The sequence below is a fragment of the Aeromonas sp. s4 genome, from assembly GCF_040907855.1.
GTDB classification, from domain to species: domain Bacteria; phylum Pseudomonadota; class Gammaproteobacteria; order Enterobacterales; family Aeromonadaceae; genus Aeromonas; species Aeromonas caviae.
Map to the genome: position 1 here is coordinate 1 of NZ_JBFOCP010000034.1, position 57,671 is coordinate 57,671.

At 63.8% G+C, this 57,671-nt stretch carries 45 protein-coding genes, 3 tRNA genes, 1 other RNA gene and 1 riboswitch (1 of these 50 running past the window's edge); of the genes, 27 read left to right on the top strand and 22 right to left on the bottom strand.

Translation table 11 applies throughout. From position 1 onward, the window contains the following. The 4 genes from hcp1 to dauA all read right to left on the bottom strand — a co-directional run. The coding region (hcp1, locus tag AB5Y89_RS10855; RefSeq protein WP_368178169.1) for a type VI secretion system effector Hcp1 at positions 1–476 on the bottom strand (476 nt) is incomplete at its 3' end. A gap of 709 nt (positions 477–1,185) precedes the next feature. Then, positions 1,186–1,299: non-coding RNA, RtT sRNA (locus AB5Y89_RS10860), on the bottom strand. Positions 1,300–1,353: 54 nt separating this feature from the next. Further along, positions 1,354–1,441 (bottom strand) — tRNA-Ser (locus tag AB5Y89_RS10865). A 270-nt stretch (positions 1,442–1,711) separates the two neighbouring features. After that, a complete protein-coding gene (gene dauA, locus AB5Y89_RS10870) occupies positions 1,712–3,448 on the bottom strand; it encodes a C4-dicarboxylic acid transporter DauA (protein ID WP_368223747.1) in 1,737 nt (578 codons plus the stop codon). 467 nt (positions 3,449–3,915) lie between these two features. On the opposite strand from dauA, the gene AB5Y89_RS10875 reads away from it, so the two are divergent. The 16 genes from AB5Y89_RS10875 to AB5Y89_RS10950 all read left to right on the top strand — a co-directional run bounded on the left by AB5Y89_RS10875 (position 3,916) and on the right by AB5Y89_RS10950 (position 21,963). Beyond that, positions 3,916–3,991 (top strand) — tRNA-Asn (locus tag AB5Y89_RS10875). A gap of 2 nt (positions 3,992–3,993) precedes the next feature. Continuing rightward, positions 3,994–4,069: transfer RNA gene (locus AB5Y89_RS10880), tRNA-Asn, on the top strand. 236 nt (positions 4,070–4,305) lie between these two features. After that, positions 4,306–6,018: a hypothetical protein gene (locus AB5Y89_RS10885; RefSeq protein ID WP_368223748.1), complete on the top strand. Its 1,713-nt coding sequence runs from the start codon at positions 4,306–4,308 to the stop codon at positions 6,016–6,018. 358 nt (positions 6,019–6,376) lie between these two features. Further along, complete coding sequence (locus AB5Y89_RS10890; RefSeq protein ID WP_368223749.1) at positions 6,377–7,813, top strand: circularly permuted type 2 ATP-grasp protein; 1,437 nt, start codon at positions 6,377–6,379, stop codon at positions 7,811–7,813. After that, entirely contained in the window at positions 7,807–8,733 is a 927-nt protein-coding gene (locus tag AB5Y89_RS10895) for an alpha-E domain-containing protein (protein ID WP_039038937.1), read from the top strand. The genes AB5Y89_RS10890 and AB5Y89_RS10895 overlap by 7 nt, the downstream gene beginning before the upstream one ends. Continuing rightward, on the top strand, positions 8,730–9,530 hold the full coding sequence (locus AB5Y89_RS10900; protein ID WP_103259930.1) for a transglutaminase family protein: 801 nt from the start codon (positions 8,730–8,732) through the stop codon (positions 9,528–9,530). The genes AB5Y89_RS10895 and AB5Y89_RS10900 overlap by 4 nt, the downstream gene beginning before the upstream one ends. Before the next feature lie 31 nt (positions 9,531–9,561). Then, positions 9,562–10,263, top strand: a complete 702-nt coding sequence (locus AB5Y89_RS10905; protein WP_368223750.1) for a peptidase — start codon at positions 9,562–9,564, stop codon at positions 10,261–10,263. A gap of 82 nt (positions 10,264–10,345) precedes the next feature. Further along, positions 10,346–10,831: a YqhA family protein gene (locus AB5Y89_RS10910; protein ID WP_010674393.1), complete on the top strand. Its 486-nt coding sequence runs from the start codon at positions 10,346–10,348 to the stop codon at positions 10,829–10,831. A gap of 118 nt (positions 10,832–10,949) precedes the next feature. Next, positions 10,950–11,399, top strand: a complete 450-nt coding sequence (locus tag AB5Y89_RS10915) for a hypothetical protein (protein WP_368223751.1) — start codon at positions 10,950–10,952, stop codon at positions 11,397–11,399. Positions 11,400–11,403: 4 nt separating this feature from the next. Further along, positions 11,404–14,364, top strand: coding sequence for a YncE family protein (locus AB5Y89_RS10920; protein ID WP_368223752.1), 2,961 nt, complete (start codon positions 11,404–11,406; stop codon positions 14,362–14,364). Beyond that, entirely contained in the window at positions 14,364–15,203 is an 840-nt protein-coding gene (locus AB5Y89_RS10925) for an FTR1 family protein (protein WP_288212850.1), read from the top strand. Before AB5Y89_RS10920 ends, AB5Y89_RS10925 begins: the two co-directional genes overlap by 1 nt. A gap of 74 nt (positions 15,204–15,277) precedes the next feature. Next, positions 15,278–16,702 (top strand): NAD(P)/FAD-dependent oxidoreductase, encoded by a 1,425-nt coding sequence (locus tag AB5Y89_RS10930; RefSeq protein ID WP_368223754.1) that lies wholly within the window; start codon positions 15,278–15,280, stop codon positions 16,700–16,702. A gap of 230 nt (positions 16,703–16,932) precedes the next feature. Then, a complete protein-coding gene (locus AB5Y89_RS10935; RefSeq protein WP_146061297.1) occupies positions 16,933–17,493 on the top strand; it encodes a hypothetical protein in 561 nt (186 codons plus the stop codon). A gap of 200 nt (positions 17,494–17,693) precedes the next feature. Continuing rightward, entirely contained in the window at positions 17,694–18,956 is a 1,263-nt protein-coding gene (locus AB5Y89_RS10940; protein WP_368223781.1) for a hypothetical protein, read from the top strand. 69 nt (positions 18,957–19,025) lie between these two features. After that, positions 19,026–20,714 carry a hypothetical protein gene (locus AB5Y89_RS10945; protein WP_368223755.1) on the top strand — a complete coding sequence of 563 codons (1,689 nt, stop codon included), beginning with the start codon at positions 19,026–19,028 and terminating at the stop codon, positions 20,712–20,714. 52 nt (positions 20,715–20,766) lie between these two features. Further along, complete coding sequence (locus tag AB5Y89_RS10950) at positions 20,767–21,963, top strand: Bcr/CflA family multidrug efflux MFS transporter (RefSeq protein ID WP_010674385.1); 1,197 nt, start codon at positions 20,767–20,769, stop codon at positions 21,961–21,963. Positions 21,964–22,022: 59 nt separating this feature from the next. Here the strand turns inward: AB5Y89_RS10950 and AB5Y89_RS10955 are convergent, their stop codons facing one another. The 3 genes from AB5Y89_RS10955 to AB5Y89_RS10965 all read right to left on the bottom strand — a co-directional run bounded on the left by AB5Y89_RS10955 (position 22,023) and on the right by AB5Y89_RS10965 (position 24,572). Further along, complete coding sequence (locus AB5Y89_RS10955; protein WP_368223756.1) at positions 22,023–22,505, bottom strand: pyridoxamine 5'-phosphate oxidase family protein; 483 nt, start codon at positions 22,503–22,505, stop codon at positions 22,023–22,025. A gap of 33 nt (positions 22,506–22,538) precedes the next feature. Next, positions 22,539–23,963 carry a sodium:proton antiporter NhaD gene (gene nhaD, locus AB5Y89_RS10960; RefSeq protein WP_368223757.1) on the bottom strand — a complete coding sequence of 475 codons (1,425 nt, stop codon included), beginning with the start codon at positions 23,961–23,963 and terminating at the stop codon, positions 22,539–22,541. A gap of 135 nt (positions 23,964–24,098) precedes the next feature. Then, positions 24,099–24,572 carry a DUF4357 domain-containing protein gene (locus AB5Y89_RS10965; RefSeq protein WP_010674381.1) on the bottom strand — a complete coding sequence of 158 codons (474 nt, stop codon included), beginning with the start codon at positions 24,570–24,572 and terminating at the stop codon, positions 24,099–24,101. A gap of 152 nt (positions 24,573–24,724) precedes the next feature. On the opposite strand from AB5Y89_RS10965, the gene AB5Y89_RS10970 reads away from it, so the two are divergent. The 4 genes from AB5Y89_RS10970 (at position 24,725) to AB5Y89_RS10985 (ending at position 30,352) form a co-directional block, all read left to right on the top strand. Continuing rightward, complete coding sequence (locus AB5Y89_RS10970; protein WP_368223758.1) at positions 24,725–25,405, top strand: ABC transporter ATP-binding protein; 681 nt, start codon at positions 24,725–24,727, stop codon at positions 25,403–25,405. Between the two features lie 21 nt (positions 25,406–25,426). Further along, positions 25,427–27,862 (top strand): FtsX-like permease family protein, encoded by a 2,436-nt coding sequence (locus AB5Y89_RS10975; protein WP_368223760.1) that lies wholly within the window; start codon positions 25,427–25,429, stop codon positions 27,860–27,862. Between the two features lie 185 nt (positions 27,863–28,047). After that, entirely contained in the window at positions 28,048–29,088 is a 1,041-nt protein-coding gene (locus AB5Y89_RS10980; protein ID WP_368223762.1) for a lipocalin-like domain-containing protein, read from the top strand. 562 nt (positions 29,089–29,650) lie between these two features. Beyond that, entirely contained in the window at positions 29,651–30,352 is a 702-nt protein-coding gene (locus AB5Y89_RS10985) for a cold shock domain-containing protein (RefSeq protein WP_201887653.1), read from the top strand. A gap of 257 nt (positions 30,353–30,609) precedes the next feature. Here the strand turns inward: AB5Y89_RS10985 and AB5Y89_RS10990 are convergent, their stop codons facing one another. The 6 genes from AB5Y89_RS10990 to AB5Y89_RS11015 form a co-directional block, all read right to left on the bottom strand. Beyond that, positions 30,610–31,167 carry a hypothetical protein gene (locus AB5Y89_RS10990; RefSeq protein WP_368223764.1) on the bottom strand — a complete coding sequence of 186 codons (558 nt, stop codon included), beginning with the start codon at positions 31,165–31,167 and terminating at the stop codon, positions 30,610–30,612. A 134-nt stretch (positions 31,168–31,301) separates the two neighbouring features. Continuing rightward, positions 31,302–34,109, bottom strand: a complete 2,808-nt coding sequence (locus AB5Y89_RS10995; protein WP_368223765.1) for an FAD-binding and (Fe-S)-binding domain-containing protein — start codon at positions 34,107–34,109, stop codon at positions 31,302–31,304. Continuing rightward, positions 34,109–34,753, bottom strand: a complete 645-nt coding sequence (locus AB5Y89_RS11000; RefSeq protein WP_368223766.1) for a lactate utilization protein C — start codon at positions 34,751–34,753, stop codon at positions 34,109–34,111. The genes AB5Y89_RS10995 and AB5Y89_RS11000 overlap by 1 nt, the downstream gene beginning before the upstream one ends. A gap of 1 nt (position 34,754) precedes the next feature. Then, entirely contained in the window at positions 34,755–36,191 is a 1,437-nt protein-coding gene (locus tag AB5Y89_RS11005) for a LutB/LldF family L-lactate oxidation iron-sulfur protein (RefSeq protein ID WP_368223767.1), read from the bottom strand. Then, positions 36,184–37,005, bottom strand: coding sequence for a (Fe-S)-binding protein (locus AB5Y89_RS11010; protein WP_080989992.1), 822 nt, complete (start codon positions 37,003–37,005; stop codon positions 36,184–36,186). Before AB5Y89_RS11010 ends, AB5Y89_RS11005 begins: the two co-directional genes overlap by 8 nt. Positions 37,006–37,017: 12 nt before the next feature. Continuing rightward, complete coding sequence (locus AB5Y89_RS11015; RefSeq protein ID WP_041215398.1) at positions 37,018–38,715, bottom strand: L-lactate permease; 1,698 nt, start codon at positions 38,713–38,715, stop codon at positions 37,018–37,020. Positions 38,716–38,776: 61 nt separating this feature from the next. On the opposite strand from AB5Y89_RS11015, the gene AB5Y89_RS11020 reads away from it, so the two are divergent. Further along, complete coding sequence (locus AB5Y89_RS11020) at positions 38,777–39,754, top strand: LysR family transcriptional regulator (RefSeq protein ID WP_080988704.1); 978 nt, start codon at positions 38,777–38,779, stop codon at positions 39,752–39,754. A gap of 15 nt (positions 39,755–39,769) precedes the next feature. Here AB5Y89_RS11020 and AB5Y89_RS11025 read toward each other — a convergent pair whose 3' ends face one another. Next, positions 39,770–40,564: an alpha/beta fold hydrolase gene (locus tag AB5Y89_RS11025; protein WP_010674369.1), complete on the bottom strand. Its 795-nt coding sequence runs from the start codon at positions 40,562–40,564 to the stop codon at positions 39,770–39,772. A gap of 106 nt (positions 40,565–40,670) precedes the next feature. On the opposite strand from AB5Y89_RS11025, the gene AB5Y89_RS11030 reads away from it, so the two are divergent. Genes AB5Y89_RS11030 through AB5Y89_RS11040 form a run of 3 tightly spaced genes read left to right on the top strand, consistent with a single transcriptional unit; the run spans position 40,671 to position 41,921 of the window. Next, positions 40,671–41,042, top strand: coding sequence for an MmcQ/YjbR family DNA-binding protein (locus AB5Y89_RS11030; protein ID WP_039038958.1), 372 nt, complete (start codon positions 40,671–40,673; stop codon positions 41,040–41,042). Between the two features lie 3 nt (positions 41,043–41,045). After that, positions 41,046–41,525, top strand: a complete 480-nt coding sequence (locus AB5Y89_RS11035; RefSeq protein WP_041215401.1) for a GNAT family N-acetyltransferase — start codon at positions 41,046–41,048, stop codon at positions 41,523–41,525. A 60-nt stretch (positions 41,526–41,585) separates the two neighbouring features. After that, positions 41,586–41,921, top strand: a complete 336-nt coding sequence (locus AB5Y89_RS11040; RefSeq protein WP_010674366.1) for a DUF3802 family protein — start codon at positions 41,586–41,588, stop codon at positions 41,919–41,921. 303 nt (positions 41,922–42,224) lie between these two features. Here AB5Y89_RS11040 and msrA read toward each other — a convergent pair whose 3' ends face one another. After that, the gene (gene msrA / locus AB5Y89_RS11045) at positions 42,225–42,857 is read right to left on the bottom strand and encodes a peptide-methionine (S)-S-oxide reductase MsrA (RefSeq protein WP_010674365.1); all 633 of its coding nucleotides are present in this window, start codon (positions 42,855–42,857) and stop codon (positions 42,225–42,227) included. Between the two features lie 243 nt (positions 42,858–43,100). Here msrA and argA point away from each other — a divergent pair, with 243 nt between their 5' ends. Both argA and lysC read left to right on the top strand, forming a co-directional pair. Then, positions 43,101–44,429 (top strand): amino-acid N-acetyltransferase, encoded by a 1,329-nt coding sequence (gene argA, locus AB5Y89_RS11050; RefSeq protein WP_041215931.1) that lies wholly within the window; start codon positions 43,101–43,103, stop codon positions 44,427–44,429. Between the two features lie 109 nt (positions 44,430–44,538). Continuing rightward, a riboswitch (Lysine riboswitch) is annotated at positions 44,539–44,763 on the top strand. Between the two features lie 87 nt (positions 44,764–44,850). After that, positions 44,851–46,203: a lysine-sensitive aspartokinase 3 gene (gene lysC / locus AB5Y89_RS11055; RefSeq protein ID WP_010674363.1), complete on the top strand. Its 1,353-nt coding sequence runs from the start codon at positions 44,851–44,853 to the stop codon at positions 46,201–46,203. A 116-nt stretch (positions 46,204–46,319) separates the two neighbouring features. Here lysC and AB5Y89_RS11060 read toward each other — a convergent pair whose 3' ends face one another. After that, positions 46,320–47,414: a hypothetical protein gene (locus AB5Y89_RS11060; RefSeq protein WP_010674362.1), complete on the bottom strand. Its 1,095-nt coding sequence runs from the start codon at positions 47,412–47,414 to the stop codon at positions 46,320–46,322. A 251-nt stretch (positions 47,415–47,665) separates the two neighbouring features. Between AB5Y89_RS11060 and AB5Y89_RS11065 the strand changes: the two genes are divergently transcribed. Beyond that, entirely contained in the window at positions 47,666–49,936 is a 2,271-nt protein-coding gene (locus AB5Y89_RS11065) for an LTA synthase family protein (protein ID WP_336566327.1), read from the top strand. Between the two features lie 478 nt (positions 49,937–50,414). Here AB5Y89_RS11065 and AB5Y89_RS11070 read toward each other — a convergent pair whose 3' ends face one another. From AB5Y89_RS11070 to AB5Y89_RS11095, 6 genes are all read right to left on the bottom strand, one after another. After that, entirely contained in the window at positions 50,415–50,732 is a 318-nt protein-coding gene (locus AB5Y89_RS11070) for a heavy metal-binding domain-containing protein (protein ID WP_010674360.1), read from the bottom strand. A 377-nt stretch (positions 50,733–51,109) separates the two neighbouring features. Further along, positions 51,110–52,402, bottom strand: coding sequence for an NAD(P)/FAD-dependent oxidoreductase (locus tag AB5Y89_RS11075; protein ID WP_041212859.1), 1,293 nt, complete (start codon positions 52,400–52,402; stop codon positions 51,110–51,112). 74 nt (positions 52,403–52,476) lie between these two features. After that, positions 52,477–53,016, bottom strand: a complete 540-nt coding sequence (gene ycfP / locus AB5Y89_RS11080) for an alpha/beta hydrolase YcfP (protein ID WP_005331594.1) — start codon at positions 53,014–53,016, stop codon at positions 52,477–52,479. A gap of 184 nt (positions 53,017–53,200) precedes the next feature. Continuing rightward, entirely contained in the window at positions 53,201–55,009 is a 1,809-nt protein-coding gene (locus tag AB5Y89_RS11085; protein ID WP_368223768.1) for a M3 family oligoendopeptidase, read from the bottom strand. 78 nt (positions 55,010–55,087) lie between these two features. Beyond that, positions 55,088–56,878: a M3 family oligoendopeptidase gene (locus AB5Y89_RS11090; RefSeq protein WP_368223769.1), complete on the bottom strand. Its 1,791-nt coding sequence runs from the start codon at positions 56,876–56,878 to the stop codon at positions 55,088–55,090. Between the two features lie 169 nt (positions 56,879–57,047). After that, on the bottom strand, positions 57,048–57,671 hold the 3' portion of the coding sequence (locus AB5Y89_RS11095; protein WP_368223770.1) for a DUF808 domain-containing protein. The gene runs 288 nt beyond the window's last position; 624 of the gene's 912 nt are visible here — the last part of the coding sequence; its start codon lies off the right edge, out of view; it ends in the stop codon at positions 57,048–57,050.

Sequence of the window (57,671 nt, forward strand, 5' to 3'; positions counted from 1 at the left end):
CCGGCAACGGTGTGCTCCCAGTCGATCTTGCGGTAGGCCATGGAGACCTGGATCAGCTGGGTGAAGTCGGACTTCGCCGGGTCCTGGCAGTGGGGCATCTGGCAGTCAATGTCAACGATGGTGGCATCGGTCAGCACAGTGCTGAAGAAGTGCTCCTGCTTGCCCTCGACGGAGGTGCGATACCACTTCAGGGTCACTTTCGGCAGCATCTCGCCGGAGGCCAGGGAGTTGTACATCAGCGGCACGGCCTTGTTCAGGGCAACGGTGAACTTGAACGGCTTGTGGACACGCTGACCCGCCGGCTGACCGGATTGCGGATCGGTCGGTACGGTGACGACGTGCTGGAACTCTTGTACCAGCATCTCGTCTTCATGACCCTGCACGAAGATGTTGCCGACGGAATCGGAGGTGAAAGCACCGGCAGTGATGTTGCCCTGGGTTTGACCTTCGATGCTGATATAACATGGAGTTGGCATGGAATTGCTCCTGATGGTTGAACGGTTATGACACTCGTCCGAATCCGTTAGCAGTGACCATGCCAAGACATTTTTTTGTTTTAAAACAATTAGTTGAATATAAAACCGATTCGCGCACCGGCGCCATGACGCAACAAGTTGCGCAATCAATGCATTTGCCCATTAAACCTTGCACATGCAGCATAAATGACTGGCATGAATGCAACATATTGCGCGTGGCGGAGTTTATCTCTACCTTCACGCTGCTTCCCCAAACCAGGCCAGCGGAATCTCCGCTTCGCCTGCGAGCCCCCCCCCATCACAGGCATGATCAGATTGTCGGCAACTAAAACAAAAGGGCCTGTCTCGCGACGGCCCTTCTGTTTTAGTTGGCTGTATGGGCGGGATGATTCACCGCTGCGTGGCTCACCCCTTCGGGACGGCCTGCGGCCGTTCATCCCGGCAAGCTGCTCTGCTTGAACCCGACGGGGACACTCCCCCTTCCTCTTCCACATGAGCGGAAAATGCTTCCCCAAAGCAAAAAACCGACCATCTGGCCGGTTCTGACATCTGAGGGTGGGTCAGGAGCGACTCGCGCTCGCCCTGCGGGCGGCCTCTGGTCATCCATGCGGGCTATCCTGCCCGCCTCTCGAACCTGGGCCCGAACCGAGCCGCCCGTCGTCGGATAAAACAAAAGGCCCCGTCTTTCGACGGAGCCTTTTGTTTTATTTGGCGGTGAGGGAGGGATGATTCACCCCTTCGGGGCGGCCTGCGGCCGTTCATCGCAGCAAGCTGCTCTGCTCGAACCCGGCGAGGATTCTCACCCCCCCTCTTCGAGATGAGCTGATGACGCTTCCCCAAAGCAAAAAACCGACCATGAGGTCGGTTTTTTGCAATTTGGCGGTGAGGGAGGGATTCGAACCCTCGATACGTTGCCGTATACACACTTTCCAGGCGTGCTCCTTCAGCCACTCGGACACCTCACCAAATTTTCACTGCTTGAAGTGGCTTTCGGAGCACGCTGCGCGTGCATCTTTCCGACTTCGTCGGTGGGCATCCACTCGGACACCGCACCCAATTTTGGTCTGTGCTTTAACGTGTTCAGCCAACACGAATTCGCTGCGCCGTTGCGCTGGAACGGGGCGTAATGTAAGGGATAGGCGCGAGGCGGTCAATGCAATTTTTTATCTTTTGCCACTGTTTGCTCAATAAGCGAACCAAGTGACTAAAAATATGCCGTTTCCTATCCCTTTCCATCAATTTTCAACCGCTTCGTGCAAATGTTCTCCTCGAATAGCCTCTTCCAGCGAGCCGTAGAACTCCAGCTCTCCCGCCACCGGACGTACCTTGGCCCGCGCCAGGGTCTTGAGGGGCTGGAATTGCAATTCAGCCACCTTGAGACGGACCCCCGCCTTGGCCATTCGTTTTGCGAACTGCTGGAAGGCGGTGAGACCGCCAGCATCCAGGATGGAGACCGCCTCCATTTGCAGGATCAACTCCTTGTGGTCCTTCACCTGGGCAAGCAATTCGTCAAAAACCCGCTCGGCGGCGGCAAAGAACAACGGTCCGTTGATCTTGTAGACAAGGGTCGAGGGGGACACCTCGCTGGCATAGCGTTTGTGATCCGCCAGGTTGTGCAGCTTGGTCATCTTGGCTATCTCGCGCATGAACAGCAAAGAGGCCAGGATCACCCCGAAGGTGATGGCGATGACCATGTCGAAGATGACGGTCAGCGACAGGCAGACCAGCAGCACCAGTACATCGGATTTGGGCGCCCGGCGCACCAGATCCACCACCTTGTGGGCCTCGCTCATGTTCCAGGCCACCAGCAGCAACAGGGCGGCCATGGCAGAGAGCGGCAACCAGGAGAGCCAGGGAGCCAGCACCAGGATGGCGGCCAGCACCACCAACGCATGGACAATACCGGAAATGGGCGAGGTGGCACCGGCCCGCACGTTGGCGGCGGAGCGCGCGATAGCGGCCGTCGCCGTGATGCCACCGAAGAAGGGGGCCAGGATGTTGCCAAGGCCCTGCCCCACCAGCTCGCCGTTGGAGCTGTGCTTGCGACCCGTCATACCATCGAGCACCACGGCGCAGAGCAGGGATTCGATGGCTCCCAGCATGGCCATGGAGAAGGCGGCGGGCAGCAGCCGCTCGATGGCGGCGAGGTTCCACTCCACCGGTGCCCCGTCCGGCCCCGGCAGCGCCCAGGGCATCACCAGGGTCGGGGCGATGGGGGGAATGCCCATGCCCTGACTGCCGTCGGCCAAGGTATAGCTGAACTTGCTGCCAATGGTGGCGACGTCCACCCCGAACTGGTGCAGACCAAACCCGAGCCCCACCCCCACCAGCACGGCGGGCAGATGGCCGGGTACCGGCAGGCGCAATCTCGGCCAGAGCAGCAGCACCGCCAGGGTTGCCACACCCACCAGGGTGTCTCCCCACTGCCAGCTTGGCAGGGCATGGGCCAGCGCCTGTACCTTGCCCAGATAGGTTTCCGGCATCTCCAGGACCTGCAGGCCGAAGAAATCCTTGAGCTGCAGGGTGGCGATGACGATGGCGATACCACCGGTGAACCCCAGGGTCACCGAGGGGGGAATGTACTCGATGAGGCGCCCGAGACGTGCCATGCCCATGGCCACCAGGAAACAGCCCGAGATGAGGGTGGCCATCAAGAGGCCGCCCACGCCGAATTGCTGGGCCACCGGGTAGAGGATCACCACGAAGGCGGCAGTGGGGCCCGAAATGGAGAAGCGGGATCCCCCGGTCACGGCGATGACGATGCCAGCGATGATGGCGGTATAGAGCCCGTGCTGGGGCGGCACCCCACTGGCAATGGCCAGCGCCATGGCAAGGGGAATGGCGATGATGCCGACCGTGATGCCGGCGATGAGGTCGCGACCAAAGCGCGCCACGCTGTAGGGTTCGTCAATGCAGGATTGGCGCAATGCGATGGCCAGCTTCACGCCTTGTAAGGAAGCTTGATTGTGCATGTCTAGGGTAATACCAGAAGAGGGAGACAAAGGCCGGGGTGAACCGGCACCCGATCATCATCAAGGGCCGGCAGAGCTGTCGACGCGGCGATGGTATCGAAGGCAACCATACCCGACCCGGCCAGATAATTCGATGGGCAGGATCAAGAAATGGCCATGAGCGCGCAATATTGTCGGTGACACCCCGAATATCAACGCCGTTTCCCGCCACGGCAGGTTTCCCCGGGCACGGTACTCTGCGGATGAACGACACCACGCCTCCTCCTGGCAGTATGCGGGAATCAGGGTACAAGGCAGGCACAACCCGACCGAAGGCGCGATCTCAAGCTCCTGATTGTGCTGAAAATAGTCCGCGTTGCCCAAGTTTTGGGCAAACGGGCCAAAAAGCCGTTTTTTACGCCGACAGGCGGGTTGACACCCAGGAGATGGGCCATTAATATCCGCCCCGTCTCGACGAGACAGGCCATTCCTCCTTAGTTCAGTCGGTAGAACGGCGGACTGTTAATCCGTATGTCACTGGTTCAAGTCCAGTAGGAGGAGCCAATTCCCTCGTAGTTCAGTCGGTAGAACGGCGGACTGTTAATCCGTATGTCACAGGTTCAAGTCCTGTCGAGGGAGCCAAATTCTAAAGCCCAGCCTTTTGGCTGGGCTTTTTCATATCTGCTCTTCCAGGCCTGTCCACGGCCCCCTGCCCGATGGCACGCCAAACCGCCACCTGCTTGCTTTCCTGATTCCCCATGGCCTTCGATGACGGCCCTTACTCATCATCAGGCTCGTCACCAGGGTGTCACAGAGATCCCAAAGACTATGATTGATTCAAAAAGGACCATTTGGATCCATCCAGTCAAGGAGCCATCATGTCACACCCTGCTTCACTGGCCAGTCGCCTGCATGCCCTGGCACTCAACGACACCCTGTTCCCCGATCTCCATCATCTCGAGAAGGCACAACGGACCCGGGCCATCTACCGGATTTTCCACACTGTCGCCAGCACGGCTGCACTCGGGCAAGAGGATATCGTTGACGACCTGGCCCCCCTCCTCACCCTGATGGAGTCTCCCTGCCTGACCCGGCAAGGGGGGCTCTGCCCCTTGCTGGCCAGTCATTACAATCTCTATCTCGGCACGCTGCTGGAGCTGGGGGATCGGCACCATCCGGAGATCATCGGCCAGATTGAGGAGGCTTTGGCCCTGCGCACTCACGGGCTCTATCTGGTCACCGAGCTCGGTTGTGGCAACAATGCCATGAGCATGGCAACCGAAGTCCGCTACGACTGTGCCACTGACGGTTTTATCCTCCATACGCCCCATCGGCATGCCGCCAAGTTCATGCCCTACATCGCCCTGGAAGGGCAACCCAAGAGCAGCGTGGTGATGGCCAGATTGTGGGTCGGCGAGCAAGACTGCGGCATTCATCCCTTTCTGGTGCCCTGCCGGGACGCCCGTGGCGCACTGTGTCAGGGGGTCAGCGTCTCCAGCACGGACGTGCTCGACCTCCCCTACTTCGACGTGGTGGATCACGCCATCATCACCTTCGAGCAGGTGGCGCTCCCCCGCTGGGCATGGCTCAGGGGTCATGAGCACGACATCAGTGCTGGGGGCATCTTTCACTCTCGTCTTGCCAGCCAACGCGACATTTTCTTCAGCTCCCTGCGCCGTGTTGAGTGGGGAAAACTGGTGCTGACCGCCTCCCTGATCCCCGGCTTGAAACTGAGCCTCGCACTGGCCATTCACTACGCGCAGCAACGACCGCTGCACGCCCACAACGGGCGGGTCATACCGCTGGCGCACCATGCCCTGCACCGCCGGATACTGACTCGTGCCTATGTGACGGGGCTGGCCGCCATGGCGCTGTACGAAGGGATAAAGCAACGACATTTGCCGGATGGACGGCACTCCTCCCGCTTTCAGACCGACGCAGGCCTGGTCAAAGCCGTCGCCGTCGAACTGATGCGAACCTCCCTGCAACATTGCATGCAGCGGTGTGGTGCCCAGGGAAAATTCCTGCGAAATCGCATCGCTCCTACCCTGCAACTGTGCGATCTGGTCGGCACCGCCGAGGGAGACAGCATGCCCGTCCTGATGAAGGTGGCGAAGGATATTCTGGCCTGGCCTGATGAATTCCTGGATGACGGCACTCCCCTGGGCCAACTGCTGCTGCGGATGCGCCGACAGATGAATCAGCAACTGGCCGACACGACGGACAAACTGGCCGCATGGCACGACCTCGGCTGTGAAGCAGCCCGCCTCGGCTGGCTTGCTGGCAACCTGGAAGCCTTGCGTCACCTGGGGAGCAGGGACGACATCCGCACGGCCTGCCGGGAGCAGCTCATGCTCGATTATGCTCCCCAGCTCCTGCACCACGGGCTGTGCAGCCCCGCCGAGATTGCCGCCCTGCCCGCACGGCAGGAAGCCACGCTGGATCATGTCTGGGAACATCACGCCGCCCGCGTGCCGGACGAGTTTGACGTTCGTGACCTCATGGCCGCGACGCCGCTGGGCAGCCCGGACCTGGCTTCGGCCTGGTTTGCCCTGGCCCCGTCCCTGCATGATCCCCATCCAGAAGGTTGAACGTTGGGGCCAGCAGGCCGCCCCTCCACTCCCGGTGCCTGAATCCCCCCAAGCCCGGCCATCGGTCGGGTTCTTTCTTATCCCCCTGCCCCACCTCAGGGCAAGGGCGCTCGCCTTCCGCCCCCGCATCCCGATGCGCCCGTCCCTTGCCCTCATGGCCTGTTGCCACAAGATGGCGCAGGCTTACCCTCTATGGGGTACCACTCTGGTGCGCCCTGCCTTGACCCTTGATGACATAAAAGTCATCCATATGATTTTTCAATAAAAAATTACTGACACTGGCCTCGATAGCGACTCAATTGGCTGGCACAGCCCTTGCACTTTGTGATGTACGCAGGGACGTCACAAGGAGTTGCCTATGCTGCCCATCAAGCCCCCCGGACCCGGTTGTTACGACGAGATGCTGCTCACCGACAACCAGTTTCGCGATCATTACCACGCCTACCTCTCGTGGCTGCACCAGACCGACGAGAAGAGCATAGAGCGCAAGCGTGAAGAGGCCGACCTGCTGTTTCGCCGGGTCGGCATCACCTTCAACGTCTACGGGGATGGGGACGGCGCCGAGCGCCTCATCCCGTTCGACAGCATTCCCCGCATCATTCCCGCCCGGGAGTGGCAACATCTGGACAAGGGGATCCGCCAGCGCGTCACCGCCCTCAATGCCTTTCTGCACGACATCTATCACGATCAGCGCATCCTGAAGGCGGGAGTGATCCCGGCCGCCCAGATCCTCACCAATGCCCAGTACCAGCCCTGCATGCAGGGGGTCGACCTGCACCGGGACACCTATGTCCACATCACAGGGGTCGACATCATCCGCAACCACGACGGTGAGTACTATGTGCTGGAAGATAACCTGCGCACCCCCTCCGGGGTCTCCTACATGCTGGAGAACCGCAAGATGATGATGCGCCTCTTCCCGGAGCTGTTTCACAACCAGCCCATCGCCCCGGTGGAGCGCTACCCGGCCCTGTTGCTGCAGACCCTGCGCGAGAGCAGCCCGGTGGACAACCCCTGCGTGGTGGTGATGACCCCGGGGCGCTTCAACAGCGCCTACTTCGAGCACAGCTTCCTCGCCCAGCAGATGGGGGTGGAGCTGGTGGAGAGCGCGGATCTGGTGGTCAAGGATGGTCAGGTGCTGATGCGCACCACCACGGGGCTGAAACGGGTGGATGTCATCTATCGCCGCATCGACGACGACTTCCTCGATCCCCTCGCCTTCAACCCGGACTCCCTCATCGGCGTGCCCGGGCTGCTCTCGGTCTACCGCGCCGGCGGCGTGGTACTGGCCAATGCCATCGGCACCGGGGTGGCGGATGACAAGTCCATCTACCCCTATGTGCCGGAGATGATCCGCTTCTATCTGGGGGAAGATCCCATTCTCAACAACGTGCCCACCTGGCAGTGCCGCGAGCCGGCTGCCCTCTTCCACGTGCTGGCCAATCTGGAGGAGCTGGTGGTCAAGGAGGTCCATGGCGCCGGCGGCTACGGCATGCTTATCGGCCCCTGCGCCAGTCGCGAGGAGCTGGCCCGTTTTCGCGAACTGCTCAAGGCGCGGCCCGACAACTACATCGCCCAGCCGACCCTCTCCCTCTCAACCTGCCCGACCTTCGTCGATGCCGGCATTGCCCCCCGCCACATCGACCTGCGCCCCTTCGTTCTCACGGGGCAGGAGCTGCGCCTGGTACCGGGCGGTCTGACCCGGGTCGCCCTCACCGAAGGCTCCCTGGTGGTCAACTCCTCCCAGGGTGGTGGCACCAAGGACACCTGGGTCATGGAGGGCAGCCCATGCTGAGCCGCACCGCAAGCGAACTTTACTGGATGTCCCGCCACCTAGAGCGGGCGGAGAACACGGCGCGCATGCTGGACGTCACCCAGACCATGTCGCTGATGCCCTCCATCGACGCCGATCACAGCGAGCTGGTGGCGCCCCTCACCATCAGCGGCACTCACGAGCCCTTCCTGGCCCGCTACGGCCAGGTGAACATGGAGAACCTGCTGCAATTTTTCTGCTTCGACGAGGAGAACCCGAGCAGCATCTTCAGCTGTCTGCGCATGGCCAGGGATAACGCCCACGCCGTGCGGGGCAAGATCCCCGGTGAGGTGTGGGAGAGCATCAACGCCGCCTGGATAGAGATCCGCCGACGCCGCCAGGCGGGGCTGTCCAGCGGCCAGGCCCAGGAGTTCTTCGACTGGATCAAGGAACGCTCCCACCAGTTTCGCGGCGCCACCTATGGCACCATCATGCGCGGTGACGTGCTCTGGTTCCTGCGCCTTGGTACCTTCATCGAGCGGGCCGACAACACGGCGCGCATCCTGACCGTGAAGTATCAGGTGATCCGGGAGGACGAGGACAGCGTGCGCGAGTTCTACCGCTGGAATGCCCTGTTGCGGTCAGTGGGCGCTTACGAGGCCCACCAGACCCTCTACAAGACACTCTCCCATGCCTCCATCGCCGAGCTGCTGATCCTGCGCAATGAAGTGCCGCGCTCCCTGCGGGCCTGCCTCGACGAGATGGAGCTGATCCTGGCCCAGATCGAGGGCAACGCCGGTCAGACGCCCCGGCGCCTGACCACCATACTCAACGCCCATCTGACCTATGGCGCCATCGACGATGTCTTTGCCCTCGGCATGCAGGCGTACCTGAGTGATTTCCTCAGCGACATCGGCGCCATCGGCCAGAGCATCCACGCCGCCTACCTGGAGGTATTATGAGACTCATCATCGATCACCAGACCCGCTACCACTATGCCGACGTGGTGCGCCGCAGTACCCAGTACCTGCGCCTGACCCCCCACAGCACGGCCCGCCAGCAGATCCTCTCCTGGGAGCTGGAGCTGCCGGGGGAGGCCACCTGCACCACGGACGGTTACGGCAACATACTGCACGTGCTGAGCCTGGAGTCCCCCCACGAGGGGATCCTGATCCGCGCCCACGGGGAGGTGGAGATCTGCGACGACGCCCCGGAAGATGAGGAGTCCTCCCTCATCTCTCCCCTGAGCTACCTGAGGCCCACCCCCCTCACCCGCCCGACCCCGGCCCTGCAGGATCTCGCGAAGGCCTGCCTGCCAGAGGCGCCGACCCTGGCCGACTTGCAGAGCCTGATGGCACGCATCCTGGTGCTGATGCCCTATCAACCTGGCAGCACGGATGCCACCTTCAGCGCCGACGAGGCACTTGCTTCGGGCAGCGGCGTCTGTCAGGACCACACCCATGTCTTCCTGACCTGCTGCCGCCACGCCGGCCTGCCGGCCCGGTACGTGAGCGGTTACCTTTACAGCCAGGACAACAGCCACGTGGCGATGCACGCCTGGGCCGAGGTGTGGATCGAGGAGCGCTGGCACACGTTCGACGTCACCAACCTCACCAGCTCCACCAGCGAGCACCTCAAGCTCGCGGTCGGCATGGATTATCTGGATGCCTGTCCGGTGCGCGGCGTGCGCTATGGCGGCGGGTGCGAACAGTTGCAGAGCCAGGCGCAGGTGACCCGCCTGGATGGACAGCAGCAATGAAGACCGGGAGAGTCCTGGCGGGAGTGCGGTCATGACCTATTGCGTCGCCATGTGCCTGCAAGACGGCATGGTGTTTACGTCCGATTCGCGCACCAATGCGGGGGTGGATCACATCGCCACCTTTCGCAAATTGCACCTCTTCACCCGGGAGGACAGGGTGATAGTGCTGCAAAGCGCGGGCAATCTGGCCACCACCCAGAGCGTCATCAGCCTGCTGACGGAGGGGCAGGAACTGCTTGCCCTCCCCAGCCTCTACGAGGCTGCCGCCCTCATCGGCCAGACCATACGCACCGTCATCAGCCGGGATGGGGGTCAGCAGCAGGGCCATATCAACTTCGGCTGCAACATCCTGCTGGGGGGGCAGATCCGGGGGGAGCGCCACCGCCTGTTCCACATCTATCCGGAGGGCAACTTCATCGAGGCGAGCGCCGACACCCCCTACTTCCAGATTGGTGAGAGCAAGTACGGCAAACCCATCATCGATCGCATCATCCACCATGAGACGCCGCTTCAGACCGCATTGCAGTGCGCCCTCATCTCCATCGACTCGACCCTGCGCAGCAATCTGTCGGTGGGCTTGCCCCTGGATGCCCTGGTCTATCACGAGGGCAGCTTCTCGGCGACGAACCAGCACCGCATCACCGAACAGAACCCCCATTTCGTGGCGCTGCGAAAGGCCTGGGGCGAGGGGTTGCAGCAGTTGTTCCAGGGTCTTCCCACCTTCCCCCTCTAGGCCGGGCGGGAGGCGCCAAGGCGCTTTCCCGCTCCTTTCTTTCCGGATATTCTGGCTGCCTTCCTTTTCGATGGAGTTTCCCATGCGCCGCTTCAACGTCATGCTCAACGGCAGCCGGTTGATGATGTTCCCCTTCTATGTCTGCATCCTTATCTGTGTCGCCCTCCTGATGGTGAAGTTCGCCATGCAGCTCTATGTGCTGTGCCGCGACATCATCGACATCCACTATCTGGATCTCATCACGGGGGTACTCACCCTGGTGGACTTCGTGCTGGTCGCCCAGATGCTGATCCTGGTGGCCATCTGCGGCTACGTGCAGTTCATCAAGACCCCGGAGCAGCGAGCGGCCCTCGGCGACAACTGGCTCAGCAAGATCAACTTCGCGTCCCTCAAACTCATCGTCATCAACTCCCTGGTGACCATCGCCGGCATCGAGGTGCTCAAAGCCTTCCTCGACGACGGCACCGGCAACGAGATCGAGATGAAGTGGTCGGTCATCGTCTTCCTCGCCTTCTCCACCGCGGCACTTATCTATGCGGTGACCGAGCGACTGGCGGAGCACAAATAGGGCCCGGCGCCATTCAGGGTCTATTCATCAAGAGCCGAATTGATAACTCTTTTCATTACCCTTACTGCATTGTAAACTTGCTCGCCCCGGGCTGAACCGCCCGGGAGCTGGAGCACCCATGACGAGTTTTTCCCTCTCACCAAGACACTGCTGGCAGTGGCTGGCCTATCACCATCAGGCGGCCGAGGGTGCCTTTTATCTGATGTTTTTCTCCGGTCTGCTGCTGTGGGAACCCCTGACGCCGACCTGGTCCCTGGCGCGCTGGAACCTGTTTTTGCACGTCGCCCTCTCGCTCACCCTGTTTCCCCTGCTGTTTGGCGCCTTCTGGCTCTCCCATCGCAGCCTGCTGCGCAAGAGCCGCAAGCCTTTTTTGCGCACCACGGGGCGCATCATCGAAGCCTTGCTGCTGGTCTGTCTGGCAAGCGGAGTGGTGCTGGTGCTGCACGGCACCCCGGGGGATAGCCTCGGCAACCTTGCCAGCTGGGCCCACTGGCTGAGCGCCCTCGCGTTGACGCCCCTGGTGCTGCGCCACGCTTGGCGCTGGACCATCTTGAAATGGCGCACCTGATCTTATGTTGAAGCTGTTGTTATCCCTGATGTTGGCCACCCTGTTGCTGGGGACCGCCTCGGCCCGGGAGATGGGCGCCGCCATGATTGCCTATGACGAGGGGAGCGCCCCGCGCCTCGTCACCGCCAACCAGAGTGCCGGCTCGATCACCCTGCTTGAGCGCGATAGCGGCAAGCGACTCAAGGAGGCACAACTAGGTGGCGATCTGCGCCAGCTGGCCCGCGCCGATGACGGCACCCTGCTGGTCACCGATTACAGCGGCGATCGCCTGCTGCTCTTGGATGATGAGCTCGAGCTGGAAAAGGCGATCTCCACCGGCCATAGGCCCTATGGCGTCATCTTCGATCCCAAGCGGCGCTGGTTCTGGGTCACGCTGTTCGAGGGAGGGCGCCTTCAGGCTTATGACAGGGCGGGCAACCTCCAGCTGGATGCAAAAACCGCCGAGACTCCCCGCGGGCTGGCATTGACCAACGACGATCGCCTGCTGCTCACCCACGCCATGACAGGCCAGCTCGCCATCTATGATCTCGCCAAACTTGAGAAGGGCGCTACCCTCCCCAAGCCCAAGCTCATCACCCTGGCGGAAACCCGCAGCGATACCCCGAGCGACTCCCAGGGCTTGCCGCGCCTGCTGGACGGTATCGCCCTCTCCCCCGATGGCAGCGAAGCCTGGCTGCCCCATGTGCTGTGGAGTTTCGATCACCCCTTCCAGTTTCAGAGCACCGTCTTCCCGGCCGTCTCCATCATCGATCTCGATGAAGAGAAGGAGCGGGTCGATGAAAGAAAACAGCTCTTCTTGCAGATCAACCTGCCCAGCGTCGGCAACCGCAGCCAGATCGTCTCCAACCCGTTCGCGGCGCGCTTCGCCGCCGATGGCAAGCGGGTCTACCTGACCCTGGCGGGTTCAGAAGACTTGCTGGTGTTCGACCTGTCGCGCAGCGGCAAGCAGAACAGCAACCGCCACCGCCGCAAGAAGTTTCAGGGGGGCGCCAAGGCGACCCAGCTCTTGCGTCACCTGCCGGGCCAGAATCCGCGTGATCTGCTGATCGATGGCGACCACATCCTGATCCACAATGTCATGGGGCAGGATCTCACCCGCCTCAATAGCGGCGGCAGCGGCCCGTTTGCCCGGGTCACCGTCGATGTGCCCCACTTCGCCAAACTGGTAGAGACCGATCCCCGCCCCGCAGCGCTCAAGCGCGGTGAGCGGTTGTTCAACCTGGGTAATACTGCCGCCAACAGCCGCTTCCCCATGGCGGGGGACAACTGGATGAGCTGCAACTCCTGCCATCTGGACGGGTTCAACTTCACCAACCGCTATCTGATGGCGGCCCATCGCCAGCAGAGCGGTGACAACGCCATCAACGGCCACGCCAACCTCGCCAACATGGTGGCGGGGGACTTTATCGGCGAATACCTGCGCATGACCCAGCAGACCCAGGGCGGCATGGGTCATGACACCCGCGATGGGGCCGAGCCGGTCGACCCCGCGAGGCCCCAGCCCGAGGTGAAAGCGATGATGGAAGAGTTGCACGCCTTCGTGACCAGTGATGGCAACCTCCCCTATCTTGCCAACTGGCTTAGGCTCGATGCCCCGCGCAGGGATCCTGCCAAGGCGCCGACCACCCACCCGAAGGAGTGGCTCAACTCCGCCTCCTGCCAGAACTGCCACCAACAGGCGTTCCAGGACTGGAGCGAGAGCAACCACCGACTGATGGGCAACTCCCACCCCTACTACAAGGTGGTGCAGGCGCTGGCCCGCGAAACCGAAGGGGAAGCCTTCGGCCAGTGGTGTCAGGGCTGTCACATGCCCCAGCAGGTGATGAACGGCCAGACTGATCTGCCCAAGGGCTCCCACATGTTCGAGCAGGGCGGCGCCTCGCTCATTGCGGCCCACCAGAAAGGCGAGCCCGTGGTGGAAGAAGGTACCGGCTGCGTGCTCTGTCATCGCATCACCAAGCTCGAGGATGCCGGCGGCAACAGCGCCTTTACCGTGAATCTGAAAGACCGCGAGAGCTATGTGTTCGAGGATGCCCCGGGGGGCAGCCTCCAGCACTGGCTGGCAGAGCGGCAGATCAACGCCCGCCCCGCCATGCACAAGGCCTCCTACCAGAAGGATTTCTACCGCGACGCAGCCCTGTGCAAGTCGTGCCACAACGAGTTCGCCCCGGGCACCGGCGCCAATATCGTCAACACCTGGGACGAGTGGGAAAAATCCAGCTTCGCCAAGGCCGAAGATCCCGCCAAGCGCCGCACCTGCATCGACTGCCACATGAACCCTACACCTGGCAACGGCGGCGCGCCGGTGGCGGGCCAGTCCACCGAAAATGGCACAGTGAAAGAACGGCTCTATCGCCACAACTTTACCGGCGCCCAGCATCAGCTAGTGGGGCTGAGGAGTGCAACCCTCGAGCAGGAGAGCCTGGCGCTCTTGCGCTCAAGCGCCACCCTCTCGGCCCGCATTGAAAACCAGAGTGGCCAACCCGCGCTGGTGGTGAGAGTCGCCAATACCGGCGCCGGCCACGCCCTGCCCACCGGGGTCGCCGATTTCCGTGAACTCTGGCTGGAGCTGACCGTCACCGACGCCAGCGGCAAGCTGGTGCTCCAAAGCGGCCAGCCGGTGAACGGCGCCGTCCCTGAGGATGCGCGGCTATTTAGAAAAGTGTTTGGCGATGCCGAAGGCAAGCCGGTGGGGCTCAAGTTCTGGCGTTACGCCAAACTGCTGGAAGACACCCGCATCCCGGCCGATGGCTGGCGCGATGAAGCCTGGCCGCTGCCGGCGGATGCCCAGGGGCCCTTCAAGGCCGATATCAGACTCAATTTCCGCACCTACCCCAAGTGGGTCAATGATGCGGTGCGCGCCGCCGAGCCGAGCTTGCCGGAGCCACCCATAGTGCAACTCAATCGGCTGCAACTGACCCTGCAGCCCCTCCCCGTCACGCCCGATACGGAGCCTCAATCCTGATGTTCGCAAGTTTTCTCATTACCCTGCGCGAGGGGCTGGAAGCCTTCCTGCTGGTCGGCATCTGCCTCTCCTACCTCGCCAAGCTGGGGGCGAGCCGCTACAACAAGTTCATCTATCTGGGGGTGGGGCTGGGTCTGTTTGCCTCCCTTGTGGTCGCCTTCCTGTTCCAGGTGGTGGTGAGCCAGTTCGAGAGCGAGCGCTACAACCATTTGCTGATGGCGGGGATCCTGATTTTTGCCACCCTGGTGCTCACCTATATGGCTATCTGGATGCAAAAACAGGCCAAATCCCAGGTGGGGGCCATGACGGCGCGCATCGATGCCGCCATCGACGGTGGCAACCTGTTTGGTCTGGTGCTGCTCGCCTTTCTGGCGGTGATGCGCGAAGGCTTTGAAACCGTGCTCTTCTTCTCGGCCCTGGTCTACTCCGGGCAAGGGGTGGATCTGCACCAGGGGCTGATGGGGGCGCTGGCGGGGCTGCTGGTCTCTGTGGTGCTGGTGTGGGGGCTGCTGCGCTCCACCCGCAAGGTGGCGCTGGCCCCCTTCTTCCGCTGGACCGGCCTGCTCATCATCATCATCGCCGCAGGCTTGCTCTCGTCCGCCGTCAACATGTTGCAGGCAGCCGACGTCATCACCTTCTGGACCACGCCGGTCTTCAACATCAGTCACATTCTCGACGATCAGGGGGTATTCGGCACCTTCCTGCGCGCCCTGTTTGGCTACAACGCCTCACCAGCCGGCCTGCAGTTGCTGACCTGGGCCGGCTACCTCATGATCTTTGTCACCCTCTGGCATCGCAGCTATCGCCCCCAGGGGAGCGCCGCCCCGACCAGGGGCTGAGCCCGGGATAACACTCTGTTCGGGAGCCGCGCACAGGCGAGCTCCCCCAGCTATCACGCCGTTTCGGAACACTCATGAACGACAACAACAAGAAGCACATTGCGGTGCTGGGCGCCGGCCCTGCCGGTCTGATGGCCGCCTGGCGCCTGCGCCAGGCCGGTTTTGCGGTCACCCTGTTCGAGCAGGAGCCGGTCGTGGGCGGCATGTGTGCCACCCAGACCTTCAAGGGGCGCGACGGGGAGTATCGCTTCGACTACGGCGGCCACCGCTTCATCACCAAGAACCCCGAGCTGCTCGCCTTTATCGACGAGCTGATGGGGGACGACCTGCTCCACGCCGAGCGCAAGAGCGTGATCCGCTTTGGCGGGCGCACCTATGACTACCCCTTGAACCTGCCCAACCTGCTCAAGACGGCGCCGCTGGCCCTGATGGCCGGGGCGGTGAAAGACTTGCTGCTGTTACCCTTTGCCAAGAAACCGGATGATTTTGCCAAGGCGAGCTTTGCCGAGTGGATCCAGAGTCACTTCGGTCGCACCCTCTATCGCCAGTTCTTCGAGGGCTACACCGGCAAGTTGTGGGGCATCAATCCGGACCAGCTCTCCGCCGATTGGGCTGGCCAGCGCATCAGCCTGATCGATCTCAAAGACGTGGCGCGCCGCCTGCTGCCAAGGCGCAACGGCAGCATTTCGGTGCGCACCTATGCTCGCAAGTACCGCTATCCCAAGTACGGCTTCGGCCAGATCTTCACCACCTTGGGCGAGCGGTTGGTGGCCGAAGGGGTTGAGCTGAAAACCGGCGCCACCATCACCCGCCTCGAGCAGACCGATGGCCGCATCGAACGGGTGTATTGGAAACAAGATGACGTTGAACAGAGCGAGCGCTTTGATCAGGTGATCTCCACCCTGCCGCTGCCGCTCACCTGCCAGCATCTGGGCTTGCCGTGCGATCTCCACTACCGGTCGCTTCGCTTCGTCAATATGCCGCTCAAACAGGAGAACCTGTCGGACAACACCTGGCAGTACCTCTCCGACCCCCATATTCTGGCGACCCGTCTGCAGGAGCCGCGCCGGCGCAGCCCCTTTATGGCACCAATGGGGCAAACATCCGTGATGCTGGAGATCCCCTGCAATCCGGGGGATGCCACCTGGCAGGCACCGCTCTCTGATCTGCGCGGCCGGGTCACCGCCGATCTCGCCAGCCTCGGCGTCGACACCCAGAAACTTGGCGATGAGACTTTTGAAGCACGTAGCGAGTACGCCTATCCGCTGATGGATCTGGGCTATCAGGCCCGCCGCAACGAAGCCATCAAGGCGCTGATGCCGATCACCAACCTCATCATGACCGGCCGTCAGGGGACATTCCGCTACATCTTCACCGACACCGCCATGGAGATGGGGATGATGGCCGCCGACATGGTGATCGACGGGGTGGACAGACGCCACGCCATCTTCAATCATCGCAACGAAAACACCGTGATCGAAACCCAGAGCGTGGCCTGACCGCCCCTGAATGCGGTGAACGAAGGAGGCGGACATACGCCGCAACACCTTCAATCATCGCAACGAAAATACCGTGATCGAAACCCAGAGCGTGGCCTGATGGCCCCTGAATGTGGTGAACGAAGGAGGTGGACAGACGCCGCAACACTTCAATCATCGCAACGAAAACACCGTGATCGAAACCCAGAGCGTGGCCTGACCGCGCCATTGGCATAAGTAAGGAGAACAGGATGACCATCCGCCCGGGTTTACTCGCCCTCACCCTGCTGCTGACCCTGAGCGGGCAGGCGCAGGCTTACTCCTACGCCGCCGCCGGCAAGGAGCCGCTGATCGATGCCCGCGAGGCACTGCTGGGCGCAGCCACTGACGGCAAGGATGCCAGTGCCACCTTGAGCGAGATTGCCGAGGAGCTGACCTATCTGGAACAGCACCACAAGGTCGAGCTGCAAGCACCGCTGGCAGCCGCCATCAAGGCCAAAGACGCCGCAGCTACCGCCGCCCTGCTCAACCGGGCCTACAAGGCGGAGATCGAGCGCCGCCTCGAGGGGGCCAGCCAGAACCTTGGCGACTACCAGACCGCCAAGGTGCTGGTGGTCAAGAGCAAGCGCTTCTTGGATTTGATCCTCCCCTCCCTGAGCGAGGGGGATCGCAAGGCCGCCGAACAGGCGCTGGCCAAGGTGCTGGATGCCATCGGCAACCCTGGGGTGTTCGGGGTGGGCGCCAAGCCCGCCGATGCCGCCGCCTTTAGCGATGCAGAAAAAGCGCTGATGGCCGTGCTGGCACCGCTTTGATGGCCACCAGCCCATCATTGCGCCAATTCGCTGTGACAAACGGTGGGTTTCTCTGCACTCTCCCCACCCTACGCACGGCCTGCCGATAGATGCACCCGGACGCCGGTTTGCCCCCTTCTCCCCTTGCGGGAGAAGGGCTGGGTATGAGGGGGAAGGCAACGTATCGGCGTTGGGCTTCCACCAGCTCAATCACCATGTGGCTGCTTGCCCTGCTGCAACTGGCCTGGCTTAACTGGTTGCTGACCTTCCCGGTGGCGCTCGATTCCGACGATGCCCTCAACTTTGCCCACGGGGTGGTGCGCTTCAGCGTGCTGGAGTTCTCTCCCCACTTTCCGGGCTACCCTGCCTTTATCTGGTTGGCACGGCTGATCAATCTGCTGGTGGACGATCCCGCCCGGGCGGTGCAGTGGGCCAGCCTCTTGGGTAGCAGTTTGCTGGCGCCGCTCGCCGCCTCCCTCGCGGTCAGATTGTGGCAACGGCCAAGCCTGCTGGCGCCGGTCTGGTTGCTGGTGCTGGCCCTGCCGCTCACCCCGACGCTCGCTCTTTCCGGCCTCTCGGACGGGCCGGCGCTGGCCGCCTGGCTGGGCGCGCTCCTGGCTTTGCAACAGCGCAAGATAGCGCTGGCGGGTCTGCTGCTGGGCCTCATGCTGGCGCTGCGTCCCTCCTACTTCGTGCTGGCCCTGCTGCCCCTTTGGCTGGGGATGGCGCAAAAGGGTCAGCGACTTAACTTTCTGCTCCCCATTGTTCTGGTGGGGCTAGCCTGCCTGCTGTTTGTCTGGCAGGCCGATGGCTGGGCCTATTTCAGCGAGGGGCGCCGCTTTACCGACGGTCACTTTACCCTGTGGGGCAACACGGCGGCGGCCCACGGCGATCGGCTGCTGAGCTGGGCCCGAACCTTCAACGAGCAGCTGACCCCGCTCTGGCCCCTGTTGATGGGAGCCTTGCTGGTACTGCCACTCTGGCAACGCTCAAAGGATCACAATCCAGCCCCCTCCGTGCTCTGGACCCTCTACTGGCTCGTCCTGCTGCTGTGGACCCTGTTTGGCCAGAACCCGGACAATCCCCGCCATCTGGCCCCCATCACCCTGCTTGGCCTGGTGCTGCTGGCAGGCTGGCTGCCACGCCGGGGCGAGCTGCCAGCCATGCTGGGAGCCCTGTTGCTGCTGCTCTGCACTCTCACCCCACCGGCGGCGCCAGCCATGACCCGGGCCGCCAGGCTGGCCGAGCAGGCGTGCCCGGCGCTGGTAACCCAGTGGGGGGTGAGGCTGCTGCGCGAAACCACGGCCCTGCCCGTCACCGACGGTTGGTATCAGGGGGATGCCCGCCTTGCATTGGCGCAAGGGGCCTGCCGGCTCAGCCGCCGCCCCCTGGGGGTAGAGGCGCTACCAGGCCCTTATGACACCCTCTGGTTTTCCCCCCGCTTTCACGCCGAACCCGGCCTCTGGCTCGCCCTGCCCCGCTGAACCGGGCGCTTGCGAGGGCATCGCACGACTCGTCTACACTCACAGCCGGGTCTGTCAGGAACCAGTGCAATGGAAAGAAACACGAGCGGAACCGGGGAGGGGATCCGGGTCGCGCTGGCCCTGTTGCTGGCCTGCGCCCTGCTGATGCTGCCGCTCTGGTGGCAGGGGGGCAGCCAGGGACACGATCTGTTTCATCACCTGCTCTCCGGCCACTACTTTGCCCGCCAGCTCTGGCAGGGGGAGCTCTATCCCCGCTGGCTGATGGCCATGAACGGCGGCTTCGGCAGCCCCACCTTCTTCTTCTATCCCCCGCTCCCCTACTACGTCAGCGCCCTCTTTGCCGGGCCCGGTGCCCACCCCCAGCAGGCCATCTACCCTTTACTTGGCAGCGCCACCCTGGCCCTGCTGCTCTCCGGGGTGTTTGCCTATCTGTGGCTGCGTGCCACCACGCCCCCTGGCCGGGCCCTGGCCGCCAGCCTGCTCTATCTGGCGCTGCCCTATCATGTCGCCATGGATCTCTATGCCCGCTTCGCCCTGGCGGAGTTCTGGGCCTTCGCCTGGGCTCCCCTTATCCTGCTGGGGCAGGATCTCGCCCACCGCGGACGACCTCAGGGGTTGCCCCTGCTGATCCTGGGGCTGGCGCTGCTGGCCTTCTCCCACCTCCCCAGCCTCTTGCTCATGATGGGGCTGGTCACCTTGCGCGCCTTCTGGTTCGCCAGACGCACCCGCACTCTGACGCCCTGCTGGCAAGCCCTCGGCGCCCAGGGTGTGGGGCTTTGCATGGCAGCCGCCCTGCTGCTGCCCGCCCTGGCGGATCAGGGGGCCATCTCCATGGAGCTGATGCGCGGCGGCATGTTCGACTACAGGCGCAACTTTCTCGACCGCCTGCCCAGCGCCTGGGAGGACTGGCGTTTTCGCGGTCACCTGGCGTGGCAGAGCATGCTGACCCTGACCCTGCTGCTCATCGCCTGGGCCGCCGCCCGGGAGCCGCGTCACCCCGAGCTGCTGTGCTGGGGGGCGATCGGCGTCGTCGCCTTCCTGATGATGCTGCCCCCGAGCCAGCCTCTCTGGAGCCTGCTTCCCCCCTTGCAGCGGGTGCAGTTTCCCTGGCGGCTCAACCTGGTGCTCGCCCTTGCCACGGTCGCCGTGGTGGCGCTCGGCACCCAGCCCCATCGTCTCTGGCAGGGGCTCTGGTGGGGAGTATTTCTGCTGACCCTCCTCTCCACCCTGGCCTATGTGCGTCACGCCCCCCTGACCCAGGCCCCCGAACGGGAGGCCATGGCATTCGAGTTCGACAGCAAGCGCAGTGCCCGGGAATACAGGCCAAGGCAGGTGCCGGGGGGCATGTTCGCCCCGACCCTGCTCGCCTGGAAGGAGGAGTTCCAGCCGCCCGTCAGCGCCGAACCGCCAGGCGCAAGCTGGACCCTGACCCGCTGGCAACCCCGCACCCTGGCGCTGGAGATCAAGGCCCGGGTGCCGACCCGGCTGGTCCTGCACCAATACCATTACCCCGGCTGGGAGGCCCGCCTCGACGGACACCTGGCGCTGACGGTGAGCGCCAATCGCCAGGGGTTGATGCAACTCTGGGTTCCGGCGGGCCACCACAGCCTCACCCTGACCCTGGCGGCACGCTGGCCGGAGCGCACCGGCAATGCCTTCTCCCTGCTCGGATGGCTTGCCTGGCTCTGGCTGCTCTGGCACCGCACCCGACAAAAGGGCATCGGGCAGGATGCACCTGATCGCGCCCGCCAAAACTGATAGACTCAACACCTGCCTCTTAACCCGGCCCAGCCCACGACTCGGATACCCTATGCCCCAAGCCAGCTCCCTCTCCCCCCGTTTCCTCTTCATCCTGCTCGGTGCCCTGGCGGGCCTGACTCCCCTCGCGGTGGACATGTATCTGCCCGCCATTCCCGCCATCGCCCGGGATCTGGCTACCAGCATCGACGGCGCCCAGCTCACCATCAGCGCCTTCCTGGGGGGCTTTGCCATCGGCCAGCTCTTTTACGGGCCGCTCGCCGACAGCTTCGGCAGAAAGCCGGTGATCCTGGCGGGCCTGACGATGTTTGCCGTGGCCTCCGTGGGCTGCGCCATGGCGGACTCCCTGCCTGAGCTCCTCGCCTGGCGCATGTTGCAGGCCGCAGGGGGCGCCGCGGGTTCCGTGGTGGTCAATGCGCTGCTGCGCGACCTGTTCGAGAAGGATGCGTTTTCCCGCGCCATGTCCTTCGTCATCCTGGTGATGACCCTCGCCCCCCTGGTGGCCCCGGTGGTGGGGGGGTACATCAGCGCTCACAGCGACTGGCGGGTCATCTTCTGGCTGCTGGTGGCCATCAGCCTGCTCATCTGCCTGGTGATGCAGTGGAAGATTGAGGAGACCCTCAAACCCGAGCACAAGCAGCCCCTGCGACTCGGGCAGGTGCTTCGCAACTACTGGGGGGTGCTCTCCCACCGTGGTGCCATGGGCTATGTGCTGTGCGGCGCCCTGTCGAGCTCCGGCATGTTCGCCTTCCTGAGCGCCTCCCCCTATGTCTACATCGAGTATTTCAAGGTGCCGACCGAGCACTACGGCTGGCTCTTTGGTCTCAATATCCTGCTGATGATGGTGGTCACCTTCGCCAACAGCCGGCTGGTGAAAGGGGTGGGTGCCGAGCGCATGCTGCGATACGGCCTGACCGTGCTGCCGCTCGCCGGGGCCCTGCTCATCTACAACGCCTGGAGCCAGACCGGGGGCCTGTGGGGCATCGTCATCCCCGTCGTGCTCTTCGTCGGCCACATCAGCCTGGTGGGGGCCAACGCCATGACCGGCCTGATGGGCCACTTTCCCCAGTCCGCAGGCACCGCCTCGGCGCTGGCGGGCACCCTGCGCTTTGGCCTTGGGGCCCTGGTGGGGGTCCTGGTCAACCTCAATCCCCCCGAATCGCCGCTCCCCATGGCCATCGCCATCGCCGGTTGCGGCCTGGGGTCGGCCCTCAGTTACTGGCTGCTGAGCGGCAAGCGCGTCCCCTGATACCTTGCAATGAAAAAGCCCTGTCCATGGACAGGGCTTTTTGCATCGGGGCGCAGGCCTCAGTCATCGGCCTGCAACCCACTGCGCGCCAGGATCTCGCTCTCCAGCCCATCCAGGCTTAGCTGGTTCTTCTTGCGCCAGTAGGCCTCTATCCCCTCCCGGCCCTGACGGGCCGACCAGTTGGCAAGATCCTCCCTGTCCCCCTGGTACTCATACAGAGGCACCGACATGCCGCACGACGTCTGGACCCGTTCAATGTCCAGCAGGAAGATCTGGCGAGCCGCCACGCTTGGGGGGAACAGCGCCAGCAACGACGGCCACTGCGGATCAGTGCGGTGCAGCACCTGGGCCGCGGACTCGTTGCCGCTGCCGGTCAGGTTGAGCCAGGCCAGGGTGTGGGCATCGAGGACGCGCAGTGAATCCCCGCCCTTGGGGGAGAGATTGACCGATCCCTTCGCGGCTGCCGTGCCGACGAAGAAGATCTTCTGCCCCTCGATAAAGGTGACATGGCGCGGCGAAAGCGCCTCGAACAGTTGTCCCATCCTGCCTCTCCCTGGTGCCTGGAACCGGGTTGCCTAAAACAGGGCGCTGTTGAGCCACAGGTGCGCCCCTATGCCGACCATATAACCAAGCAAAATGGCAGGCAACCACTTGAGGTGCCCGACGAAGGTATACATGCCCCTGGCCTGCCCCATCAGAGCCACTCCGGCGGCGGAGCCGACCGAGAGCAGACTGCCCCCCACCCCGGTGGTCAATGTCACCAGCAGCCACTGCCCCGTGCTCATCTGCGGCTCCATGGAGAGCACGGCGAACATCACCGGAATGTTGTCGATCAGGGCGGAGAGCAGGCCGATGGCGACGTTGGCCAGGGTCGGATCGCCACCGTCATAGAGGAAATGGGAGGCAAGCGCCAGATACCCCATAAACCCGAGACCGCCGACGCACATCACCACCCCGTAGAAGAAGAGCAGGGTGTCCCACTCCGCCTTGGCAATCTTGTTGAACACATCGAACGGCACCACCGAGCCCAGACGCAGCAGCCTGGCCTCGTCCCCGGTGCGCTCATACAGCGCCCGTGCCCGGGCCAGGGTGACGGGCTGGGTCTTTCGCAGATAGAAACTGAAAAATTGCAGGTAGCCCAGCCCCATCATCATGCCGAGCACGGGGGGCAACCCCAGGAAGTGATGGCAGGCGACTGCGGTCACTATGGTGAGCACAAAGAGCAGCACGATGACAACGACGCCGCGCCTTGGCACCACCATCTCGCCCGGCATGGCGGGCACCAGACGGGGCACCATCAGGCTCATCAGGGTGGCCGGCACCAGGAAGTTGACCAGGGCGGGGATGAAGAGCAGCAAGAACTGCTGGAACGGCACCTTGCCCGCCTGCCACACCATCAGGGTCGTGATGTCGCCAAAGGGGCTGAAGGCGCCACCCGCATTGGCTGCTACGACGATGTTGATGCAGGCCAGGTTGATGAAGCGGCGCTCCCCGTTGGCCACGTTGAGCACCACTGAGCACATCAGCAGCGCCGTGGTGAGGTTGTCCACCACGGGGGAGATGAAAAAGGCGAGAAAACCGGTGAGCCAGAAGAGCGTGCGCAGGCTGAAGCCCGCCTGCACCAGGCGTACCCGCAGCACGGCAAACAGCAGCCTGTCCTCCATGGCGTTCACATAGGTCATGGCCACCAGCAAGAAGAGCATCAGCTCGGCATACTCCAGCAGGTTGTGGCGAAAACCGGCCTGAACCAGCTCGCTTTGCCCCTGCCCCGTATAGACCAGGCCGATGGCTATCCAGATGATGCCGGCGGCCACCAGCACCGGCTTGGATTTTCGCAGCTTCAGGTACTCCTCGGCCATCACCAGGGCATAAGCCAGGGCGAAGATGGCGAGGGCGAAGAGCCCGACCCCGCTGTGGGTCAGATCGAGGGGGCCGTTGCCCGCAGCGGCGGGGGCACTGAGCAGGGCCGCCCCGGGCACGAGGCGAAGGAGTCCAGACATGGCGGCATCTCCTGGCAGGCGTCTGGCATTGAGGCTAGCAGCCCAAAGGGAAGCCGCCCTCCTTGTCATCCTGATGAGCGGCCCGCCGCGGGCACTCAGGCAAACATGAGCGAGGCCCGTTGCCGGGCCCCGTCATCAGGAGGTCTTCTTGCCAAAACCCGATTGCTTGAGGGTGTAGCCTGCGCTGTTTTGCCAGGCATCCAGCCCGCTTCGGTTGTTGCCCGCCACCAGGCTCGCGGCCAGGCTCGGGCTGTTGAAGAGCTGATCAGCGGTAAAGATGAAGCCCCCTTCGGGGTGGGGAACGAGCACCCCCTTGCCCAGCAGCTCCTGGCGCAGCTCGATCACCGCCTCGCGCAGGGAGGCCGCATCCTCGCCGTTGGCGGTGGAGCCCGCCTGGACCATGAAGCCGGGGTTTTGCCGCTTGCCCACCGGATAACCATGGGCCTCTGCCCCCTTGCCGTTGAAGTGGTAGAGCTCGCGCTCCCCCGGCTTGTTGTCGGAGAGGGCCTTTTGCAGGGTCATCAGCTCGTTGTAGATATCGATGGGGACCACGGCAGCCTGCTTGACGCCCTTGCTGTCGACGATAAAACTGACTTGCTTGTGTAACATCCTTGCTCATCCTGTGACCCATGGAAGGCCCTATTCTAACCACCTCAGGCAAGCGGGATCCAGCGAGGATCCCCATCCCTTTTGCAGGCGCGATCACTAACTGGCATAGTGACGGACATTGTGAAAGCCATTGACCATCAAACGGTTATCCCATGCTTAGCCTGCGCAACCTCAGTAAACGCTTCGCCAACGGCGGCGAGACGCTCCCCCTGTTTGAGGGGCTGGATCTCGCCCTGACCCCGGGGGAAACCTGCCTGCTGCTGGGGCAAAGCGGCTGTGGCAAGTCCACCCTGCTCAACCTCATCGCCGGTCTCATCGCCCCGGACGAGGGGGGGATCTGGCTGGAAGAGACCCGCCTCGACACCCTGCCGACAGACGAGCGGGCCCGCCTGCGTGGCCGCCATTTCGGCATCGTCTATCAGGATTTCAACCTGCTGCCGACCCTGACCGTGGCCGAGAACCTCGCCCTGCCCCTTCAGATAAACAACCTGCCCCAGGACGATGGGCGCCTCGATGCCCTGCTCGCGCGCCTTGGCATGAGCCACAAACGCCACGCCTGGCCGGAACAGCTCTCCGGCGGCCAGCGCCAGCGGGTGGCGCTGGCCCGCGCCCTCATTCATCAGCCCCGTTGGCTGCTCGCCGACGAACCTACCGGGAGTCTTGATGAACACAACGCCGAGCAGGTGATGGCCCTGATGATGGCGGCGGTGCGCGATACTGGCGCCGGTCTCTTGCTGGTGAGCCACAACCCGGGCTATGGCGACCTGGCGGATCGGGTGCTGCGCCTTGAAGGGGGGCAGCTGGTCGAGCTCAAGGGGCGCCGCCATGGCTGACGTCTGCCGGGGGGCCTGCTGATGTTGCCGCTCAAGGCGCTGCTGCGCCTCTATCGCGCTCACCCCTGGTTGCTCTTGATGAGCCTGGCCGGGCTCACCCTCGGGGTCACCCTGGTGGTGGCCATCGAGCTCTTGAACCACAGCGCCCGCACCAACTTCGTCGCTGCCCGCAGCCAGCTCGCCGGGGAGGCCAACTACCGCCTGGCCCCCCAGGGTGGCCTGGATGAGCAAGTCTACGTGAGGCTGGTGCGAAGCCAGCCGAACCTTGACGCCATGCCAGAGCTTCACGCCTGGCTCAAGGACGAGCAGGGGCGCAGCTTCCAGTTGCTGGGGATGGATCTCTTCAACCCCGGCCCCCTGCGCCGCCTCTTTGGCGATGCGCCAGACAGCCAACCCGATGTCTCGTTGAATCGCGCCGACAGCGTCTGGCTGGCCGCCCCCGAAGCGAGGCGCCTTGACTGGCAACCGGGCCAGTCGCGAACCTTTGTGCTGGGGGGCGGTGAAGGGGCGCCGCCCCGCCCGCTGACCCTCACGTTGGCCGGCACCTTCGAGCCCGGCGCCGTGCCCATGGAGCGGCTGCTGGTGACCGACATCGGCCTTGCACAGCCGCTGCTTGGCAAGGCTGGCAGACTGGATCGCATCGTCTTCAAACTCAGCGAGCAAGAGGCCAATACCTTGCAAAGAGCCTTGCAGGCGGCCCTGCAATCCTATGCCCCCCATCAGCCCCTCTGGCTTGAGCCCATCAGCCCGGCGCTCGATGCCAGCCAGCTCGGGGATGCGCTGGCGCTGAACCTCACCGCCCTCTCCCTGCTCGCCATGGCGGTGGGATTGTTTTTGGTGTTCAACGCCCAGCGCTTCGTGCAGAGCGTGCGCCGCCCCCTGCTCGCCCAGCTCATCATCCTCGGGATGCCGCCGCGCCGGGTGCTGCGCTGGCTGACCCTGGAGATCCTGATCCTCGCCACCCTCGGCACCCTGCTCGGGCTGCTGCTGGGGAGCCTGCTGGCCCTCGCCCTGATGGGGCAGCTCACCCAGGCGCTGGCCGACCTTTATGGCCCCAACCCCATCGACCTGCTGCGCCTCTCCCCGACGAGCCTTGGCAAGGCGCTGGTGATTGGCCTTTTGGGGATGCTTGCCGCCAACCTGCCTGGCTGGTGGCAACTGCTGCGCCAATCCCCCCTTGCGCTGCGAGAGGGCAACAGCCGCCCGCCGGCTCATCCCTGGCAACGTCGGGGGCTCGCCATCGCCATTCTGCTGCTGTGCGCCCTGTGTCTGTGGCAGCCCTACACTGGCCTTGGCGGCGCCCTCTTCGTGGCCGGGGGCTGGCTGCTCGCCATGGCCCTCCTGCTGCCCGATGCCCTTCGCTCCTTGCTGGGGCGGCTGCGTGCACGCGGCCCCCTCATCGCCCGGCTCGGGGTGGCAGAAACCCTCTATCACCTGGATCGCACCGCCATCGCGGTGATGGCGCTGCAACTGGCCATCGCCGCAGCCATCGGCATCGGGGTCATGGTGTCGAGCTTTCGCTCGAGCGTGGAGATCTGGCTCGGCCAGCGCCTGGCCGCCGATCTCTACGTCACCGCCCCCAAGGGGGTGGCAGGCAGCAGGGGCGCCCTCGGCGAGCAGACCCTCAACACCATCCTCGCCTCGCCGGACGTGCGCGCCGCCTCCCGCCGCGCCGTGCTCCCCGCCCGCTGGCAGGGGCAGCCCATCGAGTGGGCGCAGATGGACTTTATTCCCGAGCTCAAAGCCGCCTATCCCCTGCTGGCCGGGCGCTGGCCCGCTGCTCCCGACGAAGTTCTGGCGAGCGAACCGCTGACGGTACGCCTCGGGGTCAGGGTGGGCCAGCGCCTCGAGGTAACCAGCGAAGGGGGGCCGAGGGCTTTCACCGTCACCGGCGTCTATCAGGATTACGGCAGCGACAAGGGGCAGATACTGCACGCCTTCGAAGGGGGGAAGGTGCAATCCCTGGCCCTCTTCAGCCCGGATCCCGAGCACCTCGGCGACAGGCTCAGGAGCCAGTTTGGCGAGCAGGTGAACCTGTTGCCCGCCCCCGCCATCCACGCCGCCGCCCTCAGGGTGTTCGATCAGACCTTCGTGGTGACCGAGCTATTGAAGTTACTGATTTTGGGGATCGCTTTCGTCGGCATCGGCTCGGCCTTTATGGTGCTGGGGCTGGCCCGGCGCGGCGAGTTGCAGACCCTGCAAAGCCTTGGCCTGAGCCCGCGCCACTGCCGCCGGCTGCTGGTGTGGCAAGGGGCGGGATTGGGACTGCTCACCGCATTGTTGGCCCTGCCGGTGGGCTATGGCCTTGCCTGGGTGCTGATTGAGGTGGTCAACCCCCGCGCCTTTGGCTGGCGGCTGGCCTTCGAGGCCGCCCCCCTGCACGCCGTCACGGCGCTTCTGCTGGCGCCGGTGTGCGGGGCGCTGGCCTCCTGGTACGCCGCAAGGAGAGTGGTATGACATATCGGTTGGCGCTCTGGCTCAGCCATGGCTTGACGTCCCCATTGACCAGATCTCTGTCACCGCCCCTGATTCAGCGCAGAGAAGCGCACAGAGCTGCCGCGAACCATCCCCTCTCCCTTCGGGAGAGGGCCAGGGTGAGGGGAATCTTGTCCTCTTTACGGACCCTGTGGCTTGCAGCCCGCTTGATCCCGCTTGTTGCCATAAGCGGCAACGTGCAGGCCAGCGATCTGGGGACCATCCTTGGCGGCGGTAGCGATCACTTCAAAAAGGCCCTGCCGGGTCAGTCCATCAACCTGCCCGCCGATCACGGTGCCCACCCCGACTACCGCTCCGAATGGTGGTATCTCACCGGCAACCTGAAAGACGAGCAGGGACGCGGCTACGGCATGCAGTGGACCCTGTTTCGCCAAGGCATTGAACAGGAGATCACATCGGAGAACCCCTGGCTCACTCCCCAGCTCTGGCTGGCCCAGTTTGCCATCACGGATGTGAGCAAAGGCAGCCACCAGCAGGACGAGCGCTCCAGCCGCCAGGGGCCAGGGCTCGCCGGTGCCAACGGTGGTCAGTATTGGCTGAAAGAGTGGCGGCTTACCTCTCAAGGGGAAGCGCTTTTTCCCGCCACCCTCAAGGTGCAGAGCAGGGCGGGGGATCTTGATGTGAAGGTGAGTGCCGCCAAGCCAGCGGTGCTGCAAGGCAAACAGGGCTACAGCGAGAAGAGCCCGGGCAACGCCTCCTTCTACTACTCCTACCCCCGCCTGACCATCAGCGGCACCCTGATCTTGGATGGGGAGACCCGCCACGTCAGCGGTGAGGGGTGGTTTGATCACGAGTGGAGCAGCTCGGTATTGGCCCAATGGCAATCGGGCTGGGACTGGTTCTCCCTGCAACTTGATGACGGGCGCGAGCTGATGCTGTTTCGCCTGCGCACCAAAGCGGGCCACACTGAGCCTGAGAACCGCTACGGCATCCTGATCGAGCGGGATGGCAGCAGCCGGGTGCTGAATCCTGAGCAGATCCACCTCACCCCCGGCAAGACCTGGCGCGGCCCCAAGGGGCAAGCCTACCCCATCGAGTGGCAGCTTAAGGCCGGGGATCTCAACCTCCGCATTCAGGCTCGACAGCCTAATCAGGCCATGACGGGACGCTTCGACTACTGGGAGGGGGCGGTCTTAGTCTCGGGGGATGCAAAAGGCGTCGGTTATCTGGAAATGACGGGCTATTGAACCCAGGGCCCGCCTCATTTCTCGCTGCGTCTCTTTTTGTGTTGCGGGGCGAAGTCTACGCCCCATTACCATCTCTACGGTTTGGCTCTGAGGCAACCTCCCAATAACAGCCAGCACCCAATATCCTGCCCTATCCAATTTCTGATCCCCATCAAAAATACTCACCAACCCACACCCCAAGTAAAACTTTTTGCTCAACATATGCTGCTGTACTTGGTACCCTGTTTATGCGCCCCTCATAGCCCTAAAGGCAGCCAGGGAGCGACTACGGTTCGTACATCCTCAATCAGTTAACCACAGCACAATGGAGGCTATATTCCGTGCGGTAGTCGTGTGATTTAGTGAGTAATGAAATATAACTGGATACCAGTAAACACCATTGTTTTATAGTTAGGCAGGGTTTATAAAATCGAGATTGAGTGTGTTATACGACATGACAATCTCAGTGAGATCCTCCTCTATGTAGAAAGCACCTAGGGATACAAGAATAAAAAATAATTTTCTTTGTCAATCCCTTGTTCATTAACACAGTCAATTCAACATTTGATACCCAGGGAAGAGAATGAAAGGGAAAGTTACTCAATGGAATGATGGCAAGGGCTTTGGATTTATTACGCCAGAGGATGGTTCAGAAAAAATATTCTTCCATATCTCTGCTGTGAACCCTAATGACAGAAGGCCACAGATTAATGACGAGGTGTTGTTTGAGACTGACACCGATAGTCAGCGACGGGTGAGAGCGACAGAAGTTTACTATGAAGGTTGGACTCTTCGTCCTATCAAACAACCTTCCAAACAAAGCTCTCTTTCTAAGGGAGGGCCAAGTGATAAAAAAATCATACTTGAACCTGTCAGAAAAACACCTCTGGATTATGTTTTTTTAATCTTGGCTATAGTTTTGATAACTTTTACTGGCTTTAAATATTATAAAGAAAAAGACATTGCGATATCACTTCCTATTGCATTGTTTGCAATGATATTACTTGCTCTCTTCAGTCGTCCCAAAAAACCTTCAAAAAAATTCTTTACCTGTTCTCGTTGTCGCTGCAATGCCCCGTTTGACAATCGCACCATTCGCGCTTGGAATACGGGAACAATGAAACTCTATTGCTCAAGTTGCCATGCTGAATGGTTGAGTAACCGAGAAACAACAAATAATGATTTCCACTCATCATCAAACCGGGGTAGCGGCTGCCTTGGTGTTCTAGTAATGATGATCGTTATTCCAGTAGGGTTAGTGTCTATCGCATCTTGGCTGAGTTGAACATGACTTAATGGGAACTTGTCGTGAAGCAGTTAATGGCCAGATAAACTCCCGACTCTTGCACCTACTTCTTTATCTCACCACTTGATCAACCGGATGAGGATACTGTGATAGGGAATACTGTTACCACCTCATTTCGCAGGTGCGGCTGTATTCCATGGCTGCAGGCACGGCAATGGGGAACTCAGACGTCATTAATCCCTCATCTTCTGTTTGTGCCAAAAAGTGAAAGTACAGGTGAACACTCCGGCATGGCCTTACAACCCTCTTTCGCTTTCTGCCTTGATGGCGCCCAGTATCCGGCGCCGGATCAGGCCGCTGACGGGGCGGATCAGATACCAGTAAGGTGCGAATTTGAGGCGGCAGGCCAGATCCGGGCAGAACACCCTTGTCTGGGTGGTCAACCGGGTGGTGCCGTTTGGCTGGCGGCTGGCCGAAAACCCCAGGGCGAGCTTGGCGACGCCTGGCACCGCAAAGTCCAGATAAGCCTGACTGTCCGCCATGGTCACCAGACCAAAGTCCGGCCGCCAGAACCGGCCGACAAGGCCGTAGAGCAGCGTGTTGTCGTCCTGGCTGTCGAGCGGCACGAATCTGTCCAAGCCAAAGGGAGGCGGGCTGGCGCTCTGTTGGCGGCCGAGAAGATGCCCAAGGCGCATCGGCACTTCCCGCAAGCCGATCAGGTGGCGAAAGGCCGGATCCGCTTCCGGTCGATAGTTGGCCGCCGCCTGGATGACGGTGCGCGGGTCGGCGGCAATGTCGCGAGCGTGCTCTTCACAGAAGTGATAGGCAGGCAGATAGTGGTTTAGCGGCGTCATCCATTCTTCCTTGCCATCGTTCGTATCAGCATCGGCCCCTTTCATAGCACGTAGCACCAGACAAGTCCCGTTTTTAAGCCACCTTGTTCACCCCATTGAAAACGGCAGGATTGTTATCCTGCCGTTTAGTTTTCCTATCTCGCTGCCTGATCCACCAGATAGAGGATGCTGTGATAGGGAATGCCGGCGTGCTGACTAAGCCCCATTTCGCAGGTGCGGCTATTGCTGAATCCCTGACGGCAACCCCTGGGGACCTGGGCGGGCAGGCTGGCAAGCGCTGCGGCGTTGAGCTCCGGGGTCATCAGCCCCTTGTCGCCGGCAAAGCCGCAGCACTGGATATGCTCAGGGACTATCACCTCCCGAGCGCAGGCGCGGGCCAGCGCCAGCATGGTCTCCCCCAACCCCATGCGCCGGCTGCTGCAGGTGATATGGAGCATGACGGTCTCATCGATGGGGGTCAGCTCAAGGTGGGGCAGCAGGTGTTCCAGCACAAAGGCGGAGGGCTCGAACACCCGAAGGCCCTTGCCGAGCGCCCTCGAGAGCAGTCGCTGCACGCAGGGGCTGGTGTCGAGCAGCACGGGCCAGCGCCCCTGCTCACTTGCCTGCCACAGGGCCTCGGCCAGCTCACTGCGCTTGGCTCCCGCTACCTCGCTCATCCCCTTGCTGTCATAGGGCATGCCGCAGCAAAGCCCCTCGATACCTTGCGGCACTATGACCCGGCAACCCGCTTTATTGAGGAGGGATAACACCACGTCCGGCAGTGACGGGGCTTCCTCCTGCTGGCCGAATACCCGGCTGGCGCAAGAAGGCAGATAGACCACGGCGCGATCCTCTCCAATGTCCTCGCTGGATCCGCCGTGGCTCCCCTCCCCTTGCGGCCACCGGTAGCGGCTCGGCCCCGGCAGGGTGGGCAACCAGGCGGGGGTGCGCTGGCCGCTCAGATGGCGAACCCCGTTCACCAGCCCTGCCAGCGCTTTTTCCCCCAGCAGCTTGCCGGCAATGGCTTTGAGGCCGAGGGCCCCACGGGCCGTGCGGGTGACCCCTACGAAGTGATCGGCGCTCCAGCGGGCGATGGGCACGAAGCGCCGGTACTTGTCAGAGCGCAGCTTCTTGATGAGCGCACCGGTATTGATGCCGACCGGGCAGCGATCGGCGCACAGCCCGGTGGCAGCGCAGGTGTCGATGCCCTGATAGTCAAACAGCCGGGCCAGCTGGTTGGAGGGCTCATCGGCACGAGTGCGGCGGGCCAGTTCGCGATAGAGCACGATGCGCTGGCGCGGCGACAGTGACAGGGTGCGCGAGGGGCAGACTGCCTCGCAAAAACCGCACTCGATGCACGGATCCACGATGGCATCGCTCGCCGGCATGGGCTTGAGATGGGCCAGGTGGGCCTTGGGGTCATCGTTGATGATGACACCGGGATTGAGCAGGCCATCGGGGTCGAGCAGCGCCTTGATGCGCCGCATCAGCGCCATCCCCTCCGGCCCCCATTCCAGCTCCACATAGGGGGCCATGTTGCGGCCGGTGCCGTGCTCGGCCTTGAGAGACCCGCCAAAGCGCACCGCGACGAGCTCCGCCACCGCATCCATAAAGGCGCCGTAGCGGGCCACCTGGGCCGGATCATCGAACCCCTGGGTAAAGACGAAGTGCAGGTTCCCCTCCAGCGCGTGGCCGAAGATGATGGCTTCACCGTATTCGAAGCGATCGAACAGGGCTTGCAGCCCCGCCACCCCTTCCGCCAGGCGCTCGATGGGAAAGGCGACATCCTCGATGATGACGGTGGTGCCGGTGGTGCGCACCGCCCCCACCGCCGGGAAGAGCCCCTTGCGAATCGCCCAGAGCCCGGCGCTGTCGCTGGTAAAAGGCACAGAAGCGACCTGAACGAACTCGGCGGCCATGGCCGTCACCTGCTCGCAGCGCTCCACCAGCTCTTCCTTCGACTCCCCATGCACCTCCACAAGCAGGGCGCAGGCAGCCAGGTCCAGGGTCTTGATAAAGTCCGGCAGGCCGGGCTTGCCCGCCACCGAGCGAAGGGAGCGCCCATCCATCAGCTCCACCGCCGCCACTGGCGCAGCTTTGAGCCGCGAGGTGGCCAGACAGGCCTGCTCGGCGTCCCGAAACACCAGCAGGGCCGAGGCCTTGTGGGAATATTCCGGCACGGTATCGAGCACCACCTCGGCGATAAAGCCGAGGGTCCCCTCCGAGCCGATCATCAGGTGGGTGAGGATATCGACGGGATCTTCATGATCGAGCAGGGCATTGATGGCGTAGCCGGTGGTGTTCTTGAGCCGGTACTTGTGGCGGATCTTGGCGGCAAGCTCGGCATTCGCCAGCACTTCGGCACGCAGGGCGGCAAGCCCCGTGAGCAGCTCCGGGCGCCTGGCCGCCAGGGCGGCGCGGCTATGGGGATCGCCGCTCTCCAGCACGGTGCCATCGGCCAGCAGCAGGGTCATGGCGTGCAGGGTGTGATAGCTGTTGTGGGCGGTGCCGCAGCACATTCCGCTCGCGTTGTTGGCGGCGATGCCGCCGAGCTTGCAGGCGTTGATGGAGGCGGGATCCGGCCCAATCTTGCGCCCCAGGGGCGCCAGATAACGGTTGGCATCGGCGCCGATCACCCCGGGTTGCAGTGCGATGCGCTCGCCCTCATCCAGAATGCGGTGGCCGCGCCAGCTGTCGGTCAGGGTGATGAGCACCGAATCGCTCAGGGCCTGGCCCGAGAGGCTGGTGCCGGCGGCGCGAAAGGTACACGGCAGGCCCAAATCGCGGCACACCGACAGCACGAAGCGCACTTCATCCAAAGAGTCGAGACGCACGATGCGCTCGGGCACCAGGCGGTAGAAGCTGGCGTCCGTGCCGTGGGCGAGACGCAAATCCGGGTCGCTCACCAGCCGCTCCTGCGGGATGCGCGAGAGCACGGCGGCGTCAAATTCATTCCAGCGCATCAGCAATCCTCCACCAGCACGACCAAGAGGCGGCTCGGGCCATGGGCACCGTAGGCCAGGGTCTGCTGGATGTCAGCGGTCTTGGAGGGGCCGGAGACCAGCAGCAGATTGGTGGGCATGGCCTGCTGCCAGCGCCCGATCGCCACCAGCCCCGCCAGGTTGTCGGCGATGGTGGAAGCCGCCAGCAGGGCGATATGGCAGGGGGGCACAAGCGAGAGGGTGCGCGGCTCGCCGCCATCGGGCAGCAACACGAGCGTCCCGGTATCGGCGATGGCGCCCGCGCAGTGGGTGATGCCCGCCTGACAGACGTCGAACAGATCGTCCTTCCAGCTCGCGAACTCGCCTGCGGGGGTCAACACAGATCGCCCGGCGCAAGCGGCCACGATTTCGACTTGCCAGCGACCGCCCTGGCCACAGGCCAGACTCGTCACACCCTCTTCATCCAGCCAGGCGCTCAGATCCCGGGCAAGGGTTGCCTCCTTGACGGTGAGGATCTCGGCGTGGCTGGCGCGGATCCCGGCAACAAAGCGCTCGCGCCGCGCCTGTTCATCCTCCCCGCGCCAGGGCTGCCAGCCATGGGGGGCGTGGGCCATGGGGGTGGCGGCGCCGCGCAGGCGGCTTAATATGGCCTCTTTGCTCGACATCTCAGGACTCCTTCTTCTTCTGGCGCAACAGGGCGTGCAGGCTCTGGGGGGCGGGTTGGGGGGCTTCGCGGCACTGGGTCCAGGGGCCCAGGTGTTTGGGCATCAAGCCCCGCAAGCGACCGGCCACACCGGTTGCGGCGTGGTAGAGGCGCGGGTGGGTGGCGGCGAAGGCAAAGCCCTGCATGGCGAGGGTCTCGAGCCGGCTCCTGGCCGCCCCCTGCCCCGCCAGCGGTTCGTGGCCAGGCTGTGCGTCGTGCTTGGCCTCCCGGCGCAGGCGCTGCAACATGTCGGGAATGGGGATGCGCACCGGGCACACCTCGCCGCAGGCACCGCACAGGCTCGAGGCCGTCACCAGATCCTGCGTGCTCTCCAACCCCAGCAGATGGGGGGAGATGATTTTGCCGATGGGCCCCGGGTAGATGGTGCCGTAGGCGTGGCCGCCGATGCGGGTGTAGACCGGGCAGTGGTTCATGCAGGCGCCGCAGCGGATGCACTGCAAGGTCTTGCGCAGCTCCTCATCCCGGTAAGCCTGGCTGCGGCCGTTGTCCAGCAGCACCAGGTGCACCTCGTCCGGGCCGTCCAGCTCCCCTGCCCGGCGCGGGCCGCTGATGACGTTGAAGTAGGTGGTGATGGCCTGCCCGGTGGCCGAGCGGGTCAGGGCGCTGTAAAGCGGCGGCACGTCGGATAAGCACTCCACCACCTTCTCGATGCCGGTGATGGCCACGTGGACCTTGGGCACCGTCGTACACATGCGCCCGTTGCCCTCGTTCTCGACGAGGCACAGGCTGCCGGTCTCCGCCACCGCGAAGTTGACGCCGGAGAGCCCCATGCCGGCGCGGCGAAACTCTTCGCGCAGGGCCCGCCGCCCGGTCTGGATCAGAGCGTCCACGTCCGTGGTGGGGGTGAAGCCTTCCAGGTTGCTTGCGAAGGTGTCGCTCACCTCCTGCTTGTTCTTGTGGATGGCGGGCATGATGATGTGGGACGGGGTATCGCCGTCGAGCTGGACGATGAACTCCCCCATGTCACTTTCAAGGCAGCGGATGCCGTGGCGCGCCATCTCGTGGTTGAAGCCCACCTCCTCGCTCACCATGGACTTGCCCTTGACGATGCTGCTCACCCCGTGCTGCTGGGCGATCCCAAGGATGATGGCGTTGGCCTCATCCGGCGTCTGGGCCCAGTGCACCCGGATGCCGTTGCGCTCGCAGTTGGCTTCGAGCTGCTCCAAAAGGTCCGGCAGGCGCGAGAGACAGCGCTGGCGGATTTGCTCCGCCGCATCGCGCACCGCCGCTTCTTCGGCGGGGTCGGCGAAGGCATCCCGGCGCTTGGCGCGCAGGTAATCCATGGCGCCGCGAAAATTCTGGCGCAGCACCGGGTCGGCCAGGGCCGCCTCGGCCTGGGGATGGAAGCGGCGCGGCGAATACTTGGCGTGATCAGACATGGGGCTGGGCCTCTTTGGTATGAGCCAAATCGCTAACAGCGGCGCCGTTATGAGCTATTTCGTCACTGTCGGGGCGGCTGTGGGCGAGCAGGAAGCTCGCCAGGTGGGTGGCAGGCAAGATCCTGCCCTGATAGGCCAGGGATCCCTTGATGTTCAAGAGGCACCCCCAGTCCGCGCTCACCAGGGTGTCGGCGCCGGTGGCCAGCAGGTGGCGGGTCTTGTCCTCCACCATGGCCTGGCTGATGTGGGGGTGGCGCACCGAGAAGGTGCCGCCAAAGCCGCAGCACTCGCTCTCGTAGGCCTGTTCATGCAAGGTGACCCCATCGAGCTGCCCCAGCAGGCTGCGGGCCGTGGTGTGTACCTGCATCTCGCGCCGGGCCGAGCAGGAGGTGTGCATGACGATGCTCGCCTCCCCCACCCCGTGCCAGCGCACCCGGCAGACCCGGGCCAGAAACTCGGTGAGCTCGAACACCCGATCGCAAAAATCGGCCACCTCGGGGCTCTCGGGGAAGAGGCGGCGGTAGTGGTGGTGCATCATGCCGCCGCAGGAGCCCGACAGCACCACCACCGGCCAGGGCTCGGGGAAGAGCGCCATCTGGCTTTGCGCCACCTTGCGCGCCTCCTCCTCGTGACCCGAGGTGTAGGCCGGCTGCCCGCAGCAGGTCTGTTTCTCGACAAAGTGCACCCTTATCCCTTCCCGCTCGATCAGGGCGATGGCATCGAGCCCCGCCACCGGGTCGAACAGGTCCACCAGACAGGTGGCGTAGAGATAGACATCGGCCGGCTTGGCCGGGTAGACCCGCATTACCTTCATCACTTGCTCTCCTTACTTGAGCTGCAGCAGTGCGTCCGAGATGTGGAAGCTGTACATGAGCGCCAGCCCGATAAGGCCGGTGACCAGCAGGTAGTAGAGGGTCGGCAGCGCCGTCTTGCGCAGCGTCGCCCCCTCACGACCGAGCAGCCCCACGGTGGCCGAGGCCGCCACCACGTTGTGAATGGCAATCATGTTGCCCGCGGCGGCGCCGACTGCCTGCAGGGCCAGCATGGCGGCGGTGGAGACCCCCAGGGTCTGGGCCACCTCGAACTGGAACTGGCTGAACATCATGTTCGATACCGTGTTGGAGCCGGCGATAAAGGCCCCCAGCGCCCCTATGGTGGCGCTGAGGGCAGGGAAGAACTCCCCCACCAGCCCGGCGGCAAAATTCGCGGTGGTCACCGGCATGCTGGCGAGATCCGCCCCGTTGACGCCGGAGTTGATGAAGATGCGCACCATGGGCACGGTGAAAATCAGCACGAAGCCGGCGCCGATCAGGGTGCGGCTGGACTCCCCCAATGCCCGCCCGAAGGGGGCAAGGGAGCGCGATTGCAGCCAGGTGGCGAGCAGGGCGCAGAGCACCAGCAGGCCCCCCGGCAGGTAGAGCGGCTCAATGGAGGCGCTGACCCCTTTCTCACCCAGCAGATCCGTGAAGGCGAGGCTCACCGACAGGAGGCTGGCCTTGAACTCCGGGCTCACCCGGCTCGCCACCAGCAGGAGCGCCAGCGCCACATAGGGGAGCCAGGCCAGCATGAGCGACATGGGGCGACCGGCGGCCTCTTTGAGATCGAGCTTCAAGGAGCCCAGCCACTCGGCGGGCCACTCGTTCTCGGGGGCGAAATCCCAGGAGTTCTTGGGCACCAGAAAACCGGCTCGCGCCGCCGTCACCACCAGGGCCAGCCCCACCAGACCGCCGATGAGGGACGGGAACTCGGGGCCGAGCAGCATGCCGGTGAGGGCATAGGGGACGGTGAAAGCGAGCCCGGCGAAAATCGCGAAGGGCAGGATGGAGAGCCCCTCGGTCCAGCTGCGGTTGCGGCCGAAGAAGCGGGTCAGCATCATCACCATCAGTACCGGCATCAGGGTGCCGACGGTGGCGTGAATGAGGGCCACGTTGGTGGTCACCTGTTGCAGGTAGATGTCCCAGCTGCTGCCACCGGCGCTCAGGGTCTGGCCGATGGCCTGGTTATCCAGCCCCTTGTTGATGCCCACCAGGATGGGGGTGCCCACCGCGCCGAACGACACCGGGGTGGACTGGATCATCATGCCGAGCAGCACGGCGGCCAGCGCCGGAAAGCCGATGGCCACCAGCAGCGGCGCGGCGATGGCGGCCGGAGTGCCAAAGCCCGAGGCCCCTTCGATAAAGGCGCCGAAGCACCAGGCGATGATGATGGCCTGGATGCGCCTGTCTGGCGAGATGTTGGTGAAACCGCCGCGAATGGCGGTGATGGCACCGGTGTGTTTGAGGGTATTGAGCATCAGGATGGCGCCGAACACGATCCAGAGCACGGTCACCGTGATCACCAGCCCCTGCAGGGTAGAGGCAAAGACCCGGGTCGGGCTCATCTGCCAGCCCCAGAGGGCGATGAACACGGTCAACAGGAAGGCGACGGGCATGGCGCGCTTGGCGGGCCAGTTGAGGCCGACCAGCAGCACGGCGGCCACCAGGATCGGCGAGAAGGCCACCAGGGCCAGCAGGGTGTCTGTCATCATTGCGTCCTTGTCCAGAGGGGTGCAGAGGCGCACCTTGTTGTTGTTTTGTTAAGCGGACGTGACCTTACCCTGTTCCTTTTTCGCGATATATGGAAATAATGAACAACATTCGTTCCAAAAGTTGATCAATATGGCCAGTACCGATGACCTCATCCTCTTCGCCCAGGTGGTGGAGGCCGGATCCTTCAGCAAGGTGGCTGAACAAAATTCCCTGACAAATTCAGTGGTTAGCAAGCGGATCGGGCGTCTTGAGGAGGAGCTCGGGGTGCAGCTCCTCTATCGCACCACCCGCCGGCTCACCCTGAGCGAGGCGGGCAAGGCGCTCTATCAGGGTGCCAAAAATGTGAAGGCCGCCGCACTGGACGCCTTCGACGCGGTGGCGGGATTTGGTGAAAAGGTGAGCGGTCATGTGCGGATGTCGGTGCCCACCATCTCCGGCGAGCTCTTGCTCGCCGATGCGGTGGCCGATTTTTGCCAGCAGCACCCGGGGCTCACGGTGGAGATGTCCCTGGACAACCGCTTCGTCAACCTGGTGGAAGAGGGGTTCGATCTGGTCATTCGCACCGGCTATCTGGATGACTCGAGCCTGATTGCCCGCCACATTCTCGACTCCCAGTGGGTCATCTGCGCCGCCCCCGCCTATGTGCGCCGCTTCGGGGCGCCGCGGGAGCCGTCGGATTTGCTCACCCACAACTGCCTGCGCTACGCCTACCAGAGCACGGGGGCCTCGGAGTGGGCCTTCAAGGGGGAAGAGGGCAACTATCTGGTGTCGGTGTCGGGGAGCTTTTCAACCGACAACGCCGGGGCCCTGCGCAAGGCGGCGCTGGGGGGGCGCGGCATCGTCTATGTGCCGCGCTGTCTGGTCTATCACGACCTGATGCAGGGGGATCTGGTGGACTTGTTTCCCGACCGGGTGGGCAAGAAGCTCGGCATCTACGCCGTCTACCCCTTCACCCGCCAGCCGCCGCGCAAGATAAGGCTGCTCATCGAGCACATCCGCCAGCGCTATCTGGAGATTGGCCACTACTTCATCTGAGGCCCTTTTCGGGCCTCAGAGGGCGGATGACGCCGCCTGACGGGAGAGAAACGCCAGGGACTGGCGGTTGAAGTGATCCGGCTGCTCCACGTTGCAGACGTGGCCGCACTTTTCGATGATTTCGAGGCGGCTGTAAGGGTCGCGGGCCACCTGCTCGCGCACCGGGGCGAGGAACATGTGATCCTCCTCCCCCATCACGTAGAGGGTGGGAATGGGCAGGGCCCGCTCGCGAAAGTAGCGCATCAGGGGGTTCACCTCGGTGGCGAGACGGAACCAGCGCTTGAACTCCTTCTGGCACAGCTTTCTGGCCTCGCGCACGAAGAGGTTGCGGGACTCCTGATGGTGCTGGCGCGGCATGATGATGAAGGCGAACAGGCGGTAGAGCCACATGTAGGGCAGGAAGTGCTGGCCGAGGCGGCCAAGCTGCACCAGCACCCGGGAGCGGATGTCGAGACGCAGGATGGCACCGCCGAGCACCATGCTCTTGACCCGCTCGGGGCGAAGCTCCGCCAGGTGGCGGATGAGGATGGTGCCAAGGGAGATGCCGACAAAATGGGCGTGGGGGATGCGCAGATGATCCAGCAGGCGCAGGATGTCCTCGGTCACGGCCCGAAAGCTGTAGTGCCCCTTTACCACCTGCTGCAGCTGGTTGGACTGGCCGTGACCACGAAGGTCGAGCAGCAGCACGTTGAAGTGCTCCCGGTAGGCCCGCAACTGCTTGAACCAGATGGAGGAGCTGCCGCCCGCACCGTGCACGAACACCACCCAATCCCGATCGGGACCCAGTTCAAAGGTCTTGTGGTACAACATCTCATGGGCTCCCGGGGTGATGGGGGGTATACTCGGCGCGCATATTAACAGAAGGCTCACCCCGGTGAACATGCTTCCACCATGATCGGACCAGCCTGGAGTCCCCATGACCCTCGTTCAATTGCGTGAATTTTTGCTCAGCCAGCCCGGCGCCACCGAGGACACCCCCTTCGGCCCGGAGATCCTGGTCTACCGCATCGCCGGCAAGATGTTTGCCCTGGTGGACTGGCAGGCGGAGCCCCTCTCCATCAACCTGAAGTGCGAACCCGAGCTCGCCCTGCTGCTGCGGGAGATCCACCCCGAGGTGAAACCGGGCTGGCACATGAACAAGCAGCACTGGAACACGGTGACCCTGAGTGAAGGCCTGTCTGACGATCTCTGGCAGGGCTGGATAGTCCACTCCTATGAGCGGGTGGTGGCGGGTCTGCCCAGGGCGAAGCGGCCCCAGGCCCCCCGCGCGACCATCAGGGAGGGTTGACCCATGCCGTCTCCTTCTTCTCCTCGCATCGTCCCCCTCGAGGAGGCACACATACCAAGGCTTTTAGATCTGTTCGAGCAGTCGGTACGCCGCCTGGGGCCTGCACACTACAGCCCGGAGCAGGTGGAGCAGTGGGCCAGGGGCGCCCATCACCCGGGGCTTGCCAGCCAGTTGCGCGAGCACCATGGCTGGGTCATCGAGCAAGACGATGTGCCCCTTGGCTTTGCCACCCTGAGCGATGACGGTCATCTCAGCCTGCTCTACGTGAGCGCGGATCATCCGCGCCAGGGGCTCGGCACCCTGCTGCTGGAGCGGGTGCTGGCAGCCGCCAGCCAGATGGGGCTTGGCAGCCTCACCACGGAGGCGAGCGCCTTCAGCCTCGCTCTCTTCCTGCGTCACGGCTTCCTGCTGACCGGATTGGAGACGGTGGAGCGCGGCGGTGTCCAATTTATCCGCCATCGGCTCCACTGCCGCTTGCCATGACGGGTTCAGCCACTAAAATACGCACCATTTCCCCAAGGCAATGAAGAAAGGGCAGCCATCATGGTGGTAGAGAGCGACGGTTACATTGCGCTGATCGAGTATCTGGTAGAGAGTCTGGGTCTGTTCGAGAGCCAGCAACAAGGCGGCGGCGCCCAGACCATCGAGGATCTGGTGAGCAGCCGGGTGGCCGACAACCTGATGGCCATCTGCGAGCAGAACCCCCAGCTCGACCCCAAGGTGCGCTTCCTGATCATGCAGGAGGCCGATGCCGTGGTCGCCGACCTGGAAGAGGTGCTCTCCGCCGTCTGGTTGTCCGCCCCCAGCGAAGCCCAGCAAGCCTTCCTCATCGAGTTCATCGACCTCATCAAGAACCTGTTCGACAGCACCATCAGCTGATCCCACCCCTGCCGTGACGGCAAGGGGACGAGATGCAATAAGGCGAGGAGTGAGGCAGGACGCCCAATGAAAAGGGCCGCCTCATCGGGCAGCCCTGCTTGCTAGCATTGTCAATTCATCGCGCTTGTCAGAGTAATGAATATCGGGGCAAAAAAATGTGTCTGGTCTTGGCAACCATCCGTGGTCGCTACCCTGTTGGTCAGCCAGGGTTCAGTTTAGTTCCCCACCTGACGCATTTTTTTCAATTATTTTTCATCACAATGACACGGGGGCCTGATGGCCCCCGTGGTATGCAATGACGCCTCAGCGATTCAGGCTGGGAGGCAGGCAGACGCCGATGCCCCCCAGACCGCAATACCCCTCGGGATTCTTCTCCAGATATTGCTGGTGATAATCCTCGGCATAGTAGAAGGGGGCCAGCGGCAGGATGCGGGTGGTGATGGTGCGCCCGTCACCGCTCGCCGTCATGGCCTGCTGGTAGGCGGCCAGGCTCTGCTGGGCAATCGCCTCCTGGGTGTCGTCACCGACAAAGATGACGGAGCGATACTGGGTGCCGATGTCGCCACCCTGGCGCATCCCCTGGGCCGGATCATGGTGTTCCCAAAACAGCTTGACGAGATCCCCATAGCTGATGACCTTGGGATCGAACACCACCTGCACCGTCTCGGCGTGGCCGGTCAGGCCGCTGCACACCTCCTTGTAGGTGGGATTGGGGGTCAGCCCCCCCTGATACCCGGCGGCGGTGGAATAGACCCCGGGCTGCTGCCAGAACAGACGCTCCACCCCCCAGAAACAGCCCATGCCGAACCAGGCAAGCTCCATCCCCTCGGGCCAGGGCCCCTGGGTCGGGTGACCGTTTACCGCGTGCACCTGGCCAATCTCCAGTGCTTCCCGCCGTCCCGGCAGCGCCTCTGCCGGTGAAATAATCTGCTCCATATGCCCTGTCCTTGTATAAAACCCCGCGCAATGCGGCTGACGAAAAGGAACACCGAAGATATCAGGTTATAAGCCCGGATCAACCAGGGAGCGGCCCCCGGGGCGACCCTCCCGCCCTCGCCTGNTCCCCGCCCGCACTGGTCAAAATGGCGACAAAAAAACATCAAGTCGATATTTAGTCTTGATTTGTGAATTTATTTTCATATATTGGGCGAATTGCTGCTTTTTTATGGAATGAAACACGTGCGTGAACGCGAACCCAGCCTGGTCCATGCCTTTCGGCAATCCACCCCCTATGTCAATGTGCACCGGGGTGCCACCTTCGTCCTGATGATCGGCGGGGAAGCCATTTGTCACCCCAATTTCGCCAACATCGTCAGCGACATCGCCCTGCTGCAGACCTTGGGGATCCGCCTGGTACTGGTGTTTGGTTCGCGTCCGCAAAATGACGAGGCCCTGGCCCGCGCCGGCATTCAGGCCCAGTATCACAAGCGGATCCGGGTCACCGACGATGCCAGTTTCGCCATCATCAAGCAGGTGTGCGGCGGTCTGCAATACGACATCACCGCCCAGCTCTCCATGGGCCTCGCCAACACCCCCATGCAGGGGGCTCGCATCAGCGTGGTGAGCGGCAACTTCGTCACCGCCCAGCCGCTGGGTGTGGATGACGGCATCGACTTCTGCCACAGCGGCCGGGTGCGTCGCATCGATGTGGAGGGGATCACCCGCCAGCTGGATCAGCACGGCCTGGTGCTCATCTCCCCCATCGGCTGCTCGGTCACCGGCGAGAGCTTCAACCTGAGCTCGGAAGAGGTAGCCCGCCGGGTGGCGGTGGATCTCAAAGCCGACAAGCTCATCTGCTTCAGCAGCACCCAGGGGGTAATGGACAGGCACGGGGAGGCCATCTCCGAGCTCTTCCCCGAGCAGGCCGAAGAGCTGCTGGTGGCGCTGGAGCAGGCGGGGGAAGAGATGTCAGGCACCGCCCGCTACCTGCGCGCGGCCATCGCCTCCTGCCGGGGTGGCGTGCCCCGCTCCCACCTGGTGAGCTATCAGGACGACGGCGCCATGCTGCAGGAGCTGTTCAGCCGCGAGGGGCTGGGTACCCAGATCGTGCGCGAAAGCGCCGAGCGGGCCCGGGCCGCCACCATTGAGGACATCGGCGGCATCCTGGATCTCATCCGTCCGCTGGAGGAGGAAGGGATCCTGGTGCGCCGCTCCCGGGAGCAGCTGGAGATGGAGATAGACAAGTTCACCATCATCGAGCGGGACGGCCTCATCATCGGCTGCGCCGCGCTCTATTGCTTCATGGAAGAAGCCATGGCCGAGATGGCCTGTGTCGCCATCCACCCGGAGTATCGCAACTCCAACCGGGGAGACACCCTGATCGCCAAGGTGGCCGAGCGAGCCAAGCGGCTCGGCATCCGTCGTCTGTTCGTGCTTACCACCCGCTCCATCCACTGGTTCCGGGAGCGGGGCTTCGATCCCCTGGAAGTCGAAGATCTGCCGGTGGAGCGCCAGCGCTTCTACAACTGGCAGCGTCGCTCCAAGGTTTTGTCCAAGACCATTTCGTAACTGATTGATCTTGTGCCTGGTTACCGTCAATTTTGTTCTTTTTTACGAACTCGATTGACAGTGCAATCCAGACCAAGGTATTTGTACATGCACGCCACCTGTCACAGGTGGCACCAGAAGAGGAGCGCTGCCCAGGCAGCCCAGGGGAGGACACCAGTGTCCGGTGAACTTGGGTCAGGGGGAGCAGCGCCGAGACGAGGCGAGTGACTGGACACCGCCACGTCGGCTGCGGGGGCTGAATCCCCCGGGTTGTCATCGGTAGTGGTCATCCCACACCGCGCCCCACTTGGGGCGGGTACGGGATGGGCTCTGCAGGTGGAGTGCTTCTGGCCGGGATCCTCGCGTTTTCCTGCCATTTTTTGCCTCCTCCTCTCTATTTGCCCGATGAAACCGGATTTTCACCTTGAGACAGGAGTATGCAATGAACCCGATCAATGTCGCCAAGTTTGGCGGAACCAGCGTCGCCAATGCCGCGGCCATGAACCACTGCGCCGACGTGGTGCTGGCCAATCCGGCGACCCGGGTGGTGGTGCTGAGCGCCAGCGCCGGCGTCACCAACCTGCTGGTGAGCCTGGCTCAGGGTGAACTGGACGAAGCCGGACAGGATGCCCAGCTTGCCAGGCTTGCCGACATCCAGCTGGCCATTCTGGCCGCCCTTGGCAACCCGAGCGACGTGAGCGCCCTCATCCATGCCCAGCTCGGCGACATTCGCACCATGGCCCGTCAGGCCAGTCAGCACACCGACGCCGAACTCGCCGATCGCCTCATCGCCTGCGGCGAGCTGATGTCCACCCGTCTCTTCACCGAACTCCTGCACCAGCGCGGGGTCAAGGCCCAGTGGCAGGATGCGCGCCAACTGCTGCGCACCGACAGCCGCTTTGGCAAGGCCACCGTGGATCTCGCGGCGACCCGCGCCCTCTGCCAGCAGGCGGTGGGCCCGTTGCTGGGTGACAGCCTGGTCATCACCCAGGGCTTCATCGGTGCCGACGGCGATGGTCGCACCACCACCCTCGGCCGTGGCGGCTCCGACTACAGCGCGGCCCTCCTGGCCGAGGCACTGGACGCAGGCAGCATCGAGATCTGGACCGACGTGCCCGGCATCTACACCACGGATCCCCGCCTGGTTACCCGCGCCCGCCCCATCCCCGAAATCAGCTTCGTGGAGGCGGCGGAGATGGCCACCTTCGGCGCCAAGGTGCTGCACCCGGCCACCCTGCAACCCGCGCTGCGCCAGGACATCCCGGTGTTCGTGGGCTCCGCCAAGGACCCCGCCGCCGGTGGCACCTGGATCCGCGCCACCACCCGCAGCAACCCGCTGTTCCGGGCCGTGGCCCTGCGCCGCCAGCAGGTGCTGGTGACCCTGCACAGCCTCAACATGTTCCACGCCTACGGCTTCCTGGCCGAGGTGTTCGGCATCCTGGCCCGTCACCGCATCTCGGTGGATCTCATCACCACCTCCGAGGTGAGCGTCTCCCTGACCCTGGATCACACCGGCAGCCAGAGCAACGGCGAACCCATCCTGAACGACAAGGTGCTGGCGGAGCTCGGCCAGCTGTGCAAGGTGGAAGTGGAGACCGGTTTCGCCCTGGTGGCGCTCATCGGCAACCGCATGAGCGAAGCGGCCGGGGTGGGCAGCCAGGTGTTCGACGCCATCCGCGAGCACAACATCCGGATGATCTGCTACGGCGCCAGCGCCCACAACCTCTGCTTCCTGGTCAAAGAGGACGAGGCGGGCCACATCGTCAATTGCCTGCACCGGGAACTGCTCGACTGAGTCGCCCCGGCGCTGGCACACAACGAGCCTCGTCCGCCCCATCACACCCGGGGCGGCCTTCCCCACTCAGCAAAGAGGGGCGCCGCGGCGCCCCTCTTGTCACTCTTCTTCCACCATCAGCTGGTGACCAGGGTAGCCCGGGTGGGCAGCAGATTGGCCCGGATCTGCTCGCGCAACCCTCCCAGCCGTTGCAGCAACCCGGCCTGACCGAGCCCCGCTTCGTCAGGGGCCAGATTGTCCACCAGGGCCGGGAAGTGCTCCCGTACCGCCTGCTCCAGCCAGTCGAGGCGGCGCAAGGTGAGCGGGCCGCAGCTCTTGCCGCTGAGGTCGTCCAGGATGTCGAGCCGATGGCTGCGGTACATGTCGCGCCACCAGTTGGCCGCCAGCGCCTCGTCGCTTGCCAGCGCCGCACTCCACTCCCCCACCAGTCCCTGCATCCGCGCCAGCACGGGGGCGCTCGCCCCCTCCCGCGACAGGTATTGCAGCTCTCCCCTGGCCCAGGCGAGGCAGAGCTCGCGCCAGCGGCGAAACAGCGGCAAGGGATCCGCCTCGTCCAGCCAGAGCCCGGAGAGGGTGCGGGTTTCCAACCGCTCAGGCACATGGAAGTCGGGATCGGTGAGGCCGTTGGAATTGAACTCGTGCAGGGGATCGAAGGGCCACATGTAGCCAAAATCGAACACCGAGATATGCTGGCCGTCATCCAGCAGGTTACCCGGGCTCGGATCCCAGTCAAACCAGCCCCAGCGGGCCAGCTCCGCCTCCACCGCCAGCATCTGCGCCAGGTTGCGCTCGCAGAGCGTGCGCACCGGCTCCCCCCGCAGCCAGGGGGAGACCAGCACCCCGGCCCGGGCGGAGCCGAAACTGGTGCAGACCACGTTGGAGAGGATGGTGGGGTGCAGCTCCCGCAGGCTCTCTATCTCCCGACGCCGCTCCAGCTCGGTGAGAAAGGCGGTCTTGCCGTCCACATTGGCCACCAGAGAGTCCTGGCGGCAGCGTTTCAGGCACCAGTGGTGCCCCTCCACCTTGAGATGGAACACCTCGGCGGTGAGCCCGTGACCGTAGACCTTGACGACGTCCGGGTGATCCTCGGTCAGCCGGACGAGCTGGGGCAGCGGCAGCGGGCAGTCCCGCTCCCGCCCGATCCGGATCTCTTCTTTGCTCTCCAGCATCTGGAGCAATCTGGCCTGACGCGCCGCAACTTTGGGATTCATACATGTACCTCCAACCGTTACTGAGAGACTAAACAGCGCCCCCCTCCCAGACCAGCAGCAAAGGCTCATGATGACGCTTTCATCACAGAATGAGTGCCCCTGGCGGATCGGGATCACAAATTGCTTCACAGTGCTCATCACGGAATATTCATCTTGTTGTCATTAAATTGACATCAAGGAACAAGCCACGCACCATCGGGTCAAAATAGAGGCAGTCGTCGCTGCCATGACCGCTCCAAGGATGAGCCCTTATGAATGCCCCCGTCACCGGCCACCGCCCCGCCTCCCAGCCCCTGGCCGGGCTGTTGCTGGGTCTGCTGACCGCCCTGCTGCTGCTGACCCTCGCCCTGCCGCTGCTCAACCCCGTCAGCTGGCTCGGGCGTGCCGCCCCCCTCATTCTGGGCCCGGCGGATCAGCCCATCGCGACCCTCAATCGCTACAGCCTGCTCTACAAAAGTGACAACCGGGGCTTCTATCTGGTGGTGCGCAGCCAGTGGCAACTGCTCAAACCCCTGCAGGAGGGGGACAAGGTGCGGGTGGAGCTGCTCAACGACAAAGGGGTGCGCATCGATCAGCTGAGCCAGGCGGTGGACAAGCGCCAGAAGTGCCGCAAGGAGCGCTGCACCCTGAGCCTCAACAGCGCCCTGCGCGCTCCCGACGACGCCCTGGACAGCCGCTACCAGCTGCGCATCGGGCTGCTGCTGGCAGACAGGCCGGAGAGCGCCGAATATAGCCAGATCCTCCAGACCCTGCCGGAGCGCGGTTTCAACCTCCTCTACCTGATGACCAGCCTGCTGCTGGTGCTGCTGGTGAGCGCCGCCGTGCTCAAGGCCCTGCTGCCGCGGCTGCGCCGAAGCTACCGCGCCCGGGTGGCAGGCAGCCTGCTGCTCGGCAACCTCACCTTCGTGCTGCTCCACGGCTTCGTGGTGTTCAAGCTGGGGGAATTCCTGTTCTGGTCGGGCTTTCGGCCCGAGCACTACTACCTCGCCTGGGGCAGCATGGTGCTGGGCTGGAGCCTCTGCGCCCTCGCGGGCTTCAGTCTCTATATGGGGCTGCTCTTCACCGCCCTCTCGGGCATCGGGCTGCTCGCCAACTTCATGAAGATCGCCATCTACGGGGTGCCGCTGGGGGGGGACGATCTGGGCAACCTGCTGGCCCTGCTGCACATCCTGCTCGATCAGCACCCTGTGGTGCCGGTGCTCGTCGTGCTGGGGCTCCTCTTTCTGGTGTGGCGCTTCGCCCTCTCCCGCTGGATCCTGCGGGGCTTGCTGCGCACCGCCGCCGCCACCGCCGCCTTCTTTGCCCTCTGCGTGTTCGCCACCCAGACCGGCAACAAGCTGCTCGGGGCCAACATCCGCTACGTGGACAGGGCGGTGAACTACCACAGGGACATCATCCGCGCCGGCCCCGGCCTCTACCTGTTCAATCTGGTGGACGAGATGCTGCAAAGTGGCAACGTGTTTCGCTACCCCTTGCAGATCAACGAGCGCACCCCGGAGCTGAGCCTGCCCGCCCAGCCCAGGGCTCCCCGCTTCGATCTGGTGATCGTGCTGCAATACGAGTCGCTCTGGCTTGACTGGCAGGGCCGTCTCTGCGCCCCCGCCCCCACCTTGAGCCTGCCCGCCAGCGTGGCCCAATGGCGCAAGACCATCCACTCCCCCACCACGGGCGGCATGACGGTACTGGCGGAGTTCGAGATGAACACCGGCCTGCCGGTGGGCCTGCTCAAACAGGGGGTGGTGCCCTACTACTACCTCTCGGACCGGGTGCCCGGCCTTGCGCGCAGTGCAGCCCAAAGCGGCTACCAGACCCTGTTCGCCCACCCCTATGTGGAGAAGTTCTGGGGCCGCGCCAAGGCGATCCCGGCCCTCGGCTATCAGGAGCGCTGGTTCGATACCCGCTTCACCGCCCTCGAGCACAAGGGGCTCTACATCTCCGACGATGCCCTCATCGATCACCTGCTCAAACGCAGCAACCAGGACGATCAGCCCCTGTTCGCCTACGCGGTCACCATGCAGGGGCACGGCCCCTTCGACGGGGATCGCTACCGGGCCCAGCAACGCAGCGGCGCCTGCCCGGATCAGAGCCCGGCGGATACCCAGTTGCTCAACACCTACTACACCGGGGTGGTGGATGCCATGGCCTCCCTGGAGCGGCTGCTCAAGACCCTGGACAACTCCGGCAAGCGCTACCTGGTGGTGGCCTTCGGGGACCACCAGCCCTTCCTGATGTCGGCGGGCAAGGGTATCCACGGCGCCAAACCGCCACGGGATGCCAGCTACCAGATCCCCATGATGGCCTTCACCCGGGCCGGGGACGGGCTGGATCTCGCCCGCCAGTTCGACCCGGTGCGCCAGCTCTACCAGATGGGCCAGGCCACAAGGCAGCTGCTGGCGGGGGACCTCACCCCCATCCGGGACCAACCCCTGCTCCACCCGGTGCTCGGGGAGGAGAAAGGCTTCGACCCCTCCCCCCTGGTGCCGCAGATCCGCGCCAGCTTCCGGCCCGATGCATTGCCCTGATCGATTGAGACACGAGGGACACAGATCCTTGCAACACCTTCCGGGCCGATGCCCTGCCCTGATCCGCAGCGAACTAGCAGACGACAAAGAGGTCGCCCGGGCGGCCTCTTTTTATGGGCGGGATGCGAGTACAGTGCCGCCTGCACCTCGCCATGTTCGTCCCGACCTGGGCTCTACGACCCCTGCCAGGTCATTTTTTGTTTAGATATATCAAACGATAACTCACTATCGAATAGTAAAATTGAACAACTTTGCCGACCTTCAGGCCCTGTGCCCCCCATGTTCCCGCACCTTCTCCGGGCCGGGCCATTTTCTCCCTCATTCCCGGCCAGCCCAGAACCATCGGAGCGTTCGATACGTTCAGGCCTTGAGCCCCACTCACTTGCACCCACCTTTGCGCGTCACACCCAACAAAAAGCCGACCTAGGGGTCGGCTTGTGACGGGGCGTTTGGCCATGCAGGGCCGGGCACTGGCGGGCTAGATCACCACGGCGGTGCCGCTGATGCTGACCATCAGCATGCTGCCGTTCTGGCCCACCACCTCGTAGTCGATGTCGATGCCCACCACGGCGTTGGCCCCCAGCGCCTGGGCACGCTCCTTGAGCTCCTCGAAGGCGATCTCCCGGGCCCGGGCCAGCTCTTTTTCGTAGGCGCCGGAGCGGCCGCCGATGATGTCGCGGATACCGGCGAACAGATCCTTGAAGATGTTGGCGCCGAGGATGGCTTCGCCCACGACGATGCCGCGGTACTCGCGAATGGTCTTGCCTTCCAGGGTGGGAGTAGTTGAGAGGATCATGAGGTCTCCTGTGAGTTAGGCTGGGTGCGCGAAGCACCGTTGCCGTCATGGTAGCAAGGCGTTTGCCAAAGCATAAGCCCGGCGTGGCCAGGGGCTTCAAGCACAGCGCCCGCCAGGTTCATCAAGGTGCCATCCATACGGCCTGTGTCGTGACACTTTCCCCGCAAAGCGACCTTGGGCACCGGTGCTGGGGAGAGGGCTTCCGGCCACGATGAAAGCGGGACCTTGATGATGCAGACACGACTGCAGTTGCCTAGGCCCTCTGCGTCTTCGCCCTGGACGGCGGCAGGCGCTGTCAGGAGCGACTCGCGTCGGCCATAAAAAAAGGAGAGGCAAGCCTCTCCTTTTTGATGTTCGCAGCGGCAGCCGCCATGCACTCAGTGCAGCTTCATGCTCGGGCGCAGCACCCGGTTGATGCGGCCCACCAGCATGATGAGGCCGGTCTTGATGTAGCCGTGCAGGGCCACCTGGTGCATCCGGTAGAGGGAGATGTAGACGATGCGGGCGATGTAGCCCTCCACCATCATGGAGCCCCGCATCAGGTTGCCCATCAGGCTGCCCACGGTGGAGAAGCGGCTCAAGGAGACCAGGGAGCCGTGATCGTGATAGCGGTAGGGCTTCATCTCGCCGCCGTTCATCTTGGCCAGGATGTTCTTGAACGCCTGGGTCGCCATCTGGTGGGCGGACTGGGCGCGGGGCGGCACGAACTTGCCGTCCGGCTGCGGGCAGGCGGCGCAGTCGCCGATGACGAAGATGTTCTCGTCCCGGGTGGTCTGCAGGGTCTCGTGGACCACCAGCTGGTTGATGCGGTTGGTTTCCAGGCCCGCGATCTCCTTCATGAAGTCCGGCGCCTTGATGCCCGCGGCCCACACCATGAGGTCTGCTTCAATCAGCTCCCCATCCTTGGTGTGCAGGCCCTCGGCGGTCGCCTCGGTGATCATGGTGGCGGTGCGCACGTCCACGCCCAGCTTCACCAGCTCCTGATGGGCGGAGCCGCTGATGCGCTCCGGCAGGGCCGGCAGGATGCGGGGGCCCGCTTCCACCAGGGTCACCTTGAGGCTGTCTGTAGTGAGGTTCTTGAAGCCGTAGGCGTAGAGCTGCTCCACCGCGTTGTAGAGCTCGGCGGAGAGCTCGACGCCGGTGGCGCCGCCGCCGACGATGGCGATCTTCACCTTGTCACCGGGCTGGTATTCGGTGGCGAACTGCAGGAAGCGGTTCATCATGCTGTTGTAGAAGCGGTGCGCCTGTGAGGGGCTGTCCAGGAAGATGCAGTGATCCTTGATGCCCTTGGTGTTGAAGTCGTTGGAGACCGAGCCGATGGCCATCACCAGAATGTCGTAAGCCACTTCCCGCTCGTTGACCACCAGGGCGCCGCTCTCGTCGTGGATGGGGGCCAGCACGATGCGTTTCTCGTCGCGCTTGATGTCGGTCAGGCTGCCGAGCTGGAATTCGAAGCCGTGGTTCTTGGCGTGGGACTGGTAGCTCAGGGCATCGATGCCCGCATCCATGGAGCCGGTGGCCACTTCGTGCAGCAGGGGCTTCCACAGGTGGGTGCGATTGCGATCCACCAGGGTGATCCTGGCCTTGTTCTTCTTGCCCAGCTTGCGGCCCAGGCTGGTCGCAAGCTCGAGACCACCGGCGCCACCGCCTACAACGACAATATTCATCATGATGATTTTCCTTGGTTCCTCAAAACGAAAGGGAGCCATTGGCTCCCTAAAACGAAATCGGTTGACGTGATGGCTCAGGCTTCTTTGAAGGCCTTCATCCGTTGCAGATGGTGCGAGATGTTCTTGAACTTATGGGTCTCGCGCTCATCCCATACGATGTCGTAATAGTTCTTCAATTCACGTTCAGTGTCCCGATTATCGCGGATTTCATCCTGAACGGAAAGGATGCACAGGCAGTTTCCTGAATTTTTATTACGAAATTCGGTTACACACTTGGTGCCGATGTCCTCGTACTCTTCCGGCCTGTCGATCTTGCCCTGCATGTTCTCTTCCGGGTGCAGGTTGGGGTTGAAGACCACCTGCTTGATGCCGCACAGAAACCCGATCCGCTCGCTCCAGTAGCCACCCAGGCCCACGCCGCAGATGAGGGGTTTGGGATCCGTGCTCATGTCGAGCTGCTTCTTCACTTCCTTGAGCAGATGGCTCATGTCGTGGCGGGGGTGAACCGTGCTGTAGTGCACGAAACGCACATCATCATCGATAAACTGCAACTGCAGCACTTTTTCATGATTGCCGGGGCTGGTGGCATCAAAGCCATGCAGATAGATGATCATGGACAAGACCTCAAAAACTGTGTCGGTTCTATCGAAACTACCCCAGCGACAGGGCCTTGCGCCACCAAAACATCCCACTTTCTTGCTTTGGATCACGCCCCTTCGGGCCACCAAACCGCGCGTCGGGGCCGCTGTGGCAGCGCCATGCCCCGGCGGGACATGGCGCAAACCGGGTCTGGCGAGGTTAACCGCCGCACTGGGCGAAGCGCGCCACCGCCGCTTCCACCAGGGCCAGGCTCCCCTGCCAGAAGGCGGGCTCGCGAATGTCCTGCCCCAAATGCCGTTCGACCAGCTCTTCGGCGCTCATGCGACCTGTGTCTCGCAGCAGGGCGCGGTAGGCCTTCGCCACCCCCGCCTCCCCTGCGGCCTGGCGGCTCATCAGCTGCTGATAGACCCCGAGGCTGAACAGATAGCCAAAGAGGTAGGGGTAGTTGTAAAAACCGAAGCCCGCGATGGAGAAGTGCGCCTTGGCGGCCCAGAACAGGGGGTGATAGCGGTCGAGGCTCTGCTCGTACCAGCGCCCCCAGGCCTCGTCGGTGAGCCCCTTGAGCCGGGCCGACGACACATAGCCCTGCTCGCGCTCGGCCACCAGGGCCCGCTCGAAGTCGAAGCGGGCCGGGATGTTGACCAGGAAGGTGGCGGCGCCATCGGCATCCGCCCAGGCGATGGCCAGACGCTCCTCGACGCTTCGGGCCTGCTCGTAGAGGGCGCTGCGCACCAGGGTTTCGGCGAAGATGGAGGCGGTCTCCGCGAGCGTCATGGGGTAGCTGCGCTGGCTCATGGGCAAGTCGCGGATGAGCCAGTTGTGCCAGGCGTGACCGAGCTCGTGGGCCAGCGTGATAACGTTGTCCATGGTGCCCGCATAGGTGATGAAGACCCGCGGCTCCACCGGCTCGGCAAACTTGGTGCAATAGGCCCCGGTGCGCCGGTTGGGGGTGGGGGCGGCATCAATCCAGCCGCGCTCGGCCATCATGCGGGCAAAGTCCCCCATCTCGGGGTCAAAGCGCGCGAAGGCCTGGGCGATGATGTCGACCGCCTCCTCGAAGGGGATCTCCCGGCGGCTGGCGGCAGGGGGCGGCGCAAAGAGATCCTCCGGCCCCAGCACCTCGAGGCCGAGGTGACCGGCCATCAGCCCCAGGGCCCGCTGGCCCAGATGACGGGCCTGCCAGGTCTCCGTCATCAGGGTATCCAGAGTCGCCCGCTCGATGTGGCTCTGGTGGCAGGAGAGATCCAGGGCATCGAGGCGCCGGTGTTTGCCGCGCTGGCGCGAGAGCTCCAGGCGCCAGCCGTTGAGGGCGTTGAGGATGGCCGCCACCGTCTCCTGCTCCCCTTCCCAGCCGGCGCTGATGGCATCGAAGGCCTCTTTGCGCAGGGCACGATCCGGGCTGGAGAGCAGGTTGCTCGCCTCTGCCAGCCCCATCTCGCGGCCCGCGATCACCAGCCTTATCTTGCCCACCAGATCGTTGTAGAGGTTGCCCCAGGCGTGCAGGCCGTCGGTGCCAAGGCCGATGACCAGCTGCTCCGCCTCCACCGGCAGCCGCTGATCCTGCAGGCGACGCTCGTGGCGCAGCCGGTACCCCTCCTCCCCGAGCAGGGGGTCGGCCATCAGTTGCTCAAACTCGGACGCAGGCAGCCCCAGCATCAGATCTTCGATGGGGGCAAGCGTCTTGAACAGATCCGCATTGAGGGCACGGGCCCGGGAGGCAACCTGCTTGGCGAGGGGATCCCGGGCGTCCTGGCTCCCCTTGCAGGCGGCCAGCACGGCGATGTTCCAGCCGATGTCGCGAATGCGCCGGGCCCGCAGGCGTACCTCCCTGAGGAAGTCCTGCAAGGCGCCTGGGGTGCGAGGCACCTGGGCCAGTCCCTCGATAAAACCGCTCAGCTCGGCCAGGCTGGCGCGGGCCAGGCTCATGTCAGCCTCGAGGACACAGCTGTCGAGGGAGGGGTAGATGTGATCATTTTGCCACTGCTGTGGATAGACTCGTTGTTGCATCGAACGCTCATCGTCAGGGACGGGCATCGCCCGTCGTGAAATCCAGGTGGCCAGAGCCACCACCTTCGCGGGCAGGCATCACACCAGCCGCTCGAGGCGCACCACCGCCTCTTCCACATAGCGCAGGCTCTCCTGCCAGAACCCGGGTTCGCGGATGTCGACCCCCAGGTGCTTCTCCACCAGCGCCTCGGCGCTCATGCGGCCGGTATCTCGCAGCAGGGCGCGATAGGCGGGCACAAACTCGCCCCCGGCCCGCGCATGCTGGGCATAGAGCCCCAGGCTGAAGAGATAGCCAAACAGATAGGGGTAGTTGTAGAACCCGGACTCGGCGATGGAGAAGTGACCCTTGCTGGCCCAGAACAGCTCGTCATACTGGCTGAGGGCGTCACCATAGCACTGCTGCTGCGCCGATTTCATCATCTCCCGCATCTGGCTCGCCCCCACGTAACCCGCCTCCCGCGCCGTCACCAGGGCGCGCTCGAAGGCAAAGCGGGCGGGGATGTCGAGGAGCAGGCTCGCGGCCCGCTCCCCGTCCAGCCAGGCGATGGCCCGGCGCTGCTCCACCTTGTCGGTGGCGGCCAGCAGGGCATCGCGCACCAGGATCTCGGCAAAGAGGGAGGCGGTCTCCGCCAGCGTCTTGGGGTAGCCCCGCTGTTCGAAGGGAAGATCCCGCAGCAACCAGCTGTGCCAGGCGTGGCCGAGCTCATGGGCCAGGGTGATGACGTTGTCCATGGTCCCCTCGAAGGTGAGGAAGACCCTTGGCTCGGGCGGATCGGCATACTCGGTGCAATAGGCGCCGCTTCGCCTGTGCTCGCTCGGGGCCGCATCGATCCACCCCTTGTCGGCCATCATGCGGACAAACGCCCCCATCTCGGGATCGAAGGCGGCAAAGGCCTCCATCACCAGATTCAGCGCCTGCTCGAAGCCGAACTTGCCGTGTACGGCCTGGGGCGCCGGGGCAAAGAGATCCCAGGGGGCGAAGTCGGTGATCTGCTGGGCACAGGCCATGGCACGCAAGGCGCGGCGCCCGAGCTCCCTGTGCTCCCCGGCCGCCGCCATCAGGGTCTCCAGGGTCGCGCCCGTGATGTGTTCCTGATGGCAGGTGACCTCGAGGGCATCCAGCCTGCGCCCCTTGCCGCGCTGGCGGCCGAGCTCGTTGCGCCAGCCGTTGATGGCGTTGAGAATGGCGGCCACCGTCTCCTGCTCCGCCTCCCAGGCGCCCTGGATGGCGTGCCAGGCGCTGGCGCGCCGCGCCCTGTCCGGGTGGGCGAGCAGGTTGTCCGCCTGGGCAAGCCCCATGGGCACCCCCTCCACCACCGGCAGCAGCCGCCCCACCAGGTTGTCGTAGAGATCCCCCCACCCCTGCAGGCCGTCCACCGCCAACCCCTCGATGAGCTGCTCGCTCTCGAGCGAAAGCCACTGATCCTGCAGCGCTCTGTCGTGATGGATGTGGTAGGCCAGCTCGAAGAGTTCGGGGTCTTGCAGCAGGGTGCGCACCAGTGACTCGGGGGCGCGAACCCAGAACAGGTCCACCGGCTTGCTGCGCTGGGCCAGGGTCGCCTCCAGCTGCTGGCCCCGGGAGAGCAGTACCCGGGCCTCCTCGTCGCGCCCGTTCTGGCTCAGCCGGTTGTAACCATAGACCTGACTGTTCCAGGCCAGGCTCTTCACCCCGTTGGCCTCGCGGCGGATGGCCCGCAACAGGTGGCGCAGGGCATTGGCATCCGCAACGGGATGGGCGGGATCCGGCAGGTCCGCCAGGAGGGCGTCAAGCCGGGTAAGGGCACGGGCAGCCTCCTGGAAGGCGGCCTCGATGGCAGGATCGTCGGGGGCGGCATAGATGTGATCATCTCGCCAAACGGGTGGTTTCATGGTTGTCCTTGTCTGTTTGCGTCCATATCGGGTCACCCCGCCTCTGCGGGCGGGTGAAACCGGATAGTACGAAGGGGGCCTGGCACTTGCCTAGCCCCCATTCGAGGCAACCAGCAGAAGAGCGCCCCCGGGTGCGACGGCCCCTGTCGGCCCTCCCCCGACAAGCGACCTATTTGGCGGGCTGAAGCCTGCTCATCAGGGTCATGGCCACCACCAGCACCAGCCCTGCCACCACGCCTGCCAGAGCGCTCAGCAGGGTGGGCGTCACCACGGCCAGTACCCCGCCGACCCCGGGCAGGGCGGCCACCGTGCCCGCCGTCCCTTCGATGAGATGATGGAGGAAGGGCCAGCCATGGACCAGAATGCCGCCGCCGACCATGAACATGGCGATGGTGCCCACCAGGGCAAGCAGGTGCATCAGACGGGGCGCCGTCACCAGCAGCCCCTGCCCCACCGCCCGGCGCACGGCGCCGCCATCGGGCTTTTGCAGCAGGTGCAGACCGATGTCGTCGAGCTTGACGATGAGCCCCACCAGGCCATAGACCCCGACGGTCATCAGCAGGGCGATGCCCGCTACCACAGCGATCTGCAGGCCCAGGCTCGACCCCTGCACGGTGCCGAGGGCGATGACGATGATCTCCGCCGAGAGGATGAAATCGGTGCGAATAGCCCCCTTCACCTTCTGGCGCTCATAGGCCGCCAGATCCTCGGGCACCGGCGCCGCCTGATGCGCCTTTTCCTCGTGGGGCAGGAACTTGTGGACCAGCTTCTCCGCCCCCTCGAAACAGAGGTA

What these genes read in the sequence shown, in the direction of transcription:
- AB5Y89_RS10965 (WP_010674381.1), bottom strand. Translation starts at nt 24,572, where the DNA reads ATGTTACACAAGCAAGTCAGTTTTATCGTCGACAGCAAGGGCGTCAAG.
- AB5Y89_RS10975 (WP_368223760.1), top strand. Translation starts at nt 25,427, where the DNA reads ATGTTGCCGCTCAAGGCGCTGCTGCGCCTCTATCGCGCTCACCCCTGG.
- AB5Y89_RS11010 (WP_080989992.1), bottom strand. Translation starts at nt 37,005, where the DNA reads ATGAAGGTAATGCGGGTCTACCCGGCCAAGCCGGCCGATGTCTATCTC.
- AB5Y89_RS10910 (WP_010674393.1), top strand. Translation starts at nt 10,346, where the DNA reads ATGCGCCGCTTCAACGTCATGCTCAACGGCAGCCGGTTGATGATGTTC.
- ycfP (WP_005331594.1), bottom strand. Translation starts at nt 53,016, where the DNA reads ATGATCATCTATCTGCATGGCTTTGATGCCACCAGCCCCGGCAATCAT.
- AB5Y89_RS10955 (WP_368223756.1), bottom strand. Translation starts at nt 22,505, where the DNA reads ATGGGACAACTGTTCGAGGCGCTTTCGCCGCGCCATGTCACCTTTATC.
- AB5Y89_RS11035 (WP_041215401.1), top strand. Translation starts at nt 41,046, where the DNA reads ATGCCGTCTCCTTCTTCTCCTCGCATCGTCCCCCTCGAGGAGGCACAC.
- AB5Y89_RS11085 (WP_368223768.1), bottom strand. Translation starts at nt 55,009, where the DNA reads ATGCAACAACGAGTCTATCCACAGCAGTGGCAAAATGATCACATCTAC.
- AB5Y89_RS11040 (WP_010674366.1), top strand. Translation starts at nt 41,586, where the DNA reads ATGGTGGTAGAGAGCGACGGTTACATTGCGCTGATCGAGTATCTGGTA.
- AB5Y89_RS10990 (WP_368223764.1), bottom strand. Translation starts at nt 31,167, where the DNA reads ATGACGCCGCTAAACCACTATCTGCCTGCCTATCACTTCTGTGAAGAG.
- AB5Y89_RS10950 (WP_010674385.1), top strand. Translation starts at nt 20,767, where the DNA reads ATGCCCCAAGCCAGCTCCCTCTCCCCCCGTTTCCTCTTCATCCTGCTC.
- AB5Y89_RS10925 (WP_288212850.1), top strand. Translation starts at nt 14,364, where the DNA reads ATGTTCGCAAGTTTTCTCATTACCCTGCGCGAGGGGCTGGAAGCCTTC.
- lysC (WP_010674363.1), top strand. Translation starts at nt 44,851, where the DNA reads ATGAACCCGATCAATGTCGCCAAGTTTGGCGGAACCAGCGTCGCCAAT.
- AB5Y89_RS10885 (WP_368223748.1), top strand. Translation starts at nt 4,306, where the DNA reads ATGTCACACCCTGCTTCACTGGCCAGTCGCCTGCATGCCCTGGCACTC.
- AB5Y89_RS10935 (WP_146061297.1), top strand. Translation starts at nt 16,933, where the DNA reads ATGACCATCCGCCCGGGTTTACTCGCCCTCACCCTGCTGCTGACCCTG.
- nhaD (WP_368223757.1), bottom strand. Translation starts at nt 23,963, where the DNA reads ATGTCTGGACTCCTTCGCCTCGTGCCCGGGGCGGCCCTGCTCAGTGCC.
- msrA (WP_010674365.1), bottom strand. Translation starts at nt 42,857, where the DNA reads ATGGAGCAGATTATTTCACCGGCAGAGGCGCTGCCGGGACGGCGGGAA.
- AB5Y89_RS11015 (WP_041215398.1), bottom strand. Translation starts at nt 38,715, where the DNA reads ATGACAGACACCCTGCTGGCCCTGGTGGCCTTCTCGCCGATCCTGGTG.
- AB5Y89_RS11030 (WP_039038958.1), top strand. Translation starts at nt 40,671, where the DNA reads ATGACCCTCGTTCAATTGCGTGAATTTTTGCTCAGCCAGCCCGGCGCC.
- AB5Y89_RS11065 (WP_336566327.1), top strand. Translation starts at nt 47,666, where the DNA reads ATGAATGCCCCCGTCACCGGCCACCGCCCCGCCTCCCAGCCCCTGGCC.
- AB5Y89_RS10890 (WP_368223749.1), top strand. Translation starts at nt 6,377, where the DNA reads ATGCTGCCCATCAAGCCCCCCGGACCCGGTTGTTACGACGAGATGCTG.
- AB5Y89_RS11075 (WP_041212859.1), bottom strand. Translation starts at nt 52,402, where the DNA reads ATGATGAATATTGTCGTTGTAGGCGGTGGCGCCGGTGGTCTCGAGCTT.
- AB5Y89_RS10920 (WP_368223752.1), top strand. Translation starts at nt 11,404, where the DNA reads ATGTTGAAGCTGTTGTTATCCCTGATGTTGGCCACCCTGTTGCTGGGG.
- AB5Y89_RS11025 (WP_010674369.1), bottom strand. Translation starts at nt 40,564, where the DNA reads ATGTTGTACCACAAGACCTTTGAACTGGGTCCCGATCGGGATTGGGTG.
- AB5Y89_RS11070 (WP_010674360.1), bottom strand. Translation starts at nt 50,732, where the DNA reads ATGATCCTCTCAACTACTCCCACCCTGGAAGGCAAGACCATTCGCGAG.
- AB5Y89_RS10900 (WP_103259930.1), top strand. Translation starts at nt 8,730, where the DNA reads ATGAGACTCATCATCGATCACCAGACCCGCTACCACTATGCCGACGTG.
- AB5Y89_RS10945 (WP_368223755.1), top strand. Translation starts at nt 19,026, where the DNA reads ATGGAAAGAAACACGAGCGGAACCGGGGAGGGGATCCGGGTCGCGCTG.
- AB5Y89_RS10895 (WP_039038937.1), top strand. Translation starts at nt 7,807, where the DNA reads ATGCTGAGCCGCACCGCAAGCGAACTTTACTGGATGTCCCGCCACCTA.
- AB5Y89_RS10970 (WP_368223758.1), top strand. Translation starts at nt 24,725, where the DNA reads ATGCTTAGCCTGCGCAACCTCAGTAAACGCTTCGCCAACGGCGGCGAG.
- AB5Y89_RS10915 (WP_368223751.1), top strand. Translation starts at nt 10,950, where the DNA reads ATGACGAGTTTTTCCCTCTCACCAAGACACTGCTGGCAGTGGCTGGCC.
- dauA (WP_368223747.1), bottom strand. Translation starts at nt 3,448, where the DNA reads ATGCACAATCAAGCTTCCTTACAAGGCGTGAAGCTGGCCATCGCATTG.
- AB5Y89_RS10995 (WP_368223765.1), bottom strand. Translation starts at nt 34,109, where the DNA reads ATGCGCTGGAATGAATTTGACGCCGCCGTGCTCTCGCGCATCCCGCAG.
- AB5Y89_RS10985 (WP_201887653.1), top strand. Translation starts at nt 29,651, where the DNA reads ATGAAAGGGAAAGTTACTCAATGGAATGATGGCAAGGGCTTTGGATTT.
- AB5Y89_RS11060 (WP_010674362.1), bottom strand. Translation starts at nt 47,414, where the DNA reads ATGAATCCCAAAGTTGCGGCGCGTCAGGCCAGATTGCTCCAGATGCTG.
- AB5Y89_RS10930 (WP_368223754.1), top strand. Translation starts at nt 15,278, where the DNA reads ATGAACGACAACAACAAGAAGCACATTGCGGTGCTGGGCGCCGGCCCT.
- AB5Y89_RS10905 (WP_368223750.1), top strand. Translation starts at nt 9,562, where the DNA reads ATGACCTATTGCGTCGCCATGTGCCTGCAAGACGGCATGGTGTTTACG.
- AB5Y89_RS11000 (WP_368223766.1), bottom strand. Translation starts at nt 34,753, where the DNA reads ATGTCGAGCAAAGAGGCCATATTAAGCCGCCTGCGCGGCGCCGCCACC.
- AB5Y89_RS11090 (WP_368223769.1), bottom strand. Translation starts at nt 56,878, where the DNA reads ATGAAACCACCCGTTTGGCGAGATGATCACATCTATGCCGCCCCCGAC.
- AB5Y89_RS11005 (WP_368223767.1), bottom strand. Translation starts at nt 36,191, where the DNA reads ATGTCTGATCACGCCAAGTATTCGCCGCGCCGCTTCCATCCCCAGGCC.